This is a genomic window from Gordonia sputi NBRC 100414, from assembly GCF_000248055.1.
Lineage (GTDB): Bacteria > Actinomycetota > Actinomycetes > Mycobacteriales > Mycobacteriaceae > Gordonia > Gordonia sputi.
Genome location: NZ_BAFC01000059.1, coordinates 1 through 57,671 on the forward strand (window position 1 = coordinate 1; position 57,671 = coordinate 57,671).

Consider the following 57,671-nt stretch of genomic DNA (forward strand, 5'->3'; position numbering starts at 1 on the left):
AAAACCTATCAAAAACCCGCCAACCAAACAGCCAGCAGAATTTTCAACACAATCTCAGCCAGAGAGACAAAAACCTGACCAAACAAAAACTAGCAACACCCAGACCCAAAGACCTGAGCGTCACAAAATAAATCATCACATAATCCAAAAACTTGGACACACGATGCCAAAATATGGCATCAAACAATTCATCACACACTATCGAGTTCTCAAAGAACGCACACCTGCTGACGCTACCCCTGAAAAGGGCTTGACCAGCAAGCTTGTTCCGTTTGGAGGATGTTAACCCCGTTTCCGGAGCAACTCTTCCAGCCTACCAGACGCTCTCGACGATCCGCAACTCCGTGTTGTTTCTCGTTTGGGAGTCATCTGGTTCCCGTGATCTCGTTGCGGGCGCACGAGGCACCCGGTGTGATTTCTCGGGGGTTGGTCTGCGCTGAACCCGGTTTCCCTTCCCCGTGACTTTCCCTCTCAGGAGGCCGTCCGGGGCGGCGCCGTGGCGCGCTGACTCGAAGAAAGTTACGCAATGCGTCGGCGAGGGTCAAATCGCCTGGTCAGCACGTGCGCCCACGCACGTTTCCGCAGGTCACGAGCGGTCAGGCCGCGCCCCGCAGCGTCGAATTCACGCCTGAGCCCCCAAAATCGGTGAATGTGATCTGCGTCATTCTGCGCTGGCCAGCTGTCTTTCGGCGTCCCAGTGGACCTTGCGCGAGGCGTCTACCAGCGAGTTCATCGACACGCATCCGAGTCGGAAACCCATACTTTCGGTCAGTGACCTCGCCTGACAGGTCAGTTACGCGTGCGCGGGTCGGCTCCTACCGTTCGAGGTATGACCATGGCCCCAGAGATCAGGAGCGCAGACACCAGGAGCGCGGGCACACCTACGACCAGCACCATCACTGTGCGTCGGGCCGAGCCGGCTACCGGGGTTCTCGCTGCCGAGGGCTTCCGACGATGCGGTTCGCTGTGGTGGCGTCGGACTACTGCGCAGGACGGAACCACGTTGGTCGACATCCGCCATCCGTTCACCAGCGATCTGATCTCCGACGATGTCATGGTGACGGCCCTGATCTGCCTCGTCGAAGACGGCGCGCTCGCCGGCCAGTGGGAGTTCGAGGAGGCCGCGGTCGGACTGATTCGGTCGTCTGCCGCCTCCGACGGCGTCGCGTGGGCGTCGTTCTATGACAACTCGCTGCGAGATCTCGTCACCGGTATCGCCTCCTTCAGCGCCGTCCATCGTCGAGCTCGCAGCCTGGTGTCGGGTTCGACCGTGCTCGAGGTCGGCTGCTGCTTCGGGTTCCTCGCACTGCAGTGCGCCGAAAGTGGACTCGAGGTCAGCGCGTGCGACATCTCGTCTGGTGCGATCAACCTCCTGCGGGCGGCCGCCACGCGACGTCGAACCGTTGTCGACGCGATTGTTGCGAACGCGACCGATCTCCCCTTCGCCGACGATTCGGTCGACACCGTCACCCTCATTCACCTGCTCGAACATTTGTCACGTGACGAAAGACAGCGAGCGCTTGCAGAAGCTCTGCGGGTCGCCCGTAGACGCGTGATTGTCGCCGTCCCCTACGAAGACGAGCCGAGTCCACACTTCGGGCACCTCAGCTGCCTGCGTGAATGCGACCTCGTCGACTGGGCGGGACACGTCGATCATGCGGGCGCGGAGATACTCGACGACCACGGCGGGTGGTTGATCCTCACACCTCGAGCCAGCTAGAGCCGACAGCGCCATTAGCGGCTAGAGCCGACAGCGCCATTAGCGGGCGGACGCCGACTCAGGCCCCAACTCAAATGAGGCCCCGCTTGCTGGCGATGTAGACCGCGTCGGTGCGTTTGGTGACCCCGAGTTTGCGAATGATGTTGCGAATGTGGAACTTCACCGTCGATTCCGAGATGAACAGCGTCTCGCCGATCCGCTTGTTGCTCAGTCCGTCCGCCAGTAGCCGGAGCACCTCGCGCTCGCGCTCGGTCAGTGCCTCGGGACTCTCTCCGCCGCCCGATACCGTCCGCAGCACGATTGCCGCGCTTCGCGGATCGAATGCGCTGCCACCACCCGAAACGGCCTGGATCGCCCGCACGAGTTCGGTCGTATCGACATCCTTGACCACGTATCCACGTGCCCCGGCCTTCACCGCACGCACGACGAGGTCGTCATCGAGGAACGTGGTGAGCACCAGACTGGCCACATCACTGTGCCGCTGCGCGATCTCGGTGATGAGTCGCAGCCCCTCGTACTCGGTGCCTGCCGTCAGCTTGAGATCGACGACAACCACATCCGGGCGGCACCGTGCGACTTCTGCGAGCGCGTGGTCGAACGAACCAGCTTCTCCGACAACGGATATCGTGTCCTCACGCTCAAGCAGTGAGCGTATGCCCGCCCGTAGCAGCGCATGGTCGTCGACCAGCATGGCCCGAATCGAGCCGGTACTGACCTCGGTGGAATTCATCGCACAACCTCCTCGTGTCGAGACCCTGACCCGCTCCGCGTGTGACCCGTCGACGCCGACGCGACGTCGGGCAATGTGGCTGCAATGCGTATCCCACCGAGTCGCGAACGACGGACACGGACCTCGCCACCCAACTGATCCGCACGCGCGGCCATGTTGGCCAGCCCTCGGTGCCTGCCGGCGAGGTCGCCGAGCATCGCCGCGCGCATCACTCGCCGAAGATGCCCTGGGTCTCCCCCGCCGTCGTCGTCGACAGCCAGGCCGACGTGGTCGTCGGCGTAGGTGAGGACCACGCGCGCAGTCTGTGCCCCGGCGTGCACCGCGGTGTTGAACAGCGCCTCGCCCGCGATCCGCAGTACGGCGTGTTGCACGTCATCTGGGACATCACGCGGGCGTCCGACGACGCGGACGTCGGTGTCGAGATCGGCGGGCATGTGCATCGAACACAGTTCGTCGAGCACCTCGCCGAGACTCAGCCCCTCGACCGACGGCGACTGATTGAGCGCGTAGATGACCGACCGCAACTGTTCGACGGCATCGCGCGTCAATTTCCCCGCGACCTCGAGGCGCGCGGCCGTAGCGGCGTCGGACTCGATCCGACACACCTCGATCTGAACGCCTGCCGACAGCACCGACTGCGTGACGGAGTCGTGGAGTTCGCGGGCGATGCGCTCGCGTTCCTCGGTGACCAGACGCTGGCGCATCACGGCGGACAATTCTCGTTGTGTCCGTTGAAGTTCCGCGTTTCGGACGGCGAGGTCAGTCGCCTGCTCACGCGCCTTGGCGTAGGCATCCTCGGCACGCGCGAGCTGATGCCGGCTCTCCTCGAGTAGCGAGGCATTCAGGAGGGCGACCATCGCCTGTCTGGCGAGAATGCGCATCACGACGAGGTCGGCGGAGTCGACGACATGATGATCCGGGGTCCATGCCGAGAGTCCACCGACGACGCGGCCGTCGAGGTGCACAGGGACGTGCAGGTGATGGTCCGCGACAACCGGTCGGCTCAGTTCACTCATCTGACTGCGCAGGATGTCGTTGAGCCTGTTGAGCACCTCATCGGGAAGGTGACTCGGAGTGCGCGCGGCCTGCACACCTTCGAAGGCGTAGATGGTTCCGTCACCGCTCATCATCAGATGCCGCGGCCCGGTGCGGTCGAGTTCACCGTCGCTGAGCGCGAAAACCACCCAGTCGGCGTCGAGGTGCTCGCGCACCGCGCGAACCACCGAGAGAACAAGGTTCTCGGGCCCTTCGGCGGTTTGGACGAGTGCTCGCGAGATGCGGTCGAGCGCGCCGACGACGCGGGCGAGACGTTGCTCGACACCTCGAAACTGCGCGTAGTGCGAGCCCTTGACCGAATGCAAACCGACCAACGAGTCCAACTCCGGCCCGTAGTGATCGGATCCGTACTGATCGGGTTGAGCACCCTGGCCGATCACAGCGCCTCGCGATAGATGCGCGCGACATCGTCGGCAGTCGGTTTGCGGGGGTTGGTCGTCATACATGCGTCGAGCAGCGCGTTGGTGGTCAATACGCCGACATGCTCCTCGCGCACGCCGAGCGATCTGAGATCGGCGGGTAGCCCGACTCTGCGAGACAACGCCGCGACCTCGTCGGCAAGTCGTTCGGCGACGGCGTGGGGCGTTCCACCCCGGACACCCACCGCGTCAGCGAGTTCGACGTAGGGCATCGGATCGGCTGCCGCGTTAAACCGAATGACATGCGGCAAGAGCACCGCGTTGATCGCGCCGTGCGCGGCGTCTACCAGGCCTCCGACTGGGTGGCTCATCGCGTGGGTAGCCCCGAGAATCGCGTTGGTGAAGGCCATGCCGGCTTCGAGCGCCGCGTAGGCCATGTCGGTGCCGCTGTCGGGATCCGACGGGTCATCGACGAACCTCTCGATGCTGTCCCACGCGGTGCTGATCGAACTGAGCGCTGCGCGGTCGCTGAGCCGATTGTGCGCGAGCGACGCGTACGCCTCGAGGCAGTGTGTGATGGCGTCCATCCCCGACTGCGCGGCCACGTCGACGGGAAGTGACGAGAGAGTACGCGGATCGACCACCGAGACGTCCGGCACCAATCCCCGACCGATGATGGTCACCTTGGTCATTCGGTCAACATCGTTGACGATGCAGAACTGCGAGACGTCCGAGCCGCTTCCGGCCGTCGTCGGTGCCGCGATCAGCGGGGGCAACGGTCGTCGGGCGCGATCGATGCCTTCGTACTCGAGAATGTGGCCGCCGTTGGCGGCGAGTATCGCGATCCCTTTCGCCGCGTCGATCACCGACCCGCCGCCCAGGGCAACAATGCCGTCGGCGCCACTCTCCTCGTATCGGGTGAAGCCCTCAACGATCTCGGGTGCCCGCGGGTTCGGCGAGACATCGGTGAACGACGAGACCGACAAACGCTCGGCGTGGAGCACCTGTGCCAACTGCGGATACCACTGGGTCGCGACCAGTCCCCGATCGGAGACGATCAATAGGCGGCGCATCCCGAGTCCTGCCGCGGCGCGTGGGACCTCGGCAAGTGAACCCCGACCGATGATGATCTCCGGCGTATGAAACTTGGCGATGTGTACACCGCCACCACGTACTGCCCGCAGCTCGCGATTCGCCCTCAGCGCGACGGTGTCGACGACATCAGTCCCCACGCAAGTCACCTGCCCATCGCACCGATCACCTTCGGCGTGAATCCTACGCGCGATGTCATCGCTCACGCGCCCGAAGCCGCAACCGAGACCTGCTCCAATTCGGCAAGATCATGCACGACGTTCACGCGATCACAGAAGGACGCATATGCGGGGAGGTCGCACGAGCCCAGACCCCACGAATAGGTCGGCTCCGGCGTCAGCCATATGGTCTCGCGCGCGCGCCGCGTAATCTCTTCGAACGCAGCGAGGTTGGGATCCCTGCCGTTGTTGCGGCCGTCGCCGAGCACGATGACCGTCGTGCGCCTCGTGATGGCTCCGCCATATTCGTCGAGGAAGGTCTGCAGCGCGTTGCCGTAGTCGGAGTCGGCATCGACATCGAGAACCCCACCAGCCGGTAGCCCGGACACGACGAGCGACAGTGCCTCCTCGGCCGGGTGCTCAGCGAACAGATCGCTGATCTCGACGAGGTCGGATACGAAGGCGAACGATCTGACGTGCGCGACCATGCTCTGCAGTCCATGTACGAGTTGCAAGGTGAACCTCGTTGTCGCCCGCACCGACAGCGAGACGTCAGCAAGGATCAGAAGACTCGGCCGGTCCTCGACCTTCGCGACTGTGATCGGGCGGAAAGGAACGCCGTCGAATCGGAGGTTCGCCCGCATCGTGCGCGCCGCATCGACGGTGCCTCGCGAGGCCACCTTGCGACGCGACCGTGGAGCTCCGTGCAGGCTGCGGATCAACCGTCGAACCGAGTCTTCGAGGCTGGCACGCTCTTGTTCGCCGATGACGTCGCGCACGCTCGCCTTGATCTCGCGGTCCTCGAGCTCGTGGTCGGTGGCCATCAGCTGCTCGAGGTGGTCACGCAGTTTCTCCGGCAACCCGTCGAGCATTCCAGCCAATGCGCTACGCAGCGCCGCGAGTTCTTCGGGATCGGGTTGCGCTCCGTCGAGTCCATCGGTGTCATCGATCCAATCGAGTAGAGCCATCTCCTGCGCAACGGACAACTCGGCGTCGAGTTGTGTCGTGTTGCCGCTCACCAACTCTCCCGGCCTGCCTGGGTTGTGCAGTCGAGACACATTGAGCTGAACCCGCGCAGCCTGCTCGGAGTTGGGAACCGAATCGGCCGACAGGACGATCTCGTCGGTCAACGAGGCCATGTCGAGTTTGTTGGACTCCTGGTGGAGGTTGTATTGCTCTGCGAGGTCTTCCGGATCGAAGTACTGCCGGATATTCGACGGCGGACCGTGGCTGTGCCCCTGCGCGGGGGTCTTGCTGACCTCGTCCGACAGCGTGTACTCGTCGAGCTCGCCCTCATCGGACAGGTCGTCGTGGCTGTGCGAGTGCCCTTGATCCCCATCGTTGTCCACAACCGGGCGCAGCGCGAAGAACCTGTCGAAGACCCGGCCGAATGTCTCCTCATCTCGACGATCCTTGATCAGACATGCCTGCAACGCCGAGCGAAGCAGTTCCCGATCGGCGAGGATCTCAGCCGTCGCCACGGCGGCCATCGCGTCCATCGCCTCCGACACACCGATGCGTACGCCGTGCAACCGCAGCAGCCGAATGAAGCGGTGTACAGCCCCTTCCATGAGCGCGCGCCCCCGCTAGACCGGCCGCTTGCGCGCGCCGCGAGCGTTGAACGACCTGCTGCCCTGCGAGGCGCTGATTGCCCTGGTTCCGGCGTCGCTCTTGGCCCCTGGCGATCCGTAGTACTCGTCGCTGTGGCGGCCGGGCTCGTCCTTGGCCGCGCGCCGTGCCTTGCCGGAGTGGTCCGCCGAACCCTTGTCGTCGTGTGAATGATCGTGGTCGCCGTGGTCGTGATCATGCGAGTGCCCCGGACCGTGCGAATGTCCGTGTCCATGACCGTGCGAGTGAAGGTGATCGGGCACCTGAGCATTCGGATCGACAAGGCGCGGCAGTGCATCGAGCGCACGGGTGAGATCCCTGTCGTATTTCACGACTACATTGGCCGTCTGCGACAAAACATCCGCGCTCAGCTCGTCTGCGCCGAGGACGGCGAGGGTGCGCGCCCAGTCGATGGTCTCGGAGATACTCGGGGCTTTTCGTAGGTCGAGATCGCGCAGACCACGGACGATCTCGACGAGCTTGGAGGCGAGGACGTCAGCGAGCCCGGTGTCCTTGGACCTGATGATGTCGAGTTCGCGTGCGGCATCGGGGTAGTCGAGCGAAAGGTGCAGGCAGCGACGTTTCAGAGCTGCGGACAGATCGCGTGTGTTGTTGGAGGTCAAGATGATCATCGGTTGGTGGTTGGCGACGAATGTGCCGATTTCTGGCACCGACACCTGATACTCGGCGAGAAGCTCGAGGAGCACAGCCTCGAGCGCCTCGTCGGCGCGGTCGACCTCGTCGATCAGCAGCACGACGGGCTTCTCGGATCGCACCGCCTCCAGCAGCGGGCGGGGGGCGAGGAATCGCTCGGAGAAGAAGACGCTTTCCTCGGCGCCGATCCGGTCGACGGCCTCCGACAACGACGCGGCGTCGGCGACCACCTGACTGATCTTCTCCCGCAGCACCTGCGTGTAGAGCAGTTGCTTGCCGTAGTCCCACTCGTAGAGCGCTGTGGTCTCGTCCTGGCCCTCGTAACACTGCAGCCGCAACAGTTCTCGTCCTGTGACGTCCGCGAGAGTCTTGGCGAGCTGCGTCTTCCCCACTCCCGCAGGCCCTTCGAGCAGCACGGGTTTGCCCAGTCTGCTCTGCAGGAAAACCGTCGTCGCCAGGCGTTGGTCGGCAAGGTAGCCCGCGTCAGCGAATCGGTTCACTACATCGTCGACGTCGGCGAAGTAAGAGGGGTCAGCGGTGCTGTCGGCTCCGGCTGCGGTGGTGTCATCGGGCGCGGCGGTCTGCACTGACATCGGCGTCTCCTGTGCTGTGCGGATCTCAAGTCGATCGGGGTGTGCGGTGTGGGGCGGGAAGGTTGGATCCGGATGACGGATTCCGTTTTGGGGTACCGGAATCCGTCATCCGGGGCCGTGCCCGCACGGCATGACCGTGCGGAGGACTCGTGACCTACGGCAGCAGTTCGTCGAGGTCGCCGTTGACGCAATGCTCAACGACAGGACGAACCGTCTCGAAGGTGCATTCCTTGGGGTTGCCAGGCGTGCATGCGTCACCGAGGACGTGGTTGGTCAGCGCGTCGATGGTCGCGGCATCGGTGGTGATGTCAGGACGACCCTGGTAGAACTTGGTCGGCCCCTGGCCGAGGCGGTTCTTGGGGTAGGTGTCCTGCTTGACGTCGGCGAACTTCTCGACGATGCCCACGTCACGGAGCAGGCGAATCGCGGCGCCGAGAGCGGCATCGGCAGCCTGCACCTTGGTCATGCCGTGGGTATCGACACCCATCGCCTCAGCCATGTCGGCGTAGCGCTCGTACATCGCCGGCATGTTGAACGCCCAGACGCGGGGCAGGGCGATGGCGTTGTTCAGACCGTGGTGGGTGTCGAAGAAGGCCGACACCGCGTGACTGATCGAGTGGATGATGCCGAGGCCGCCGGAATTGAACGCCTGTGCAGCGATGTACTGCGCGTACATCATTCCCTCGCGACCCTTGAGGTCAACACCGTTCCACGTGGCCTCGCGCAGGTTCTCGGCCGTCATCTTCACCGCGTAGAGGGCGTTGCCCATCGACGGCGGGAAGTTGAGCCGCGAGACGTACGGCTCGGAAGCGTGTGCGAGCACGTCGAAACCACACTGTGCGGTGAAGGCGACCGGGCAATCGTAGTAGAGGACCGGATCGTCGATGGCTAGTGTCGTGACAGCCGCGTCATCGAACGCAACGTACTTATGCGGCTTGTCGGGATCTGTCGTGGTGTCGGTGATGACGTATGCCCACGAAGTCTCCGAACCCGTTCCGGCAGTCGTGGATACGGCGATGTGCGGCGGATTCTTGGGATTCTCGCTCTTGTTGAAACCCTCGAACTCGTTGACATTTCGTCCATCATGGGCGACGGAGATACGGGCACCCTTACAGGCATCGTGCGCGGAGCCGCCACCGATCGAGATGAACGAATCGCACTGCTCGGAGTTGTAGAGCGACACCGCGTCCATGACGTTGTAGTCCTTGGGGTTGGACTCGACCTTGTCGTAGAGCACGACCTCGAGTCCGTGGTACTTGCACGACTCGACGATCTTGTGGACCGTGTCGCTGCCACGCAGGCCGGTCGTCATGATGAGCGTCTTCTTGAAGCCGAGCTTGAGCGCCTCCGGCCCGATCATCTCGTGCGCGCCGGGGCCCATCATGGCGCGCGGAAACGGATGAAATTCCTTGATGGGGAACGGCTTGAGTAGTTCGTCTACCTGCATTTCTGACCTGACCTTCTCGATGCTGCCGACACACGTGGCGTCGGGAGTGGGTGAGCGATCGAGACGTTACGCGCGTCACACCCGGCCTCAGAAGTGCTTTGCGACCGAACCGTCCGATACTGCCGCCAGTACTGACCCCCGGCCGGGTCGGCACCTGACCTTCCGGACAGGTACCCACCTCAGCGTTGACCGGCCCTCGCGCGCCGCAACGTCTCCGCGTCGAAACCCCACGGCAGTTCGAGCCGATGCGCGGCCAACAGTGTGGTGTCGGCAAGGATCGCGTCGACGGAATCGTCGGCGACGACGCGCCCGTCGTCGACGATCACCGCTCGGTCGCACAACTGTGCCGCATACGGCAGGTCGTGGGTGACGACGAGCATCGTCGTGTCGAGCGTGAGCAGGGTGTCCGCGAGTTCACGCCGTGCCACCGGGTCGAGGTTCGCCGAGGGCTCGTCGAGCACCAAGATGTCTGGGCGACAAGCCAATACGGTCGCGAGGGCGCCTCGTCGACGCTGTCCGCCCGACAGGTGGTGGGGACTGGCGTCCGCGTGCCGCGTCATCGACACCGCCTCGAGCGCCTCGGCGACCCGCCGCGCGAGTTCGGGTCCTTCGACGCCGAAGTTCGCGGGACCGAAGGCGACGTCCTCGGCGAGCGTCGGCATGAACAGTTGATCGTCGGGGTCCTGGAACACCAGACCGACGCGCCGTCGCACCTCGCGCAGCGTCGACTTCCCCACCGGTGAGCCATAGATCGACACCGAACCCGACGTCGGCAGGAGCACGCCGTTGAGCGCAAGCATCAGGGTGGTCTTTCCCGCTCCGTTGGGGCCGAGAACTGCCACCCGCTCGCCCTCGGCGACCGACAGGTCGATGCCGTCGAGCGCGAGATGTCCATCGGGATAAGCGAATCGGAGGGCGCGGATGTCGATCGCGTTCATGCCAGACTCCACGCTGTGGCCGCCACCACGACGGCTGCTACCGCGGGAAGCAACACCAGCGTCCACTGCGCAGACGTCGCGCGCGGCGACGTCGCCACGCCGGGCATGTCGGGGATCGCTCCGGTGAACCCCCTCGACATCATCGCGAGGTGTACTCGCTCGCCACGTTCGTAGGAGCGCAGAAATACCGATCCGATGCTCACGGCAACAGCCTTGGCCTGATGCAGTGCGCGCGGAGAATCACCTCGGGCGGTGCGCGCGATCTGCATGCGCTTGACCTCCGCGGACAGCAGATCCACGTACCGCAGCATCATGACGAAGATCGGCGTGATCGTGCGCGGAACCCCGAGCCTGCTCAGCGCGACGGGCAGCTCGCGAGCAGGGGTCGTCGCAGCGAAGGTCAACGACGCCGCGACACCGAGCGTGCCCTTGACGACGATTCCCCAAGCCGCGTAAAGCCCTGCCACGGAAAGGGATACGCCGACGACATCGACGCGACGCCCACCTTCGGCGAACGGCAGAAGCACGGCGAGGACGACAAACGGAACCTCGATCAGCATCCGTGGAAGGATCCACCGGATCGGAACGCGGGCGAGCTGCCACACGACGAGCACGATGGCCGCGAAGCCCAGATAGGGCCAGAACATTTCGCGCGGCGTCGCGACCACGGCGAACACGAACACCACGAGGCAGACCAGTTTGACTTCGGTCGGCGCGCGGTGCACACGCGAGGTGACGTCGCGGTAGAGCGGATGTGCGTGCCCGGCGCCCATCGTCAGTCGTTTGCCTGCGCTGGCGCGACGCTCGTTCGACGGGCGCGGGCGATCAGCCAGAACGCGCCGACCGCCACCGCGAGAGTGACGAGCACCCCGATGATCCCGGCGATGCCGTTGGTGTACTGAGCACCCTTCACCGCATATTCGGCGAGCGGCGACGTCGACATCGCGTGATCGGTGGCGTGCTGTGCGATGCAGGTCCCCTTCAGCTCCTCGACGCCGTTGACCGTGACGGTCTGACAACCCTGCAGAGTGGCCGAATCGAGACCGTCTGGCGAGCTGCTCGCAAAGTAGGACAGCAGTCCCGCGATCAGCAGCGCAACCACGGCGAACAGGATGAGGAAGTGTCGACGCCGCACTCGTGGCGGGCGCGACTCTGACGCGGCGATACTCATGCCGCCACCTCGATTCGCTCGGAGGCATCGCGTTCGCGCCGCAGCAGGTAGACGAGGTCGGGACGCGCTTTGGCGACGGCGACGACAGTCACCGCGGTGATCAGCCCCTCACCGATTCCGATCAGGATATGGGTGCCCCACATGTAGCCCGCGACAGTCGTCAGGGACGTCATCGCGGCACCGCCGATCGCGTACTCGATGACGAATCCTGTTGCAGCGGAGACGGTTCCACACAACGCCGCAATGAACGCGATCGCGCCGAGCCGCGACACCCCGTGGCGTCGGAAACGCAGGAGTCGCGACAACCCGACTGCGACGCCGTACCCGACGAACGTCGAGATCAGGGCCATGTTGGTGATGTTGGCTCCGAGCGCGGTGACGCCGCCGTCGGCGAACAGCAGACACTGCACCACGAGGACGATCGCGATGCACAGTGCACCGGTGTACGGCCCGACCAGAATGGCAGCGAGCGTGCCACCCAGCAGGTGCCCGCTGACGCCGGGCAGGATAGGGAAATTGATCATCTGGACGGCGAAGATGAACGCGGCGACGAGTCCGGCCATCGGTACGGCCTTCTCGTCCAGATCGGTCCGTGCGCGCCACGCACAGAATGCGAGTCCCGCGGCGGCGACGACACCAAACAGAATCGACGTCTGCGCATTGATGATTCCGTCGCTCATGTGCATGGCGACGACGGTGGTGGACATTGAGCGGTGTCCCTTCAACGGGTGAACACGAGTGTGCCGTCAGACCCGTTGGCGTGCAGTCCGAACGAACACGATGCGTCAGACGTTAGGTCCGGCACCGACATCTGTCCACTTATTCAGATGTTGAAGCGGGCAGACTATCCGAACGGTCAGGTGTGACACTGGCCACACGACGCTCCTCGACGACCGACCTGCCTGTTGCCTAGGAGGGCGGGTTGTGGCCAGCACCGATCCAGTGCAGAAGATCGTGGACCGTCTCGTCGTCGAGCCGATAGCTCACCGATCGTCCGACGCGTGTCGACGTGACCCAGCCCTGATGGCGCAGCACGCGCAGCGCCTGCGAGACCGCCGTCTCGGTGCGCCCGACCTCGGTGGCGATGTCGCCGACGATGATGCCCGGATGCCGGTGCAGCAGCAGCAGGATCTCCAGTCGGTGCGGGTCCGACAACAGGTCGAACCTGGTGGACCACTCCGCGATGTCGACGCCGCGAGCGTGCTCAGTGTCGGCCATGTACTTACCCGGTGACGCGTTCGATCTCGCCGCCGAGGCTCCGCAGATTCTCGACGAAGTGCGGATACCCCCGGTCGATGTGCTCGACGTCGTGCACCTCGGTCACCCCGTCTGCGACCAGGCCGGCGAGGACGAGACCTGCACCCGCGCGAATATCCGAACACCACACGGGCGCGCTGGAGAGCCTCTCGATGCCACGAATGACCGCGTGATGGCCGTCCGTACGTGCATCCGCACCGAGGCGAACCATCTCCTCGACGAAGCGGAATCGCGCCTCGAAGACGTTCTCGGTGATCACCGACATCCCCTCGGCGATCGACGCCCAGCCGATCGCCATCGGCTGCAGGTCCGTCGGGAAGCCGGGGAACGGCAGCGTCGAGACGTTGACGGCGGTTGGCCTCCGGTCATGGCTGACACGGAACCCATTCGGATGCGTCTCGACGCGGGCCCCGGTGTCGACGAGCTTGTTCAACACCAGCTGCAGGTGGTGGGGATTGACGCCGTTGACCGTGACGTCGCCGCGGGTCATCACCGCGGCGATACCCCACGTCGCGCCGACGATCCTGTCGCCGACCACCCGGTGGGTGGTGGGATGCAGCCGCTCGACGCCGGTGACCGTCAACGTCGACGTCCCCGCGCCCTCGATCCGCGCACCCATCTGTTGCAGCATCACGCACAGATCGACGATCTCGGGCTCACGGGCAGCATTGTCGATGACCGTCTCACCCTCGGCGAGCACCGCGGCCATCAGGATGTTCTCCGTGGCGCCGACCGAAGGGAATTCGAGTGCGATCGGGGCGCCGACGAGCGCGTCGGCCTCGGCGACCACACAGCCGTGTTCAATCGAGCTGTGCGCGCCCAGCGCGCGCAACCCCGCCTGATGCATGTCGAGTGGTCGGGAACCGATCGCATCGCCACCGGGGAGAGCGACGACGGCGCGTCGACACCGAGCCATCAACGGTCCCAGCACGCACACCGACGCACGGAACTGCTTCACCGCGTCGAAGTCTGCGTGGTACTTGGGTTCTGCGGGCGCTTCGATCGTGACCGTCTCACCGTCGATCTCAACGACAGCACCAAGACCGCGCAGAACGTCGGCCATGAGCGGGACGTCGGCGATCTCGGGCGAATTGGTCAACGTGGTCGTGCCCTCGGCGAGCAACGACGCAGCCATCAGCTTGAGGACACTGTTCTTGGCCCCACCGACCGACACCTCGCCATGCAGGCGTGCTCCCCCGGACACCAGAAACCGATCACTCACGTGAGATACCTTATCCGCCTCACGCCAGTGCTCGACGCACAGCACTGGACCTGCGGTTACATTTGGATTCATGGCCGTGCACTTGACTCGTATCTACACCCGCACCGGCGACGACGGCACCACCGGGCTCAGCGACTTCTCGCGCGTACCCAAGACCGATGCGCGCGTTGTCGCCTACGCCGACTGCGACGAGGCCAACACCGTTATCGGCGCGGCCCTCGCACTGGGTGGGCAGATCCCAGAAGCGATCGCCGGCGTGCTCACGACGGTCCAGAACGACCTCTTCGACGCCGGGGCCGACCTCTCGACACCAGTGGTCGAGGACCCCAAGTATCCGCCGCTACGCATCGAACAGAGCTATATCGATGCCCTCGAATCGTGGTGTGACGACTTCGGCGCCGACCTGGCCGCCCTGAATTCGTTCGTTCTGCCCGGTGGCACCCCGTTCGCCGCGCTATTACACCAGGCGCGCGCAGTCACTCGTCGAGCCGAACGTTCGGCGTGGGCTGCGGTCGACGCCGACCCCGAGCACACGTCCGTCCTACCCGCCCGGTACCTGAATCGGTTGTCGGATCTGCTGTTCATCCTGTCCCGAGTCGCCAATCGCGGACCGGACGGAGAGGGCGACGTCACCTGGATTCCCGGCGGGGATCGTCACCGCCCCTGAGCGCCGTGCTCGAGCGTCACGGCTCGGGCGTTACCGGTCAGGCGCTCCGACGCCGCTGTGAGCGCTGCGGAGCTCCCGCCTCCAGCCACGCCTGGAAGGCCGTGACCCCGTCGAGGGTCAGCGCGAGTTCGTACTCGCTGGGCTCGTCGTCGTCGTGGTATTCACGCACGTGCAGAATGGTCATCCCGTCGAGGATGACGCCCTCGGTGCCTGCAGCACACCGCCGACCGACGATCTCGATGCTGTGGCGGGGGAAGCGGCGTGACGGACCGGGCCGCAGCGAGCTGAGCCGGAAGTACCGCAGCGATTCGTCGCCGTAGTGGACGGTGCCGTGCCGCCAGCCCTCGTCGAGCTCGGCAGGCAGATCACGCAACAGCGCGGGGGTGCCCGCGCTGCGCAATTGTTGTAGTCGGTATGCCAGCAGGCCGCAGACAACCAGCGCCACCACAAGCAGAATCAGCAGGACGACCACAACGGTCACGCGGCATACCTCCCTCGCGCGGGTTGCATCACCGAGATGTCGGCGGGCTGTCGACGGGCTGTTTCGGTGATGACTCCCCCCAGCATGCCAGTAGACCGTATGACGCAGCCAGCCACCCGCGAAGCGCGGGTGGCCGGCAGACGACTACCGAGTCATCGTGATGACTCGTATTCAATTGTGACGCAACGGTTTTCGTCCAGATCAGGACGTCACCGCACGCATCGGCTCGTTCTCGATCAGGCGATCTGCTCCGCGGCGCGCAACCGTGCATGCGCACGGTTGTACTCCGTGGTACCGGGCTCTGCGGACTCGAGCGCGGACTTCTCGGCGTTGACGTCGACGCCGTCGGCCCATTCTGCGGCCTCGGCGAGAATCGTCACCGACTCGCCCGTCACCGAGATGAATCCGCCTTCGACGGCGGCCGCCTTGCGGGTGCCGCTCTCCTCGACGATCACCACGAACCCGCCGGGGACGAGTTGTCCGAGTAGCGGTTCGTGATTGGCCAGCACACCCATCTCGCCGACCGTGGTCTGCGCGATGACGAATGTGGCCTCACCCGAGTACAGCTCGGCGTCGGCGGATACGACCTCGACGTGGAAGGACTTCTCAGCCATGGCGTACCGCTACTTTCCGGCGAGCTTGGCGGCGGCTGCCTCCACGTCGTCGAGGCCACCGCAGCTGTTGAACGCCTGCTCCGGGTAAGCGTCGAACTCGCCCTTGCAGATGCGGTCGAACGCCTCGATGGTGTCGGCGAGCGGCACGACCGATCCGGGCTGGCCGGTGAACTTCTCGGCGACGAGGAAGTTCTGGCCGAGGAACTTCTGGATGCGACGTGCGCGCTGCACCGTCACCTTGTCCTCTTCGGACAGCTCGTCCATACCGAGGATGGCGATGATGTCCTGGAGCTCCTTGTACTTCTGCAGGATGCTCTTGACCTCGTTGGCGACTCGGAAGTGCTCGTCTCCGACGATCGAGGCCTCGAGAATGCGCGACGTCGAGGTCAACGGATCCACCGCGGGGTAGATACCGAGCTGCGAGATCGGACGTGAGAGCTCGGTCGTCGCATCGAGGTGCGCGAACGTCGTGGCAGGCGCGGGGTCGGTGTAGTCGTCCGCTGGCACGTAGATCGCCTGCAGCGAGGTGATCGAGCGACCCTTGGTCGAGGTGATGCGCTCCTGCAGCTCACCCATCTCGTCGGCCAGCGTCGGCTGGTATCCCACGGCAGACGGCATACGACCGAGCAGCGTCGAGACCTCGGAGCCCGCCTGGGTGAATCGGAAGATGTTGTCGATGAACAGAAGCACGTCCTGGTGCTTCACGTCGCGGAAGTACTCGGCCATGGTGAGGGCCGAGAGAGCGACGCGCATACGCGTGCCCGGCGGCTCATCCATCTGACCGAAGACGAGGGCCGTGTCCTGGAGGACACCCATCTCTTCCATTTCCATGATGAGGTCGGTTCCCTCACGGGTCCGCTCACCCACGCCCGCGAACACCGAGGTACCGGAGAACTCACGGGCGATACGGGTGATCATCTCCTGGATGAGCACGGTCTTGCCCACGCCGGCGCCGCCGAACAGGCCGATCTTGCCGCCCTTGACGTACGGGGTCAGCAGGTCGATGACCTTGATGCCGGTCTCGAGGATCTCGGTCTTGCCCTCGAGCTCGTCGAAGGCCGGCGGCTTGCGGTGGATACCCCACTGCTCGCCATCGCGACCGAGGCCCGGGCTGTCGAGGCAGTCGCCGAGGGCGTTGAACACGTGGCCCTTGACCTGGTCACCGACCGGGACACGGATCGGGTAGCCCGAGTCGGTCACGATCGCACCGCGGACGAGGCCGTCGGTGGGCTGCATCGAGATGGTGCGGACCAGGTTGTCGCCGAGGTGCTGTGCGACCTCGAGGGTCAGCGTCTTGGCGACGGCCTCGAGTGTCACCTCGGTGTGCAGGGCGTTGAACAGGCCTGGGATCGAGCTGCGGGGGAACTCGACGTCGACGACGGGGCCGATGATGCGGACAACGCGGCCCTCGGTGGTCCCCGCCGACTGCGACGAGGGTGTCTCTACAGTTGCGGTCATGATGCTTGGGTCACTTCCTTTTGATCGAAGTTTGGGTGGGATCGGCGTCAGTTGGCGAGGGCGCTCGATCCGCCGACGATCTCGCTGATTTCCTGGGTGATCTGGGCCTGGCGGAGCTGGTTGGCCTCACGCGACAACGTCTTGGACAGTTCCTCGGCGTTGTCTGTCGCTGCCTTCATCGCCGTGCGACGTGCGGCCGACTCGGATGCGGCCGAGTCCAGTAGCGCCGCGTAGACGCGCGTGGCGACATACTTCGGCAACAGTGCCTCGAGGAGGGTCTCTGCGCTCGGCTCGAAGCTGTAGTTGCGCGACTCGTCGTCGACCTCGACCTCCCCGTGATCCGGGTTGTCGTTCTCGGTCACCACCAGTGGCGCCATGCGACGGACCTCGGGCGTCTGGGTGAGCATCGTGACGAACCGGGTGTAGACGATGTGCAATTCGTCGACGCCCTCGATGGTTCCCTCGCCGTCCGGCAGATCGATGCTCTCCCCCGACCCCGCCACGAAGAGGTCGACAAGGAAGTTGCTCGCCTGCGCCGCGTCCGCGTACTCCGGCGACTGCGAGAATCCGGTCCACGACGTCGCGACATCCATACCGCGGAAGGTGAAGTAGTTCACGCCCTTGGTGCCCATCACGAAGAGGACCGGCTCCTTGCCCTCCTCACGGATGAGCGAGATGAGCTCGCGCGATGACCGCAGCACGTTCGCGTTGTAACCGCCGGCCATGCCGCGGTCGCTGGTGATCACCAGAATCGCGGCGCGTTTGGGATTCTCGCGCTCCTTGAGCAGCGGATGGTCGAGCGACCCGGCGCTGCTGGCCAGTTCGGAGAGCACCTTGGTCATCTCTTCCGAGTAGGGCTTCGCTGCCGCCACCCGGGCCTGAGCCTTGGTGATACGCGACGTCGCGATCAGCTCCTGCGCCTTGGTGATCTTCTTCGTCGATTGGACCGACCGGATGCGTGAGCGCAGCTCACGAATGCTGGCCATGAGCCCTCACCCCTTCTTCCTTGGCACGGATACGCCCGATGCGGGCACGGACGGACACGCGATCACTTCCGGATCTTGATCTGTTCTTGCTCGACGTCGTCGGCGTCCATCGCGGCTGCCTCTGCCTCGTTGACGACGCGCTTGCCGTCGTGGGTGAGGTAGCTGTTCTTGAACTTGTTGGTCTCGGCGACGAGTGCCTCTGCCTGGTCGTCGGTGAGCACCTGGCCGCCCGCGATCGAGTCGTAGACGCCGGTCGCGTTGTGATGCAGGTGGCTCAGCAGCTGGGTCTCGAAGTTCCGGACATCGTCGACCGGGACCGAGTCGTAGTGGCCCTCACCACAGAGGTAGATCGAAACGATCTCGTCCTCGACCGAGTAGGGGCTGTACTGATCCTGCTTGAGCATCTCGACCCACCGGGCACCGCGCTCGAGCTGCGCCTTCGACGCTGCGTCGAGGTCGGAGGCGAAGGCAGCGAAGGCTTCGAGTTCGCGGAACTGCGCGAGCTCGAGACGCAGCGAGCCGGACACCTTCTTGAGGCCCTTCGTCTGAGCGGCACCACCAACGCGCGAGACCGAGGTACCGACGTTGATCGCAGGACGAACGCCCTTGTTGAACAGGTCGGACTCGAGGAAGACCTGACCGTCGGTGATCGAGATGACGTTGGTCGGAATGAACGCCGACACGTCGTTGGCCTTGGTCTCGATGATCGGCAGCGCGGTCATCGAGCCGCCACCGAGCTCGTCGGAGAGCTTCGCCGCGCGCTCGAGCAGACGCGAGTGCAGGTAGAAGACGTCACCGGGGTAAGCCTCGCGGCCCGGCGGACGACGCAGCAGCAGCGAGATGGCGCGGTAGGCCTCGGCCTGCTTGGTGAGGTCGTCGAAGACCACGAGAACGTGCTTGCCCTGGTACATCCAGTGCTGGCCGAGGGCCGAACCGGTGTACGGGGCCAGCCACTTGAAGCCTGCCGAGTCGGAAGCGGGTGCGGCGACGATGGTGGTGTACTCCATTGCGCCGGCCTCTTCGAGTGCCGTCTTCACACCCGCGATGGTCGAGCCCTTCTGACCGATCGCGACGTAGATGCACCGGACCTGCTTACTCGGGTCGCCGGTTGCCCAGTTGTCCTTCTGGTTCAGGATCGCATCGACACACACAGCGGTCTTACCGGTCTTGCGGTCGCCGATGATGAGCTGACGCTGTCCGCGACCGATCGCGGTCATGGCGTCGATGGCCTTGATGCCGGTAGCCAGCGACTCCTCGACCGGCTGACGCTCGAGCACGGTGGCAGCCTGGAGTTCGAGGACACGATTGTCCTCGGCCTCGATGTCGCCGAGTCCATCGATCGGAGCGCCCAGCGGGTCGACAACGCGACCGAGGAACTTGTCGCCGACGGGCACCGAGAGCACCTCGCCGGTGCGGCTGACCTGGCCGCCTTCTTCGAGATCCTCGTAGTCACCGAGGATGACCGCGCCGATCTCGTCCTCGTCGAGGTTCAGTGCCACACCCTGGATGCCGCCGGGGAACTGCAACAGTTCGTTGGCCATTGCGCCCGGAAGGCCGCTGACGTGGGCGATGCCGTCAGCCGTGTCGGTGATCGTGCCGACCTCGTCGCGCGAGGCTTCGGCTTCGAACGACGAGACGTACTGCTCGATCGCTCCCTTAATCTCGTCTGCTGAGATCGTCAACTCCGCCATGGGTTCTCGTCTTTCTTGATGTCGGTCGGTGTGAGTGAGTCGTGGTGGTGAGGTGTCGTTCGCGACTGCGAGACGCGGCTACCTCGGCAGTGTCTCCGCTGCTTTTGCCAGGCGTGTCGCGATGTCGGCCTCGATGACCTCGTCTCCGACACCGATACGCAGTCCGCCGATGATCGACGGGTCGATCTCGGTCTGCACCGAGATCTTGCGGTGGTAGATCTCGGCGAGCACTCCACCGAGACGTTGCTTCTGAGCATCGCTCAATTCGGCTGCAGACACCACATGGGCGACTGTTTCGCCACGCATGGCCGCGGCCAATTGCGCGAGCTGGTCGACAGCGGACTCCGCGGGCTGCCCGTTGAGGAGGCTGATCGTCTGGGTGAGCAGGTGCGCGGTGTAATTGCCGATCTGGCTCCCCAGCAGCCCGGTGAGCAGGGCGTTACGCCTGTCGGCCGGCTTGGTGAAGTCGGTCAGCAATGAGGCGAGCGTGGGATTCGCCTCGAGTAGACGGCTCACCCGGAACAGTTCGTCCTCGACCTGTTCGATCTGACCGTCACGCTCAGCCGCAGTGAGTACCACCAGCGCGTTCTGTCTGCGCAGCGCGACCAGGATGTCGTTGGGCTGCGACCAGTGCTGAGCAACGGCGGACGCAACGACCTCGACCGCGATCGGCGATGCCTTGCCGTCGAACAGACTGTGCACCAACTGCTTCTTGAGGGCCGGGAAATCCTCGTCCTCGGTGAACTTCTTCCGCAGCACCGGGTTGTGCTGGAGGAAGTCGATGATCTGCGTGAGATCCTCGCTGGCCGCGAGCAACTCCTGCGGAGACTTACCCTCGGTGTTGGAGCTGAACTCGCGCGCGACCGCACGTGCCGCGTCACGGCTGGCGGCGTGCATCGAGTGCAACCCGATCAGTTCACTCGAACTCGGCACCCCGGTCGAGGGCTGTCCGCCCCGCGACATGGCCGCGAGCTCGTCGATGACCCGATCGACGGTCTCCGACTGGTTGGCCGGGTCGGCGAGGTGATCGCGCACGATCTTGCCTGCGCCATCGACCGCGGTGAGTCCGAGCTCGCTACGCAACTGGCGGACCATCGACGTGCGAATGAGTTCGCCCTGCGCCTTGCCGTGCTCGGAGATGCGCTTGACCTCGACGTCGGCCTGCTTGTGCAGGTCGTCGGCGATGCCCTTGGCATCCTCGATCGCACCCTCGTGTAGTTGTTTGGCCTCGACCTTGGCCTGCTCGATCGAGCGCTCGTGTGCGACCTTGGCGTCTTCGAGGCGCGCCTTGGCCGCATCGCTCTCGGCCACCTGCTGGTCGACGACGTCCTGTGCGCTCTTCACGGTCTTCCGCAAGAACGGCACGACGAACTTCCACAACAGCGCAATGATGAGCAGAAAGCCGACAAGCTGTCCGATAAATACGTCCACTGCTACTTCACCGTCTCAGTCTCTGGCGAGGCGGTCGTCGCCCCTGAACTTTGCACGCCGGCACCCTGTGTCCCGAGAACACGGTCAGCAAGCGTCCGCGACAGTGAGTCGACGTCGCGCTTGGCCTCGGTCATGGCGTTGTCGGCCTCAACCTTGAGGTCTGCGGAGATCTTCGCGAGAGCGGCGTCGGCCTCATCCTTTGCACGCCGCTTCGCATCCGACAACTCCTCGTTCCCCTTGGCCCGCGCTTCGTCCCGGATTCTGGTCGCGTCGGCGCGGGCTTCCTTCATTCGGGCCTGATACTCCCGGTCGGCGTCCTCGTAGATCGCCGCAGCGGCATTGTTGTCCTCAGCAGTCTTCGCGACCCGTGCCTGCCGTTCGTCGAGCACCTTGACAATCGGTTGCACGATCCACGCGCGGATCACGATCAGCACGACGACGAAGATCAGCAGACACGCGAAGAACGTGCCATTGGGGATCAAGAAGTTCTCTGCGGCGAGATTCATGGTTCAGATGTCCCTTGTTGTTCGAGGAACCCGACTAAAACCGGGAAGATCAGGACTGGCCGGAAATCGGGGTGGCGAACACGAACAGCGCCATGAACGCGAGGTTGATGAAGTACGCGGCCTCGACCAGACCGACGGTGATGAAGAACGGAGTGAACAGACGGCCCTGTGCCTCCGGCTGACGTGCGATGCCGGAGATCAAGGCGGAACCGGCGATACCGTCACCGACGCCGGCACCGATTGCGCCGCCACCCATGATGAGGCCGCCACCGATCAACGCGCCCAGACCAATCAGATTCGGATCCATTGAGAACTTTCCTTTCGGGTGATACTGGCAATCGGATTGCCAGGTCTAAGGTCCGACCGACGCGGTGCCGGCCGGGGTCGGACTAGCTAGTGGTCTTCGTCCGTCTCCATGGCCTGGCTGAAGTACAGCACGGTCAGCAGGGAGAAGATGAATGCCTGGATGAGGCCGACGAACAGGTCGAACGACTTCCAGATCGCGTTCGGCGCCCACATGATGTAGGCGGGGAACAGCGCGATCAGCGCGACCATGATGCTGCCTGCGAACATGTTGCCGAAAAGACGGAGGGAGAGCGAAACAGGCTTCGCGATCTCTTCGATGATGTTGATCGGGGCCAGGAATGCGACGTGACCCTTGACCAGACGCTTGAAGTGACCGATCGGTCCGCGGCGTCGGATTCCGGCAGCCATGTACCAGACGAAGACGAACAACGCGAGGGCGTAACAGAAGTTGACATCGCTGGCCGCGGGCGCGAACACCTCGGCGCTCTTGCCCTCGGAGTCGGCGTACTGCAATGGCAGCACCGACAGCCAGTTCGCGATGAGGATGAACGTGAAGAGGGTGACGGCAAGGGGTAGGACGAAGCCGCCGACCTTCATGCCCATCGAGTTCTCGATCTGGCTGCGCATCTGTGTGGTGACGGCCTCGAAGAACAACTGCACCGAATTGGGACGCTTGGAGGTCATCCGCGAGCGCACGAAGAACGCGAGCGCGATCACGATCACTGCCGCGATGGCGGTGGCGATGATCGTGTCGATGTTCCACGTCATGCCCAGCCATTCCACCTGCTTGTGGTGGCCGACCTCGATCTGGGCCTCGGCCAGCACGAGGGTATCGGCGCCGTAAGTCGATGCGATCATAGCTGCTTACGAAGTCCTTTCATCACCGGAATCACCGTGTTCAGCACCAGGACAACCTGGCCGAGAGCGAGTCCGAACATCACGCCCAGCCCTTCGGGCCGGAACAGGAACGCCGCCGCCAGCGCGAGCACAGTGATGGCTCCGAGGCGTGCGGCAGAGTTGACGGCGAGCAGTTTCTTGCGAGGATTCTCTTCTGCCGCAACACGTTCGACGGACATGATGACCATCTTGGTGTTGATGAAGACGGCGACCACACCGATTGCGAAGAACAGCGGGAACAACCAGCTCCCGAGGAACACCGCAATGATCGCGACGATGACGGTCAGTACGGCGGCGATGATCGCCGGTCGTCGGAGGCCGGTCGGCGCGGGCGGGTAATACACGGGAGCCGAGTCAGGGGCGGACGTCGCCATTGCCTCTCCTCACGTGAACGCCTCAATGCCAAGGGCATCAGGCTATGAGCGTCCGTCTTCGCGGCAGGTGCCGCCGAGCGTACGCTCTGCATTTGCAGTGACCTTATCAACACGGCTTGCCGTGGTCACCGGGGGGTGGCCTCGCAGAACGTGTTGGCTTCCCGAGGTGGGGGCACGTCGCGCCCGTGGCGCGTCATACGCTTCCCCCTCAAGTACTACAGCTGATAGTACACGATTTTACTGTCCGGTTACCTAACCGGTCGGCCGACCGTCCCCCACCCTGCCGAATCGGCCCCTACCTGGCCTTTCGATCATTCACTGCTGCCACTGAGGACGTGTGGTCAACGTAGGGCCCGCGCGGTCCGCAGCTCCGCGATGCGCCGCTGAAGCCGAGGTGCCATTGTCGCCAACATCGCGACCACGAGACCGGCTGCAAACGCAGGCACGACCACCGACATCGGGAAGATCGTGCTCGCAGCCACCGAGAACGCCAGGATGCCCACCCAGAGGTAGATGATCAGCGCAACGCGACGCTGTGAATGCCCCAGTTCGAGCAGGCGGTGATGCAGGTGCAGCTTGTCGGGCGTATAGAACCCGACGCCTGCCCTGGTGCGTCGCACCACCGCCATCAGCATGTCGAGCATCGGAATGAAGACAACCGCCGCAACCAGGATCAGGGGCGAGAGCAGTGTGAACACGTCGGCAGGACCGTACGCATTCACCGCGATACGGCCCGACGCACTCGTCGACGCCGCCGCGAGCATCAAGCCGATGAGCATCGCACCCGAGTCCCCCATGAAGATCCTCGCAGGCGAGAAGTTGTGCGGAAGGAACCCGAGGCAGGCGCCCGCGAGTGCGACCGAGATCAGCGCGGGTGGGTAGTAGCTGACGTCGCCCCCCTGATCGCGAAGCAGCCCGAGCGAGAACATGCAGATGGCCGACGCGGAGATGAGTCCGAGTCCCGCGGCGAGACCGTCGAGTCCGTCGATGAAGTTGACGGCGTTGATGGTGGCGACGGTGATCACGACTGTCAGGAGTCCTGACTGGAACGGGTCGAGGACGATGGTCCCGATGTTTCCGAACGGGACGGGCACCTGCAGCCAGCTCACTCCCATCACCACCATGACGCCCGCCGCGGTCAGCTGACCGACGAACTTCGTCAGTGCGTCGAGTCCCCACCGGTCGTCGATGATCCCGACGATGACGATGACCGCCCCTGCGGTCACCACCGCCCCCATGTCGTTGGTGTAGGCGAAACCCCGGTTGAGCGCAGGGAGATTGGCGGCCAGGACGATAGCCGCGACCACGCCGGCGAACATGCCGACTCCGCCGAGTCGCGGGGTGGGAATGGTGTGCACGTCTCGGACACGGGGCACAGCCACCGCACCCACTCGGATCGCGATCACACGGACCAGCGATGTCAGCAGGTATGTGATGGCCGCCGCGGTCAGCCCGACCAGCAGCAACTCGCGCAGCGGAACACCGGCACCGCCCGAGCCGGAGTCGGCAGACAGCATGTCCGCGACGACCATGCTGGTACCGGTGACGGGCTCGAGCATCAGTTGACCAGGCTGGCCGGATCGACGTCGAGCACCTCTGCCACCTCGGCCGTGGTCACTGCCCCCTCGCGCAGCACGCGGGGTGTGGATCCGGTGATGTCGACGATGGTCGACGGCTCCCCCTTGGGCGCCCTCCCACCGTCGAGGTACACCGACACCGAGTCGCCGAGCTGCTCGCGGGCATCGTCGCACGTGATGGCGGGAGGCCTGCCCGACACGTTGGCACTCGAAACCGCCATTGGCCCGACCTCGCGCAGCACCTCGATGGCCACCGGATGCAGCGGCATCCGCAACATCACGGTGCCCGACGTGTCGCCGAGATCCCAGGCGAGCGACGGAGCCTGTTCGACGACGAGACTCACGCTGCCCGGCCAGAACGCCTCGACAAGGCTGCGCGCCACGGCCGACACCGACAAGACGAGACCGTCGATGGAATGCCAGGAGCCAACCAGAACCGGGACCGGCATGTCGCGTCCCCGGTGTTTCGCGGCCAGGAGATCGGTGACGGCCTCGGCGTCGAACGCGTTGCAGCCGATGCCGTAGACGGTGTCGGTCGGTGTGACGATCAGGCGTCCCGCCTTGGCTGCCCCCACGGCCGCCTGGATTCCGGCGGAGCGGATTGCCTCGTCAGAGCAATCGAAAACGGTACTCACCCGTTCATCCTTTCACGCGACACGTCTGGCCCGGATCAAGGTCGACGGCGCGCGGTCACGACCCGCGGCCGACCAGCGAGGTCGAGGCGCGCAACGACGTCGTCGAATCGCCCGGTCGTCTCAAGTGCCCCGACCACCTGGGACGACGTCGAATCGTCATGTTCGACGGCGATGCGCCCGTCGACTGCCAACAGTCGCGCGGCGACGTCGGCGAGCGGCGTGATCACGCTCATGCCGTCGTGACCGGCGAACACGGCTTCGGCAGGATCCGCTTCGACCTCGGGCGAGACGTCGGTGTCGGTGGGCACATAGGGCGGGTTCGCCACGATGAGGTCGAGCGAGCCGTCGGGGATGTGATCGCGCAGTTGCGCGTGGTCGGTGACATCGGCGCCGAGAACTGCCACCCGATCGCCGACACCGAGGTTCTCGACATTCCGGCGTAGCCACAACAATGCCGACGCCGACTTCTCGACCGCCACCACACGGGCCGACGGCACCGACTCGGCGATCGCGATCGCAAGGGCTCCGCTGCCGCTGCACAGATCGGCGACGAGCGGGTGTGGGATACCGCGAAGATTCTCGACGGCCCATTCGAGCATCAGCTCGGTCTCGGGCCGCGGCACGAACACCCCGGGGCCGACGGCCAGGTCGATGGGGCCGAACGCTGCGCGACCGATGATGTGCTGCAACGGAATTCGACGCGCACGCTGCGCAACGAGTTCGCGATACCGTTTCCGGTGACCCGCGTCTGGTCCGTCGGCGAAGGCCAGAGAGCCCCGACCGACGTCGAGGACGTGCGCCAACAACCACTCCGCGTCGCTTCGCGCCGAATCGATCCCGGCCTCCGCGAGCAGCGATGTCGCCGCAGATATCTCCGACGCCACAGATGACTCTTGGGCCGCAGATGACTCTTGGGCCGCAGACACCGCTGGCGTCAGCCGGTCACTTGTCACGACGATCGACCTCACTCGGCCTCGAGCCGCGCCTGACGATCCGCGGCCACGAGTGCGTCGAGCAGTGCGTCCATGTCGCCATTCAGCACGGCATCGAGATTGTTTGCCTTGTATCCGATCCGGTGATCGGTGATCCGGTTCTCCGGAAAGTTGTAGGTGCGGATGCGTTCGGATCGATCGACCGTCCGGATCTGCGCAGCCCTGCCCTCCGCGGCCGCGGCGTCGGCCTCCTCCTCGGCAGCGGATTGCAACCGCGCAGCGAGCACCTGCATGGCACGGGCTTTGTTCTGAAGCTGCGACCGCTCGTTCTGGCAGGTCACGACGATCCCGGTGGGTAGGTGGGTGAGACGAACCGCCGAGTCGGTGGTGTTGACGCCCTGCCCACCCTTGCCCGACGACCGGTAGACGTCGATCCGCAGGTCGGACTCGTCGATCTCGACCTCCTCGACCTCCTCGGGCTCCGGATAGATCAGCACGCCCGCGGCCGACGTGTGGATACGCCCCTGCGACTCGGTCACCGGGACACGTTGCACGCGGTGCACGCCGCCCTCGAACTTCAGTCGCGACCACACACCGTCGCGCGAGGGCTCGCGGCCCTTGATCGACAGCGTGGCCTCCTTGTAGCCCCCGAGATCGGACTCGGTGACACCGAGGACCTGGGCCTTCCATCCGTGCCGCTCGCAGTACTTGAGATACATGCGTGCCAGGTCGGAGGCGAACAGCGCCGACTCCTCGCCGCCTGCACCCGACTTGATCTCCAACACGACGTCGTCGGAATCGTGCGGATCGCGCGGTGCGAGCAGATCGGTCAGCGTCGCGTCCAGAGATTCGACCGCAGCCTCGAGAGCGGGAATCTCCTCGGCGAACGCCGCGTCGTCTGCGGCGAGTTCCTGTGCGGCGGCGAGGTCATCGCGCGCGGTCTGCAGCTTCGAATACGTCGCCATGATCGGCGCGAGCTCAGCAAATCGCTTGCCCACCCGTCGCGCATGCGACGGATCGTCGTGCAACGAAGGGTCGGAGAGCTGCTGCTCGAGCCCGGCGTGCTCGGCCAGAATGTCATCGATGGCTCCGCCGTTGGCGCCGCCTGAAGCGTCGCGCGTCTGCGCGCTCTTGTTCACCGCTCGTCCTCCTGATACTTCCTCGCCCGACGAATCGACGCCTGACCACACCAACCGACGCCTGGCCCAACCAAAACGACGCCTGGCCTGACAAATACAACGCCTGGCACAACGAAAACGACGCCCGACCCGGTCTGTCTGACCGGGCGGGCGTCGTCGGGATAGCTACTTGGCGTCTGCGTTCTTGGTGCGCTTGCCGTAGCGCTTCTCGAAGCGCGCGACGCGGCCGCCGGTGTCGAGGATCTTCTGCTTGCCCGTGTAGAACGGGTGGCACTGCGAGCAGACTTCGACGTTGATCCGACCGTTCTCGGCGGTGCTGCGGGTCTCGAAGGTGTTGCCACAGCCGCAAACGACCGTGGTCACGTGGTAGTCGGGGTGAATTCCCTGCTTCATTCTGGTGTCCCTTTCTATGGTCGCCGGGTCACCGCCGCGATTCGGCGGTGTGAACCGGTACCGGACTCGACCGATCAGTATGCCATCGCCCCAGGCCCAGACGGAAATCGCAACCTGCTGGTTGGCGACGACCGCGGGCGCCGGAACCGACTCGACTGCCTGTCACCCGCCTCAACACGGCCCCACCCGTATTCATTCCGGCGCAGCTCTCACTCCGCCGAAAGCGCCACACGCTGCGTAAACGTGCATACGTGACGCGTCGAAGACGTGCGTCGACGCTTCTTGTGAAGGTAAGCCTTAGTTTACTGTGCCTTACCTAAGTTATAGTCGTGCGAGCCGCTCCAACGCCGCAGCGGGTTGCATTCGCATCTAGAACCCACATCCCTACGAGAGGACCTGCGTGCACGCGATCCGGAGACCACACCTGGTGTGGGATCACAGCGACGAAAAGAGCAGCTGCGGCGTCGGCTTCCTCACGCGCAAAGACGGCAGGGCAACGCATGACGTCATTGACATGGCACGTGAGGCGCTCTGTTCGGTACCCCACCGAGGTGGAATGTCGGCGCTCGGCATCGGCGACGGTGGCGGCGTGTCCATGGATCTGTCCCGACGCTTCTTTCGTTCGGTGACCGGCCGACCCGACCTCGAGCTCGGCCGATTCTGCGTCGGCAACTTCTTCCTCCCGCCGTCGCCGGCCGCAGCAGCGAGAGCCACGCGACTCATCGAGCGCACGATGCACGACCGCGGATTCACCGACCTGTGCGTGCGCGATGTTCCCGTCGACCCCTCGGTGCTGCGGCCCGCATCCGCGGCAGCGCAGCTCCCGATCCGGCAATGGGTGTTCGCCGCACCCGATCCCTGCCCCGATCCGGCCGATCTCGACCACCTTGTCCAGCAGGCACTGCTGCACATCGAGTCGATCGCCTACACCTCAGACGAGTTCGCGGGCCTCTATCCCCTGTCGCTGTCCGCACGCACGCAGGTCCTCAAGGGCAGGCTCTCGTCGAACGAGGTCGTCGACTACTTCACCGACCTCGCCGATCCGGACCACCGCGTCCACACGCTGTATTTCCACACGCGCTTCTCCACCAACACCGACCCGCATCCCACGATGGCCCAGCCATTCCGGCTCCTCGCACACAATGGCGAGCTCAACACCGACAAGAAGAACCGCATCGCGCAGGTCACCGCGGCCGCGGCATCCGGGAAGACCATCTCGCGACCGCCGGGCCAATCCGATTCCAGCAGACTCGACCAGACCGTCGCCGCGCGTGTCGTGTCCGAGCGCGTCGACCTCGTCACCGCGATCGTGTCGATGATGCCGCCCGCCTGGGAGAACGACACGACACTCGCCCCCGAGGTTCGGGCGATGTTCGAGTACTTCTCTCTCTACGAGGAGAAGAACGATGGCCCGGCGGCCGTGGTGTTCGGCGACGGCACTGTCATCGGCGCACGCCTGGACCGACTCGGACTACGCCCCCTGCGCACCGTCGAGACCGCCGACTACCTGTGCGCGTTCTCTGAGGCGGGACAGATCTCGTTCCCACCGGAGCGCGTGATCGCCCGTGGGCGTGTCTCCGCGGGCGGGATGATCTACTACGACCATCGCGAGCACCGCAGCTACACCACCGAACAGGCGTACGCGAAGCTCGCCGCGGCACGCGACTACCCGGCACTCCTGGATGCCGCGCGGGTCGAACTGACAGCGCTTGCGCCACAACACTCTTCACGCAGTCCCGAGAACGGCGATTCGCCGACCCTTCCCTGCGACGATCCGACGCTGACGGACCATCAACGCTTCCGCGCGTATCACCTCGACCAGGAAAGCCTGCGGTACTTCGTCGACCCGATGATCGACGACGGTGTCGAACGCGTCTCCGCAATGGGTTTCGGCAACGCGATCAATGCGCTCACCAATCGGGAGCCCAGCGTCGCCCGTTACTTCTCGCAGCGATTCGCGCAGGTCACCAACCCACCGCTGGACAGTATCCGTGAAGCGGACGGGATGTCGCTGCGCGTTGCGCTCTGCGCCCGACCCCAGATCAGCGAGATCGCCACGGCAACAGCGCATTCGAACCGTCAGATCATCATCCCGTCACCGATTCTCGACGCTGCCGCACTCGGCGTGTTGCTCGCACAGGACGAATCCCCCGTCCGCGTCTTCGACGCCACTTTCGCATTGCCGGAGGTAGCCGAGGGTGCCAATACGGCAGGCGACGACACCGCCGCGGTCGTCGACGCCGTGGAGCGAGTGTGCACCCAGGTTGTCGAGTTCGCCTCCGCCACCGGCGGAATCGCGGTCCTCAGCGACCGTGCGATCCGGGCCGATCGTGCCGCTTTGCCGATGATCTTCCTCGTCTCTGCGGTCAACCAGCGCCTGATCGCCTCGGGCACACGGCTACGCGTGTCCCTAGTGGCGGATTCGGGCCAGATCGAGTCGTCGCATCATCTTGCCGCGATCCTCGGCTTCGGAGCCGCTGCGGCACATCCACATTCGGTTGCGCGACGCGCCACGCGCTCCGGTGATCCACAGGATGCGGCGACGGGATTCGCTCGCTGGGCTGCGGCAGCCACGAAGTCACTCATGAAGACCATGGGCCGCGTCGGATTGTGCACCGTCGAGAGCTACATCGGTGGCGAGTTCTTCGAGCCGAACTTCCTCGACACCTCCGACCCCATACTCGCAGAATGGTTTCCGACGATGCGCTCGCCGGCCGGTGGAGCCGCGCTTGCCGACGTCGTCGACGCCATCACGGGTGCTCACCGAGCCGCGATGGCCACACCGGCCGCGTCGTCGGACAAAGACCTCCCACTGCTCGGGCTCTTCAAGGAACGGTCCGACGGCGCAGGCCACTCCTTCGGCGTCGCGGCTGTCCGCGGCTACGGCCAGATGACCTCGGAGAAGCTGCAATTCGTCACGGCGACAGTCGACTCCGTTCGCGCCGACGAGGCCGGTGCCACGGATCTTCTACGACTGCTCACGCTCGGCGACCTCGACGACGCGTTCGGCGAGACCGCGCAGTTGTACTCGTCGAGCAGCTACGACAGGCTCAGCGATGCCGAGATCGACGCATTCTCCATCACCGATGCCTACCGCGCATTCGCCGACGACCTCGCGCGGACCCGGGCGGAACGCCCGAGCGCCGTGCGCGACGTCCTCGACCTTCGTCGTGCCGAGACACCCCGTGGGCTGACAGATGTGCAGCCCGCCCATGAGATCACCGCAACCTTCGCGTCCGGAGCCATGAGTCATGGCGCCCTCGTAGCCCAGGCACACGAAGCAATTGCCCACGGCACCAACATGGTCGGCGCGTTGTCGAACAGCGGCGAAGGCGGCGAGCACTTTTCGAGATACGGCACGCTGCGTGCGTCGAGGATCAAGCAGTTCGCGTCGGGAAGATTCGGAATCTGGGCGGGGTACCTCGCCGACCCCATGCTCACCGAACTCGAGATCAAGATCGGCCAGGGCGCGAAACCGGGTGAGGGAGGGCAACTTCCGGCACCCAAGGTCACCGTCGAGATCGCCGCGGCCCGCGGCGGCACTCCGGGCGTCGAACTCGTCTCTCCCCCACCGCATCACGACACGTACTCGATCGAGGATCTCGCGCAACTCATCCACGACTGCAAAGCAGCGCGGGTGCGTGTGATCGTGAAGCTGGTGTCGTCGGAGGGCATCGGAACCATCGCCGTCGGAGTCGCCAAGGCAGGCGCCGACGTGATCAACGTCGCCGGGAACACCGGCGGCACCGGCGCGGCGTCGGTCACCAGCCTGCGCTACGCCGGACGTGCAGCCGAGATCGGCCTCGCCGAAGTGCACCAGGCGCTCTGCGCGCACGGTCTCCGCGACAAGGTCGTCCTCCGCGCGTCGGGGGCTCATCAGACAGGTCGCGACGTCGTGGTCTCGGCACTACTCGGTGCCGACAGCTTCGAGTTCGGTACCGCCGCCCTGATGATGATGGGCTGCGTGATGGCCAAGAACTGCAACATCAAGTGTCCGGCTGGCCTCACGACCAATCCCGAACTGTTCGACGGGGATCCGCGCGCCATGGCGCAGTACCTGCTCAACGTCGCGCACGATGTGCGGGAGATTCTCGCCGACCTCGCACTCGGAGATCTGCGCGCGGCACGCGGTCGCACCGACCTACTCGTCGGAATCGACCACCCTGCGATAGTCGGGCGCCTCGACACCGCGCCGCTCCTCGCGCGCGTCGACGGCGAAGTCATCACCGATCCGGTCTACCTCGAGGCCGACTTCTCCGTCGACGACTCGCTGCTGACCCAGGTGCGCGAGTCGCTCTTCGACGCCGGGGCCACCAGTGTCGTCACCACCCCGACGATCCTCGGCAATCGGAACAAGAGTGTCGGTGCGCAACTGGCCGTCGACATCGAGCGCGTCCTCAACCACACCGCACCCGACGACCCCGCTTCCGAACACATCGACCTGGCGCCGACCGTCTACGTCGACGAACGCGGGCGTCGTTATCTCGCACCCGATTCCGTCACCATCCCCACGTCGGGGTCTGCAGGGTTGTCCTACGGCGCCTTCTGCAACGACGGCCTGCGCCTCGAGCACACCGGTACGTGCAACGACGGTGTGGGAAAGTCGATGTCGGGCGGCGCGGTCGTGGTGCGCTCTCCCGGTGGAGGTTCGCCCGCGGAGGGCGGCAACGTCCTGGTCGGCAACTTCGCACTGTTCGGGGCACCGGTGGACGCCTGTTCGTCGAAGGTGAAGCCGGAGACCGCTTCGCCGTACGCAATTCGGGTGCCACCGCAGTGGTCGAGGGCATCGGCGAGTTCGGTTGTGAATACATGACCAACGGCGCCGTCCTCAACATCGGCGGATTCGGCCGAGGACTCGGCAACGGCATGAGCGGCGGCTTCCTCTATCAATACGATCCGGCCTGTGTGCTCGCCGACCGGATCAGTTCGGACTCGGTGCTCGTCGGGGCGATCACGGGAGTCGACGACCCGCTCGCACCAATCCACCACCACGCGGTCCACCTACTCCTCGAGATGCATGCGGAGGCAACCGGTTCCGCACTCGCCACCCGGCTCCTCGAGAACTGGGAGACCGAGCGGCACTACATCAGCTACGCGATGCCGCGCGCCCTGGTGACTCATCAGGACGCCCCGACGCTGTTGGCCACGATCGGTCACCGCGCACTCGTCGACGAACTGTCCGGGTCCATCGCCACCGATCAAATCAGGACTCTCAAGCGACATGTCAAAAGCCAGACGCCGATACTCGACGGCCTCGTCCCCGATTACGGTCACACCGATGACGCCACGATGTACCGGCTCCTCAACGCGTTCACCGTGTTCCATCTCGCCCGCGAGATCGCCCAGACGCGTCTACGTCGTTCGAGATCGACGGTCGTCGGTGCGGATTCGCGGTCGGAACACCTCGTCGCGCGAGCCGCACGCAACCTCGTCCTGACCGAAGACTTCGACCTCATCACACGCGTGGGCACGTTCGTCCGCGACATCCTCGCCGACTACGACGAACAACAGATCGCCGCGCTCATCTCCGCCAAACGGATCGACGACTACAAGCGGGCGCTCGCCGCCCGCAACGTGCGCTCCGTCGACGCGCCGGCGACCTACGGCTGGATCATGCACCAGGACAACCACATCCGTGACGTGTTGGGTTCACTCCCCGACTTCGACGCCCTGTTCGCTTCGCGGACCGTGCCGACGGTCGTCGAGGCACTCGCGGCTGCGGAGCCGCACAGCCCCGTCGCGGCAGCGACACCACACAGCCCCGTCGCGGCAGACGACATCGCACCTCTCTCACACCCGAAGGCGGGATGACATGCAACTGCCCTATATTCCCACCGACATTCCCTTCACGGGCGACCAGAAAGCTTGGCTTGCAGGCTTCCTCGCGGGCCTGAACACGAGAATGACCATGCCGCAACCGGCCTCTGCGCTCGGCGTCGGACACACGCAGGCCGAATCGACGTCGGCCGGACAGTCCCAGCCATTGCTCATCGCCTATGGCACCCAGACCGGAAACGCGGAGATGCTCGCCGAGAAGGCGAAGGCGAAGGCCGCGGAGATCGGCCTCGATGCACGAGTCAGCGACCTTGCCGACCTCGACCTCGCCACGCTCGGCACGACGACTCGACTGCTCGTCGTCACGTCGACCTACGGTGAGGGCGACATGCCAGACGACGCCGAGGACTTCTGGCAGGCACTCGCCGCGCCCGAGGTCGGTCGACTCGACGGGCTGACATTCGGCGTTCTCGCACTCGGGGATTCGATCTACGATGGCTTCTGTCAGGCGGGCAAGAATGTCGACACGCGGCTCGCGGAACTAGGTGCGACACGGGTCGTCGAACGTGTCGACTGCGATGTCGACTATCAGCAGACGGCCGACGAGTGGCTGGCGCGGGCACTACCCCTGTTCGCGCAGGCCACATCTGAACCCGAATCGTCGACCGATGCGCAGGCGGGCGAAACCGGAGCCGCGACGACCGTCGCCGAGATCACTGACGTCGAGATCACTGGGACCGGCAGATCCGACGCAGCGAAGTCGCCGAAGCCGGCACGCCAACGCAAGTCGACGTGGGGTCGCAAGAATCCCTACCCGGCGACGGTGATCGCCAACAGCGTTCTCTCCGGCACCGGTTCGGCCAAAGAGGTTCGGCACCTGGTGATCTCGCTGGGCGACAGTGGCATCACCTACGAGCCCGGCGACGGACTGAGCGTCGTACCGCGCAACGATCCCGCGCTCGTCGACCGCATCATCGACAGGCTCGGTGTCTCACCGCAGACACCGGTCGTCGATCGCAAGGAGCAGCGTCTGCTGCGCAAGGCACTGCTGCACCGCTACGAGATCGCGACAGCGTCGAAGTATCTCGTCGACTACATCGCAGCTCGTAGCGGCGATGCCGAACTCACCCATCTCGCCTCCACCGGCGACCGCGAAGCGCTCGACGCGTGGCTGTGGGGTAAGGACGTGCTCGATCTGCTCAACGTCGACGAGTCGCTGACGATCACCCCCGACGAACTCCTCGCGGAGTTGCAGCCACTCGCCCACCGCGTCTACTCCATCTCGTCGAGCCCGCGGGCACACGCCGGCACCGTCCACCTGACGATGGCGACGGTCCGCTACCGGTCCGGCGAGCGCGACCGCGGTGGGGTGTGCTCGACGCACCTCGCAGACAGAATCGCCGACGACGAGACGATCGGCGTGTTCGTGACACCCAACAAGTCGTTCCGCCTCCCACCCGACGACGCGAAGGTCGTCATGGTCGGACCGGGTACCGGCATCGCTCCGTTTCGCGCATTCCTGCACGAGCGGGCCGAACGCGGTGCGGCGGGCAGCAACTGGCTGTTCTTCGGCGATCAACACGAGGCGTGCGATCACATCTACCGCGACGAAATAGACCAGTTCGTGGCCGACGGACTGCTCGACCGCCTCGACCTCGCGTTCTCACGCGATCAGGAACACAAGGTCTACGTGCAGGACAAGATGCGCGCTCACGGAGCCGAACTCTTCCGCTGGCTCGACGACGGCGCGTACCTGTATGTGTGCGGCGATGCGACTCGAATGGCGCGCGACGTCGACGATGCGTTGCACGAGATCATCGCCGAGCACGGCGGACACAGCGCCTCCGGGGCGCAGGATGTGGTGTCTCAGCTCAAGAAGGACAAGCGGTACATGCGTGACGTCTACTGACCTCGCCTCGATAAGCAGTTGAAAGGATGGCAACGATGCCAGCCAACCCGCCCGATCCCCGACAACCGACAACCGGCTCCGCGCGACGTTGCGCACGCGACGGCGCATGCCGCTGCAACCGGGCAGCACATGCCAGCGACCTCGACGCATTGCTCGCCGACCCGCAGTTCTCGGGACATCTGTTGCGGGGCAACGCTTCCGCTATCGGGCCACACCTACCGCTGCTCGATCAGATCGTCGGTGTGACCGTTGCGGGACCTGTCATCCTCAACGATGTCGGCGTCCACGAGACGCCAACGGTGATGGGCGGGCCGATCCGCTGCCGCCCCGGCAGGGTGTCGTTGCGCCTGCACCCCGATCATCTCGGCGCCGCTCTCGTCAGCGAACCCGCCGCGCAGGCGCCGCCCATGCTCCGACTCTTCGACACCGACGGAAACACTGCCCACGCAACGTATCTGACGGAGGCGTCGGACAGATTGGCATTCGAGGCCATCGGACTATCTACCGACACGTTCTCGTCCGACGGCCCGCCCGACGTCGATATGGCGAACGAGGCGCCGGAGGTCGTCGTCTGTTCCGACGACTCGCTCGACGATCAGGTTGCCCAGCCCGACAGCATCCTCGTCGACGGAGGGGTCTCACGCCTTGCCTCGATGCCGGCACGAGAAGGCTTCGCACGCATCGAATCTCGCCAGGCCGTCGCTGCGCTCGAGCATGCGGCGCTACACGGTGTGGAACTGACGATGGCCGCGACGGCCCCCGGTTGTGTCCAGTTACATCACGATCAGCTCGACGGCGCACGCGAACACGAGGGACAGATGCTATTGGCGTCTGGCCGCGGACGGGCGATGATCAACTTCAATCTCGTCACCGAGTGCTGGGTGACCTGGTCGCAGGGTGTGTGGGGTCCGACCGGGTCCATCGAGATCTACGACCGCCACGCGCGATGCGGAATGGTGATCACGCAGACCGGCGCGGTACCGCCCGCGATGTTCGACGCGTGGGATCACCTGATGGCCGAACTGGCTGCCTGAACCGACCCTGCCCGACGACCCGATCGGTTGCTGATGGTGTGGCCGCGAGGTCATGTTCGACGACACGAAGCGCTCCGCACGAACACCGTTGGTAGACAACCACACCCGTCGAGGTGAGGTGGCGCGACTGAACGGTCCAGTGGTGTGCATGGTCGAGGTGTGTGAGTGACATGCCTCCACTGTGATGTAATGGCATTGTGCATTTCAACCATTACGGACGGGATGCAGTTGCGCTGGCCGTCGACTTGGCCAATAGCCCTCCGAGGGACGCGGACGAGCTCGTCGCCAGATGCGACACAGCAGGTTTCGTGTTCGACGCCGAGGACATCGGTCCCGACGACCTAGATCAGACGCTCGACTATCTCGAACACTGGCGGAATGTCGCGCGCGCCACCGACGAACAGACGCGCGCAGACCTCTTGAACGACTTGCTGTTACAGCACGCTGCCGCTCCCCGACTCACCAACCACGCGCAGACCGGGTGGCATCTACACTTCCGCGACGACGACGTCGCGGGCTGGCAGCAGATCTGTGTGCTCATCTCTGCCGCGACCGCGCTGCACCTCACCGGACGCGGCATCGACCGCATGGGTGCATGCGAACTCGCCGAATGCACACATGTCTTCGCCGATACGTCGCGCAACGGGCGGCAGCGCTACTGCTCACCGGCGTGCGCGAACCGAGCAGCTGTGCGACGCCACCGCGCCGCACATCCCAACGCAGGCCAGCGACGCTGACCCGCCAGTGGCCTTACTGTGTGTCAGTCGTCCTGCTGCGTCAGTCGTCCTGCTGCGTCAGTCGTCTTTCATGGCGCCGGGGGCGTTCGACTGCACCTGGAGCAAGAACTCGTAGTTGTTCTTGGTCTTCTTGAGCTGGCTGATCAGCAGGTCGATGGCCTGCTGCGAGTCGAGTCCGCTCAGCACGCGACGGAGCTTGTGCATGATGGCGAACTCCTCGGGAGACATCAGCAGTTCGTCCTTACGGGTGCTCGACTGGTTGACGTCGACAGCCGGGAACACACGACGATCCGCGATCTTGCGGTCGAGCTTGAGCTCGGCGTTACTGGTGCCCTTGAACTCCTCGAAGATCACCGTGTCGCCGGTCGAACCGGTCTCGACCAGCGCAGATGCGATGATCGTCAGCGATCCGCCGTTCTCGATGTTGCGAGCGGCGCCGAGGAATCGCTTCGGCGGGTAGAGCGCCGTCGAATCGACACCACCGGACAGGATGCGTCCCGAAGCGGGCGACGCGTTGTTGTACGCACGGCCGAGGCGGGTGATCGAGTCGAGCAGCACCACAACGTCTTTGCCCTGCTCGACGAGGCGCTTGGCGCGCTCGATCGCGAGCTCCGAGACCGACGTGTGGTCTGACGGCGGACGATCGAAGGTCGAGGCGATGACCTCACCCTTGACCGAACGCTGCATGTCGGTGACCTCTTCGGGTCGCTCGTCGACGAGGACCACCATGAGGTGACATTCGGGGTTGTTGATCGCGATCGCGTTGGCGATGTCCTGCAGGATCGTCGTCTTACCTGCCTTCGGAGGCGACACGATCAGTGCGCGCTGCCCCTTGCCGATCGGCATGATGAGGTCGATGACGCGGGTGTCGAGTTGCTCTTTGGCGGTCTCGAGACGCAGTCGCTGGTTCGGGTACAGCGGTGTCAGCTTGTTGAAATCCGGTCGCTTACGGGCGGATTCGACATCTGACCCGTTGACCGAGTCGAGACGCACCAACGGATTGAACTTCTGTCGCTGATTCTGCTGCTCGCCATCACGCGGCACCTTCACGGCACCGGTGATCGCGTCGCCACGACGCAAACCGTTCTTGCGAACGAGATTCATCGAGACGTACACGTCGTTGGGACCGGCGAGGTAACCCGAGGTCCGCACGAAGGCGTAGTTGTCGAGAACGTCGAGAATGCCTGCGACAGGCTGCAACACGTCGTCTTCGGAGATCTGCGGCTCGCCGCCACCCGATCCGTCACGGTCACGTCCACGGCGACGTTCACGGAAGCGACGACCGCGGCGTCCGCGACCACCTTCGCCATCGTCGTCGCGATTGTTGTTGTCGCGATTGTTGTTGGGGCCCTGGTTCTTGCCGCTGTTCTGGCCGCCCTCGCTGCTTTGGTTGCTTCCGCCCTGCTGAGCCGAGTTCGAGCCGTTCGAGTTCGAACCGCCCTGCCCACCGTTGCGGTTGCGGGTGCGGTTGCGATTGTTGCCGCCCTGGTTCGACGCGTGGTCGGACTCGCCGCGCCCGTTGTCACCGCGATCGTTGTCACCGCGCCCGTTGCCACCACGGTCGTTGTCACCGCGGTGATTGTTCGACTGGTCGCTGTCGGTCCGAGTGCTCTGCGCGCTCGACTCCACCGACGCACCGTTCGCCGAGTCGGTAGCAGCACCGTCGGCATAGCCACTGCTTGCAGGAGTACTGCCGGCAGACTTCTCCGACTGCGGGCTCGCAGTGGTCTCGGAGGTGATCGTCATCTGCTCCGGCGCAGCCTCGGCAGATGTCGCGGTCTTCGTACGGCGGGTCGCGCTGCGGACCGCCTTGGGAGCCTCACCGGCAACAGCCTCGGCCTTGGGTGCGGTTGCCTTCTGTGCGTCGGCGGCAGGTGATCCTGCGCCCTGGCGCTCCTTGATGGCGGCGATCAGATCGCCCTTGCGCATTCCGGACGTGCCCTTGATGCCCAGCTCACCTGCGAGTGAACGGAGTTCGGTCAGCACCATGCCGGAGAGGCCTGCGCGCGGCTTGGTCTTGGGTGCGCCTTGGTCGTCGGCGACGCTTGGCGCGGTGATCAGGTCCGTATCAGTCACGGATGTCCTTTCGTTCCTCCGCAGTCAGATGCTGCATGAGGTCGTGATATCGCCTACTGAGGTGTCCGACGCCGCTCGATCGGCTCGACGCGTCGTCAACCTTCAGAGGAAATGACCGCCGTCCGTGGTGGACGGGCGGACAAGATTGTGGTCCGGCTGCGGTATGTCACTCCTGAACTGCTGTGCTCTCGACAAGAATCTGCTCTCGACAAGAAGTGCCGACTCGCGGATTGCGCGATGCCCCAGATCGGTGACTGCTCATGTGCACACCCGGGAGCCGACCGGATGTTGATCAGAGATCGGTGAGAAGCACGGCGGAACGAGCCTGCGCGGCTAGACCAGTTTATGATAACCCCCCAGGCATGGTACCGGCAACACGCCGAATCCGCATGAGGAGATTCAGCCGATCTGGACGCCGCCGGCAATCTCGAGTTGCTGCACGCGAAAGCCCTGTTCGCCTGCCAGTTCGCGGGTCGTCGAATCGACCGATCGCGTGTCGAGGACCAGCACGCTAGGGCCTGCCCCGGAGACTGTTGCCGCGTATCCCCGCGCCCGGAGGGCGGCGACGAGCCGCGCGGTCTCGGGCATGGCGGCCGCGCGATAGGGCTGATGCAACCGGTCGTCGGTTGCTGCAAACAGACAACTCGGATCGGACGTCAGGGCTACGACGGCGAGCGCTGCACGACTGACATTGAAGATCGCGTCGGTACGCGGGACGTCGTCGGGCAGCAGCCCACGGGTGAACGACGTCGACGACTCGGTCGACGGAACGAAGGCTGTCGCGCGGATCGCGGGGTGGACATCGAGCCGCCGCGCGCCATAGCGGGCATGCTCACCGGGTTCGATCCAGGTCACGACCGCGGACCCCAGCACGCTTGCCGCGGCGTTGTCGGGGTGCCCCTCGAAGGCGCTGGCCAGTTGCACCAGGTCGGCGTCGGAGATGGGGTCGCCGAGGCCTGCGGCGACGACAAGCCCCGACGCTGCGGCGAGTCCTGAGACCGCGGCCGAGGCCGACGATCCGAGGCCGCGCGAATGCGGGATCGCGTTGACCGTCTTCAGGTGCAGCCCAGCGGCCGACACCCCCGCGTGCGCGAGTCCTGCGAGGAGCGCGCGGACGACGAGATGGTTGGCATCACGCGGCACGTCGTCGGCTGCCTCACCCACGACGTCGACGTCGATGCCCGCGGGTGTCGTCGATGCGACGACCTCGTCGTAGAGGCCGAGCGCGATGCCGAGCGAGTCGAACCCCGGTCCGAGGTTCGCACTCGACGCAGGCACGCGCACCTTGGTCGAAAGACCTTCCGGCAGTTGCCTATACACCGTATCCGGGCTGACCATTCGTCGGGCCGTCCCAGCTTCAGGCGACGCCGAGTGCATCGGCAACAGCCACGGGATCGACGGGAATCGCCTCGACTTCCGGCATGCCGAGGAGCGCGGTGTCGGGGTCCTTGAGGCCGTTTCCGGTCACGGTGCACACAACCGTCTGGCCCGGAGTGATCCAACCGTCGGCGTGGGCCGCGAGCAGGCCCGCCACGCTGGCAGCGGACGCGGGCTCGACGAAGACGCCCTCTTTGCCCGCCACGAGGCGATACGCCTCGAGCAGCTTCTCGTCGGTGGCTGCGCGGAACTGGCCGCCCGACTCCTCCTTGGCCGCGACGGCCTGGTTCCAGCTTGCGGGCGACCCGATGCGGATCGCGGTGGCGATGGTCTCGGGATCTTTCACCGGCGCTCCGTTGACCAGCGGAGCAGCACCGGCTGCCTGCACACCGAGCATGCGCGGAAGATCGCTGATGCCGTCGGCGTGGTACTCGCGATAGCCCTTCCAGTACGCGGTGATGTTGCCCGCGTTGCCCACCGGGAGCACGTGCACGTCGGGCGCGCGACCGAGGACGTCGACGATCTCGAATGCCGCGGTCTTCTGCCCCTCGATACGCGCCGGATTGACCGAGTTGACCAGCTCGATCTCGGTGAACTCCGCGGTGGCCTTGCGCGCGAGTTCGAGACAGTCGTCGAAGTTGCCCTGCACCTGGATGATCTTGGCGCCGCTCATGACCGCCTGGGCGAGCTTGCCCATCGCGATCTTTCCTTCGGGAATCAAGACGGCGCAGGTGATACCGGCGCGGGTGGCGTAGGCAGCCGCCGACGCCGACGTATTGCCCGTCGACGCGCACAGGACTGCGGTCTTGCCGTTGTTGACCGCGTTGCTCACGGCCATGGTCATGCCGCGGTCCTTGAACGAGCCCGTCGGGTTGAGGCCCTCGACCTTGAGGTACACCTCACAGCCGGTCAGCTCCGACAGGTATGGCGCCGGTACCAGCGGGGTCGCACCCTCGAGGAGGGTCACGACCTTCCAGTCGTCGCCGACGGGCAGTCGTGAACGATAGGCCTCGATCAGCCCCGGCCAGCCTGCGTGCACAGGCGCGTGCGCGGGTGCGTTGGTCGCGTCAGTCATCGGTTCCTTCCAATCGCAGAACGCTGGAAACCGTGTTCACGGAGTCCATGTCCTCAAGTGCTGCAACGCATTCCGACTGAGCTCGATCGGGTGCGCGGTGTGTGACGACGATCAGCCGGGCGTCGTCGCCCGCGCCTTCCTGACGGACTGCGGCAATACTCACCGATCGCTTCGAGAATTCGTTGGCGACCTGCGAGAGTACACCGGGCTTGTCGGCGACTCGCATGGAGACGTAGTAGCGGGTGGGCACTTCGTCGATCGACGCAATCGGCAACGACGCGTAGGTCGATTCGAGTGGTCCGCGACCACCGTGCACCTTGTTTCGCGCAGCCATCACCATGTCGCCGAGCACCGCCGATGCCGTCGGCGAACCGCCGGCACCCTGTCCGTAGAACATGAGCCTTCCCGCGTTCTCGGCCTCGACCACGACCGCGTTGAACGCCCCGTTGACCGTTGCGAGTGGGTGCGACAACGGGATCAGCGCCGGGTAGACACGCGCCGACACACGCTGCGCACCATCGTCACCCCGCACACGCTCACAGATCGAGAGAAGTTTGACCGTGCAGTCGAACTTCTTCGCCGCAACCAGGTCGTCGGACGTCACGTTCGTGATGCCCTCGCGGTAGACATCGGCCGCGGTCACACGAGTGTGGAACGCGATCGACGCGAGGATCGCGGCCTTGGCTGCCGCGTCGTAACCCTCGACGTCGGCCGTCGGATCGGCCTCGGCGTAACCCAGACGTCCTGCCTCTGCGAGGGTTTCGGCGTAGTCGGCACCGGTCTCGGCCATTTCCGAGAGGATGAAGTTGGTGGTGCCGTTGACGATTCCGGCGACTCGCTCGACGGTGTCGCCCGCGAGGGACTGCATCAGCGGACGCACCACCGGAATTGCTCCGGCGACGGCCGCCTCGAAGTACAGATCCACTTTCGCGTCGGCGGCCGCGGTGGCGAGTTCGCCCGTGTACTCGGCGAGCAGCGCCTTGTTGGCAGTCACCACAGACTTGCCCGATTGCAGTGCGGTGCGGATCAATTCGCGTGCGGGGTCGATTCCGCCCATGAGTTCGACGACGATGTCGACATCGTCGCGTGCCACGAGTGCCGCGGGGTCGTCGGTGATCAGTTCCTGAGCGATCTTGCGTGGTCGAGTCAGATCACGCACCGCGACGCCGCGCAATTCGACGGGCGCACCGACCCGAGCCCTCAGGTCGGCGGCGTTGTCCTCGATGATCCGCACGACCTCGGAACCCACGTTGCCCATACCGAGGACCGCGACGCCGATCGTCTTGTCCTGCGCTGTCATGTCTTGTCCCGCCGATTGGTCTTGCCCTACCGAGTTGTCTTGTCCTGCTGATTCTTCTTGTCCTGCACCGTTGCTCATTCAGCTCACCTCCAGCCGCAGATAGTCGTCGAGTGTCTCGCGGCGAAGAATCACCCTCGCCGTACCGTCGGCCACCGCGACCACAGCCGGCCGCATCGCCATGTTGTATCGGCTCGACATCGAATAGCAGTACGCACCGGTCGCCGCGACGGCGATCAGATCGCCGGGTTCGAGGTCGCCGGGTAGCCAGCAGTCCTTGATCACGATGTCGCCACTCTCACAATGCTTTCCGACGACGCGGCTGACCACCGCGTCGTCGTCGGACACCCGTGAGACCAACCGCACGTCGTACTCGGCCTGATACAGCACCGTTCGGATGTTGTCGCTCATGCCTCCGTCGACGGACACGTAGCGACGCACCGACCCGCCGCCGAGTTCGACGTCTTTGATGGTCCCGACCCGGTAAAGCGTGATGGTGCCCGGCCCCGCGATCGCGCGACCGGGTTCGACGGCGATGGTCGGCATCGGCAGGCCAACCGCTTCCGATTCGCGGCGGACGATGGCGGCGAGTGTCTCGGCGACGTCGGCGATGGGCAGCGGACGTTCGTCGGGAAGGTACGAAATACCCAGTCCCCCACCGAGATCGACGATCGACATCTGCGATGTCTTGTCGACACCGAACTCGTCGACGACGTCGTGCAGCAATCCGAGCACGCGATGTGCCGCGAGCTCGAAACCGTCCATGTCGAAGATCTGGGAGCCGATGTGGCTGTGCAGCCCCACCAGTCGCAGGTTGTCGGTGGCGAAGACGCGTCGAACCGCTTCCATGGCGACGCCGCCCGACAGCGCGAATCCGAACTTCTGATCCTCGTGCGCCGTGGCGATGAACTCGTGGGTGTGGGCCTCGACGCCGACCGTCACGCGGATCAGTACGTCGGCAACAACGCCGCGCTCGCCCGCCAAGCGGTCGAGGCGCTCGATCTCCATCATCGAGTCCAGCACGATGTGACCGACACCGGCCTCGAGTGCCGCGTCGAGTTCGTCGAGGCTCTTGTTGTTGCCGTGCAAGGCGATTCGCTCGGCCGGGAAGCCCGCGTGAAGGGCGATCGCGAGCTCACCACCCGAACAGACGTCGAGTGACAGACCCTCCTGGTCGACCCAGCGCGCAACCTCGCTGCACAGGAACGCCTTCGACGCGTAGTGCACACGTCCGTAGGGCCCGAACGCGGTCATCATGTCGCGGCAGCGGGAGCGGAAATCATCCTCGTCGAGCACGAACAGCGGGGTGCCGAATGTCTCGGCCAGCTCGCCTACTCCGACGCCCGCGATGGTCAGCTCACCGGACTCGGCACGAACAGCATTGCGCGGGAAGACGTTTGCGGGGATCTGCGCCACCGCGGCAGGGTCATTCGGCTGCTGGGCCAACTGCGGTGCCGCTTGGGTCTCGGCGTGGCGCGGTCCCGCCGGATGCGCGTTCACATCCGCTCCGGAGCGCTGACGCCGATGAGATCGAGTCCGTTGCGCAGCACCTGACGGGTTGCCGCGCTCAGCGCAAGGCGCGCGCCGTGGATGTCACCGGGTTCCTCATCGCCCTGTGGCAGCACCCGATTATGGGCGTAGAACCGGTGGTAGGCACCCGCGAGCGACTCCAGGTAGCGCGAGATGCGGTGCGGCTCACGCAGTTGCGCCGCCGTGGCCACCACCTCGTCGAAGTCGCCGATCGTGCGGATCAGATCGCCCTCGGTGTCGGAGTCGAGCAGGTCGAGGTGTTCGAGTCGGGGCTTGAGGCCCAGTTCGTCGGCGTTGCGAGCGATCGCCGACAACCGCGCGTGTGCGTACTGCACGTAGTAGACCGGGTTGTCGTTGGACTGCTTGGCCAGCAGGTCGAGGTCAATGTCGATGTTGACGTCGATCGACGAGCGGATGAGTGCGTAGCGCGCGGCGTCGACTCCGACCGCGTCGACGAGATCGTCGAGCGTGATCACGGTGCCGGCACGCTTGCTCATCCGCACGGGCTTGCCGTCGCGGACGAGGTTGACCATCTGGCCGATGAGGACCTCGACGGTGTCGGGATCGTCACCGAGTGACGCGGCCGCAGCCTTGAGTCGCTTGATGTAGCCGTGGTGGTCGGCGCCGAGCATGTACATGCACAGGTTGAAACCGCGGTTGCGCTTGTCGCGGTAGTAGGCGATGTCGCCCGCGATGTAGGCGGCCTCGCCGTCGCTCTTGATGACGACGCGATCCTTGTCGTCGCCGAAGTTCGTTGTGCGCAGCCACCACGCGCCGTCGGATTCGTAGAGGTTTCCGTTTGCGCGCAGCTCGGCGATGCACTCCTCCACGAGGCCCGAGGTGAACATCGAGTTCTCGTGGGTGAACACGTCGAAGTCGGTTCCGAACTCGTGCAGGCTCGACTTGATGTGGTCGAACATCAGCTCGACGCCCACCGAGCGGAAGGTCTCGCGACGCTGCTCCTGCGGCTGCTCGAGTACGCCCGGTACCGCCTCGACGACCTGATTCGCGATCTCGACGATGTACTCGCCCGCGTAACCGTCCTCGGGCGTCGGCTCACCGAGTGCCGACGCTTCGAGTGACCGTGCGAACTTGTCGATCTGCGAGCCGTGGTCGTTGAAGTAGTACTCGCGGGTGACCTTCGCCCCGCGTGCGGCCAGCACCCGCCCGAGCGCGTCGCCCACGGCGGCCCACCGGGTGCCACCGAGGTGGATGGGGCCGGTCGGGTTGGCGGAGACGAACTCGAGGTTGATGGTCTTGTCGGAGAACTCGTCGCCCCTGCCGTAGTCGACGGTGTTGGTGAGGACGGTCTCGATCACGCTGTTCTGAGCGGCCGCTGCAAGCCAGATGTTGACGAATCCCGGGCCCGCGACCTCGGCTTTGTCGATTCCGTCAGCCGCGGAGAATGCGTCGGCGAGCCAGCCGGCGAGCTCACGCGGGTTGACGCCGAGCTTCTTGCCGAGTTGGAGTGCGACGTTGGTCGAGTAGTCGCCGTGATCAGCGAGGCGCGGGCGCTCGACGACCACGGAGTCGGGCACCAGAGAAGCGTCGAGTCCGTGGTCGGACACGACGGTCCGGGTCACGGCACTCAGCAATGCAGCGAGGTCGGCGGGAGTCACAGGTCACCATCCTATTGGCCTGCATTCTTCGGGCGACAACGCCCCTGGTAGGTGGCGTCGGTGTACGGGTAGCCGAAAGCCTCTAGGAGGCGTGCTCGTGAGGGAGCACGGTCGGTGTGAAGGGTTCGATCGTGGGTTCAACCCCTGAACGAACGGTCACGATCGACACTCCGGAATCTCGACCCACTTGGTATCGCGGTACTCGAGTTCCAATGGTTCGGACACCACGATGCGCCCGTCAGCGGGGAGTTCGATATCTCCCCCGCGGTCGCCGGCGGTCAATCGCATCGTGCCTACCGAGTGATAGAGCGAATTCGACGCCCGATTGCTCGAGTAGCGCACCGCGTAGATCTCCTCGCCGTTGGCGGCGCAGATCGTGGCACTGAACGGGGCGCCGACGCCGTTGTCGGTGCGCGCCTGCTCCACACGCCCGACCAGGCGCGCCAACGCACCCTTGGGATCGGTGTCGAGTCCGTAGGTCAACGCGAGGTAGAAGCAGAGTTCGGTGTCGGCGTTGCCCTCGATGAACGGATACAGCTCGGGCGCCACGTCGAGTGTGAGGTCGCGCTTGAGCCGGAAGAAGTCGCCGATTTCGCCGTTGTACTGAAACAGCCACCGCCCGTACTGGAATGGGTGACAGTTTGCTCGATCGATCGTGCCTCCCAGCGCAGCCCGGACGTGGGCGAGGAACATCGGCGAGGAGACCTGTTCGGCCAGCCGATGCAGATTTGCGTCACTCCATGCGGGCCGTACATCGCGGTATTGACCCGGGAAGCTGCGATCACCCCACCATCCGACACCGAATCCGTCGCCGTTGGTCGGCCACGCGTGGTTACGGAACATCGACGTCATCGGCGCACCGGGAAGGTACAACTGCCGCGCCTCGAAGCTCTGATCGACCAGTGAGTGTGAGGGCCTGGTGAGAAGGTCTTCGATGCGAATGGGAGACCAGCGTAGGCAAGCCAGCGGCACATGGTTTCGACGCTAACAGGGTGCGCCGTTGCGCGCGGGAATCACGGCGACGAGCTCGTAGAGTTCATGGCATGATCTCGGCGATTCGACTCTTCAACGACGACGGCGGCCGATCCCACGTCGAGTACGGCACGATCTCTCTCGACGCCGGCACGTTGCGGTCGTCCGATACGGCGACGACTACGGCGGCTTTTCAGGAGACAGCGCAGGGCGGATCGTTCGCCTGGCACACCGCCCCGCGTCGGCAGTACGTGATCACACTTGCTGGAGTCCTCGATTTCATCACCCGCGACGGCGAGCGCTTTCGGCTCGAGCCCGGCGTCGTACTTGTTGCCGAGGACACCGACGGCAGCGGTCACCAGTGGGAGCTGATCGGCGACGATCCGTGGCGGCGCCTGTACGTCGGCCTCGCCGACGACGCGGCGTCGGGCTTCGTGGCGGGGGCTGAAGGCTAGGCCTGTCCGGGGAGCGATGCCCACGACGGGAGGCCGGGAGAATATAACTGTGCCCCCGGCAGGATTCGAACCTGCGGCCTTCTGCTCCGGAGGCAGACGCTCTATCCCCTGAGCTACGGGGGCTCATCGGGCGCAGCAAGCCTAACCCACGGCGACAACAGATCCCAACCCGGTCGGTACGCGTGTCAGAACCGTGGCGGACCGTCGGTGCTGGGATGGCCGGCTGACGTGCGGGGCCGAGCGCTCCAGATGTGTGTCGTATCGAAGGATGTGGGTGCTGCAGCGCCCACATCCTTCGATACGACACACATTTACGGGGCGGTCAGCGTCCGGACGGTGACGGTGGAGCCGGATTCGCCGCGCAGCACGTGCAACTGCGACGGAATACGGGCACGCAGTTCGTCGACGTGGCTGACCAAGCCAACAACTCTGCCGCCCGAACGCAATTCGTCGAGCACGCCCATCACCAGGTCGAGGGACTCCGGGTCGAGGGTGCCGAACCCCTCGTCGATGAACATCGTGTCGAGCACACGGCCGCCCGCTTCGCTCGACACGACGTCGGCAAGTCCGAGTGCCAGCGCCAGGGACGCGAAGAACGTCTCGCCACCCGAGAGGGTTGTCGCCGCACGCGTGACACCCGTGTACTCGTCGCGCACCTCGATACCGAGACCGCCACGACGCCCCCGCGGCCCTCCGGCATCGGAGTGTGCGAATTCGTAACGGCCAGAGGACATGTGCCGAAGTCGATCCGACGCCGCGACCAAGACTTCTTCGAGGCGTGCCGCGAGGACGTACGAGCGCAGTGTCATTCGCTTCGCGTTCTGCCCTCGTCCACTCACCAATTCGGCGAGATCGTGGATCTCCTTCTGCCGCAGACGAATCGGCTCGAAATCGGTCAGCGCCTCCCAGTAGAGGGTGACGTGATCGGCCAGCCCGGTCGCTCGCCGCGTGGAGACGGCCGCAGCGCCGGACGCGGCGTCGCAGCGGGCGCGCACCGTCTCGAGCGTGGTCTCGAGGTGAGCCAGGCCGACGGGCTCGGTTGCCAGCGCCGAACGCACGTCGTCGTCGTCGAGCGTGCCCTGCGCCTCGACTCTCAGGCCGTGCGCCTTGCGCAGCGACGACTCCCAGACCCCCATCTGCTCGTCCGTCGCCATCGCCGCTCGCACCGCGGTCTCGTCGGCGAACTGCGCTTCGTCGCACGCGGACGCGGCGCGGCTCGCCGCCTGTGTCGCCCACTCTCCGGCACGGCGCACCTCCGCACGCGCATCTCGCAAAGCCGTCGCGCAGCGACACAGTTCGGCCAGTTCGGCCCGGCGGCCGCTGACATCGCCCCGGCCTCCGGTTGCCGTCGAGACCTCCGCGTCGAGCGACTCGAGTTCGCCACGCAGGGAGTCCAGACGCACGGACGCCGCAGCCCGCCGCGCCTGAATCTGCGATCGTTCGGCCTGCCATGTGCTGGTCCGCCCGTCCAATTCGTCGACGACGCGCTGCAGCTTGTCGACCGACGCCGCGGCGTGTTCGGCTTTCGTGCGCCGCTTGACCGTATCGTCGCGATCGGAGCATACGGACTCGCGCTCCGCATCACCGATCATCTTGTCCAGATTGGCTTTTCGCTCGCGATAGGTGTCCAGCGACGAGCGCGCACGCGTCAGCTCGGCGGAGGCGCGGTGTTCGATGTCAGCAGCCGCCGCCTCGTCGGCGTCGCCCACATGATCGCCTGGATCGCTCGTCGTGGGTGCGGGGTGCTCGCGCGAGCCGCAGACGGTGCACGGCTCGCCGTCGACGAGTTGGGACGCGAGTTCGGCCGCCATCCCGGCAAGGCGACGTTCGCGAAGGTCGAGCAGTCTGGTCCGTGCGTCATTGTGCGCCGAGTGTGCGTCGGCGACAGCGCGCTCGGCACGACTGAGTACAACCTCGAGTTTGTCGCGCTCATCGATGGCCTCGAGAATCGACGTCTGCTGTGCCTGCTGATTGCGCAGCGTCTCGATCCGGGCACGCTGCTCATGGGCATCGTGCAGGGCAGCGATAGCTGCGGTCCGTTGCTCCGGCAGCGCCGCGAGCGCGTCGTCGAGTTCGACGGTGCGGGTGGCGGCAGCCGAGACCTCGGCCTCAGCTGCGCCGATCGCAGCGATCAGCGTGGGACGTTCGAGTGTCCTGCGCACCAGCGGTTCGAGCCGACCCGACTCCGCCGCCCAGGTGTCGATCGCGCGGGCCAACTCGGTGTCGTCGCACTCGCGCGCCCACGCCGCCTCCACCTCTTCGGACACCGCATGCTCGGACACGGCCGATTCCGCTGCCGCACGGAGTGCATCGGCAGCACGGGCGTTGGCGATCGCCTGCTCGTGATCGGCGAGCACGGGGACCACGGGCGCCGCGCGACGCGCGGCGGCGAGTGCCTTCTCGGCGACATCGAGTTCGGGCTCGGCGGCGTCGAGTTGTTCGATGCGTGACCGCGCGGCGAGTCCACGCTGCCTGTCGTGCATCATCTTTCTGCCGCGGTCGTATGACTGCTGCGCGGCGTCGAGTACGTCGCGCGCCTCCGCCAACGCCGTGGCGTCGCGGCGTTCTGCCTCGCGAGCGTCGTCGAGGCATTTCTGCGCCCAGGCCATGTCGGGCTCAATGGGTGCCTCGACGTCGGCCAGGGCCCCGATCTGTGCGGCGATGCGGTCGATCGACGCCGCCTTTGCGTCGAGCGCCGCTGCACTCTCTCGCGCACGCTCGCGCAGCCACTCCTCGACGTCACCGAATCGCTCGGTGTCGAAAAGTCTCTCCAACAACGCTTCTCGCTCTTCGTTGGGTGCGCGCAAAAACCGCGAGAAGTCGCCCTGCGGGAGAAGCACGACCTGGAAGAACTGCTCGGCACTCATGCCGAGGAGCTCGCTCACGGTCTCGCCGATCTCGGGCAACCGGGTGAGTGCCACCCCCGACCCGTCGACCCACTCGAGCGTCGCCTTCGCCTGGACCTTTGTTGTCCCCGTCCCCCGCTTCTTGGGGCGCTGATACTCGGGCGACCGGATGATGCGGAATCGGCGGCCGTTGATCGTCGCTTCTACCTCGACCTGCGGAACCTGTTCTGCCGGAGCGTGATCGGAATGCAGACGTTTGGCCTCGTTCCGGGCGCCGGGCACCCTGCCGAAGAGCGCGAACGCGACGGCGTCGAGCACCGTCGTCTTGCCTGCACCCGTCTGCCCGTGCAGCAGGAACAGGCCGTCGGCTCCGAGCGCGTCGAAGTCGATCGCCGTATCGTCGGCGAACGGCCCGAACGCGCTCATGCGCAACCGATGAAGTCTCATGCCGACTCTGCCACCCGGTGGCCGTCTGCCGGCGCGTCGATCTCGAAGAGCGCCAACGGCTCGCAGGATGCGACCTGCTCCGGCTCGCCGACGACAGCGCGTAGCGCGCTTTCCACAAGCGCCCGCTCACGGGTAGTCGGCTTGTCGCGTACATCGGTGACGAAGGATGTGATGATCTCCGCATCGCTGCGACCGCGCACCCGAGAGCGGTAGTCGACGCTGTTCTCGGCGTCGGGACGCTGCCACTGCACGTGCACGGCATGCGGAAACCGTTGTCGCAGAACACGCATCGCGTCGACCGGGCGGACCGCATCGGTCAGCGTCGCTTCGACGTAGTCGTCTTCGGCAATCGACAGCGACTCGTCGGTCAGCAACTCGTCGAGCGTGCCCCGCAGCGACGTGAGACCGCGCACGATCGGCAGATCGTGGCGACGGACGTCGGACACACCGTCGGCGTCGAGGTCGATGAGCCACACCGCTTTGTGGTGTGTGTTCTCGCCGAACGAGTACGGGATGGGCGACCCGCTGTAGCGAACCGCTGGCGTGAGTTCCTGCGGCGAGTGCAGGTGGCCTAGCGCGACATAGTCGACCCCCGAGAACACCTCGGCCGCAACGGTTTCTACTCCCCCGACGCTGATCGAACGCTCGGATCCGGTGGCGAGCCCACCGACGACGAACGCGTGCGCAATCACCACCGAGCGTGCGTCGCGCCCGGCGAGGTCGGCGCGGATGCGTTCCATCGCCGCGGTGAGCACATCGGAGTGTCCGCGCGCGTCGTCGACGCCGAGTTCGGTTCGCGTGACCTCGGGTTCGAGGTACGGGATTCCGTAGATCGCCACGTCTCCGTGTTCGTCGGAGAAGACGATGGGGTCGGCGATCGACGCCACCGAGGTGCGCAGATGCAGACCACCGGCTGCGGCGAAGCCCGATCCGACACCCAGACGTGTCGGCGAATCATGATTGCCGGAGGTCACGACGATCGCGGCACCGGCGGCCGCAATCGCGGCAAGGCCGTCGTCGTAGACGCGGACGGCGTCGGCCGAGGGCACCGACCTGTCGAAGACGTCGCCCGCCACCACGACGACATCGACCGATTCCGCGGCGACGACGTCTGCGAGGTGACGCAGCGACGCGCGCTGGTCATCGAGCAGGTCGGCGCCGTGGAAGGTTCGGCCGATATGCCAGTCGGAGGTGTGCAGGATTCGCATGGGAAACACCGTACGATCTGCCACCGACAGATCCGGGGAGGCGCGTCAGCCCGCCCCGGATGCCGTCACGCTGCCCCGGCCTCTTCCACCGCACCTTCGGCGGCCGCTGCGGCCTTGGCTTCTGCCGCAGGCGGATACGAACGCTGCGTCGCCGGCCGCTTGAGGAACAGCGTTGCGACGACGCCGATCAGCAATGCCGCCGCGGGCAGATAGAGGGTCTGTCCCATTGCGAGCGCGAACGGCTCACGGACGGGGTGACCGAAGACCTCGATCGGCAACTGCTTGGCGCTGTCGTTGTTCGACGCGGTGTCCATGCCGGGCAGATTCGCGGCCAGTCTCGTCTGCATCAGTGCGCCGACAGCAGCCGCGCCGATCACCGAGCCGATCATTCGCGTGGTGTTGTAGACGCCTGCTCCCGCACCAGCCTGGTACCAGGGGAGGTCGCGGGTTGCGGTCGCCGCGAGCGGCGCCCAGATACCCGCCGACGCGATGCCCATCAGCGCCAGCGGCAGGATCAGCTGCCACACGGGGGTCGCCGACCGCGCGATGCTGCCCATCCAGAACAGCGAGATCGATGCCAGGAACAGACCCGTGGAGATGATGAGGCTGGGATGCACGCGGTCGAGAACTCGCCCGACGATCGGTGCGAGGATGCCGGTGAAGATCGCCATCGGCACCATGACCAACGCCGATTGCGTGGGCGTCATGCCGCCGACGAGCTGCAGGAAGAACATGGCCGGAATCATCTGACCGGAGATCGCGAAGCCCATCGAGGCGATACCGATGTTGGACAACGAGAAATTGCGCTGACGGAACAACGAGAGCGGAACGAGCGGTTCGGTCTTGACTCGCGACTCCCAGAAGATGAACAGCGCGAACACGACGACGCCCACGATGATGAGCGCCCAGATCCACGGCGCCCAGTCGTACTTCTCACCGTCTTGAATACCGAACACCAAGGCGGACAGACCGATTGCCGACAGTACGACTCCGACCCAGTCGAAGGAGTGGTCGTGCTTCTCGACCTCGGGCACGAGCACGGCCGCGAGGATCAGGCCGATGATGCCGACGGGGAGGTTGACGAAGAAGATCCACTCCCAGCCGAGGTTGTCGGTCAGCACGCCGCCGAGCAGCGGGCCGACCAGCGTTGCCACACCGGCGATGGTGCCCCAGACACCCATTGCCGCACCACGCTTTTCGGGCTGGAAGATACGCGTGATCATGGCCATCGTCTGCGGCGTGATGAGTGCGGCTCCGACGCCCTGCAGTCCGCGCGCTGCGATCAGTTCGCCGATCGAGCCGGAGAACCCGCACCAGACGCTCGCGGCGGTGAACACCACAAGGCCCACCTGGTAGACGGTCTTGGGTCCGTACTTGTCGCCCAGCCTGCCCGTGATCAGCAGCGGCACAGCGTAGGTCAACAGATACGCGCTGGTCACCCAGACGATGCCGTTGACGTCGGTATCGAGCGCCGCACGGATCTGCGGCTGTGCGACGGCGACGATCGTCATGTCGACGAGGATCATGAAGAAGCCGACGCACAGGGACATGAGCGAAAGCCACGGTCGGTTGGTCACCGACTTGAATGCCGGAGCGGTCATGAGTTCTGCACTTTCTGAGGTGTGGACGAATCCTGCGCTGGGGACGAGTTCTGTGCTGGGGAGGATTGAGGTGGTGACGGCGTGGTGGTGTGCTTCGTGCGCCACGTCGAGCCGGGGTCGTCGATCCACTCGATGTCGTTGTGACGCAGACGCCCGACGAGATCGACAAGCCAATCGATCTGCGTTTGCAGAGTTGCCAGGCGGCACCCGACGTCGAGGTAGAACATCTCGACCGCTCCGCGTGCATGCGCTGCCTCTGCCGCCACCTCGACCCGTTCACGATCTGCGCGCATCGCATCGATACGTCGTTCAAGCAGTTCGACAACCCGCTGTCGCGGCAACGAATGCGCTTCGGACAGAGCGAGGTAGAGCTCGGGATATTCGACGGGGTGACGTTCGAGAATCGCCTCGAGGCTCGCAGCGAGCGCGGCCCTGCCCGCTTCGGTGATCGCGTAAACGGTCCGCTGCGGTCGGTTGCCCTCCTGACGGACCTCGACGACCTCGATGAGTCCGTCGGCGGCCAGGCGGTCGACGGTGTGATAGAGCGTGCCGGGACGAATCTTGGTGAGGCGGTCTTCTTCGCGCTCGATCGTGGTCTGGAACATCTCGTACGGGTGCATCGGCCGTTCGGCAACCAGGCCGAGCACCAGGATCGCCTGCGGAGCCAACGGTCGCGTCACAGTCACGGCGTGGCCCCCTTTCTCGCTGCCAAATATTCCGGGTGGAATATACCGCGCCGAATAACGGGTGCCAACCGTCGGTGGCGATCACTACTGTGGAGTCATGAGTCCCGCCCAGTCAGGCACACAAGCCCAGTCAGGCACGCAGGCGTCCTATGTCACCAGCGGGCAGGAGTTCGTCCGCGACACGCAGTACATCGAGACCCGCATCACGCGCGATGGTCGCGACGGCTATCCGGTCGAGGCAGGTCGGTATCGACTCGTGGCGGCGCGCGCGTGCCCGTGGGCCAACCGCACCCTGATCGTTCGACGACTCCTCGGTCTCGAGGATGCGATCTCGTTGGGACTGTGCGGTCCCACCCACGACAAGGACTCGTGGACGTTCGACCTCGACCCCGGCGGCGTCGACCCCGTCCTGAAGATTCCACGTCTCAAAGACGCGTACGAGAAGCGGTTCCCCGGTTATCCGAAGGGCATCACCGTCCCGGCGATCGTCGACGTCCCCAGCGGTGAGGTCGTGACCAACGACTTCAAGCAGATCACCGTCGACTTCGAGGTCGAGTGGTCCGACTATCACCGCGAGGGGGCGCCCGACCTCTACCCCGAGCACCTACGCGACGAGATCGAATCCGTCAGCAAGGGTGTCTACACCGAGGTCAACAACGGCGTGTACCGCTGCGGATTCGCCGGCAGTCAGGAGGCGTACGACAAGGCCTACGACCGGCTCTTCACCAAACTCGACGAACTGACCGAACGCCTGGCAGCGCAGCGTTACCTGGCGGGCGACACCATCACCGAGGCAGACGTCCGGCTGTTCACGACGCTTGCGCGATTCGATCCGGTCTATCACGGGCATTTCAAGTGCAATCGGAGCAAACTGTCGGAGATGCCTGTGTTGTGGGCGTACGCGCGAGATCTCTTCCAGACTCCGGGTTTCGGCGACACCGTCGACTTCACACAGATCAAGCAGCACTACTACCTCGTCCACCGCGACATCAATCCCACCGGGATCGTGCCCGACGGCCCGGACCTGAGGAATTGGCTCACTCCTCACCATCGCGACGAGCTCGGGGGCAGCCCCTTCGGAGACGGGACGCCACCACCCCCACCGCGGCCGAATGAGGTCGTGCCAGAACAGGATTGGGTACCACTGCCATGACCGAAGCCAAACGAACCGAACAGAAGCCTCCCGCGAAGGCGGTCGAGGTGACCGGGGGCCTGCTGGACAAGGCTCAGCGCCTCCAGGCTCCGGCGGTCAAGAAGTACGTGAACGCGCTGCGTAAGGCGCATCCAGACGAGTCGCCGGAGCAGATCATCCGGAGGCTGGAGAAGCAGTTCCTGCGGACCGTCATGGGTACGGGTAGCGCGGTCGGCGCAACCGCGGCGATCCCCGGGGTCGGCACCATGACGGCGCTGACCGCGATGACGGGCGAGACCGCCCTGTTCCTCGAAGCCTCAGCGTTGTTCGCACTGGCCGTCGCCGAGGTACACGGCATCGGCGTCGAGCAGTCCGAGCGACGAAAGACGCTCGTCCTGGCGGTGGCTCTCGGTGAGGAGGGCGTCGCAGCGCTCGGCCGCCTCATCGGCACCCGAGGTGGCGCACTGCGTCGACTCGGAACCGCAGCCATCCCCGGTGGTGGCCTCGGGAAACTGAACACCACTTTGATGAACAAGATCGTCAAGAAGTATGCGATCAAGCGCGCGCCGCTCATCTTCGGGAAGCTGATGCCTGCAGGTATCGGAGCCGTTGTCGGCGGTGCCGGAAACCGCGCACTCGGACGTCGCGTCGTCCTCAACGCACGCGAGGCGTTCGGTCCGGCGCCGAAGTCGTGGCATGGCGATGTCGTCGACGGGAGCGTCGTCACCGAACCCGGCCTGCCCGCCGGGGATCGGTGACCGGCTCCCTCACGGACAGCCCGGCCCCGATCCGAGATGCCCCACCCACCGACAATCCGACTTCCGCGCAGCGCACCGGCTGGATTCGTCGACTCTCCACTGAATGCTGGCGACATCGCAGATTGGTGGTCGTCACTCTTGCGGTGACTCTGGTTGCCGTTGCCGTCGACCTCGTCGCGCCCCTGCTGGCCAAGGCTGCGATTGATCACGCGACCGGAGCGCAACGCGGCGGCGCGACGATCTCGGTGGTAGTCGCGGCGCTGCTTGTGTTGGCGGTCGTGCGTTACGCCTGTCAGTTCGGGCGCAGGCTCACCGCGGGACAACTGTCGATCAGCGTGCAGAATGCGTTGCGACTCCGCCTGATGCACACGCTGCTGCATCTCGACGGTGCCGCTCAGTCACGCATCAGCACGGGACAGGTTGTCTCGCGGTCGATTTCGGACCTGCAGATCGTGCAGGGACTGCTGGCCGTGGTCCCGTTGTCGGCGGGTGCCGCGGTTCAGGTGGTGATCGCGATCGGGATCATGGCCTATCTGTCGCCGCTGCTGACGGTCGTCGCGTTGAGCATCATTCCCGTCGTCGGAATCGTCGTCTTCACCACGCGCAGAAAGCTTTTCGCCGCTACCTGGTCGGCGCAGCAATCTGCGGCCAACGTCGCACAGCACGTCGAGGAGACCGTGACCGGCGTGCGGGTGGTCAAGGGATTCGGTCAGGAGTCGCGCGCCGTCGACGAACTCGTCGGCCTCGCGCGCGACCTCTATTCAAAACGCTTGCGCGCAGCCAAGATCAACGCGCGGTTTGCCCCGACCATGGCGGCGATACCCCAGTTGGGCATGGTCGCGGTCATCGCTCTCGGCGGGTGGCTGACGTTGCGCGGCACCATCACCGCGGGCACCTTCCTCGCGTTCGCGACCTACGTCGCCACGATGACGTCACTGGCACGCCTGCTGACCAACGTCGTGGTCAGTGGACAGTTGGCTCGCGCGGCCGTCGACCGTGTCTACGACGTCATCGACGAACCGACCGACCCCGGCGACCGACAGAC

Annotated in this window: 48 protein-coding genes, 1 tRNA gene and 1 pseudogene (1 of these 50 running past the window's edge); 11 read left to right on the top strand and 39 right to left on the bottom strand. The window is 65.2% G+C overall.

The genetic code is table 11. From position 1 onward, the window contains the following. Positions 1-286, top strand: a 286-nt coding sequence (locus tag GOSPT_RS24110; RefSeq protein WP_217996116.1) for a hypothetical protein, incomplete at its 5' end; no start/stop codon positions are given. A 543-nt stretch (positions 287-829) separates the two neighbouring features. After that, positions 830-1,720 carry a mycofactocin oligosaccharide methyltransferase MftM gene (gene mftM, locus GOSPT_RS09775; RefSeq protein ID WP_231894508.1) on the top strand — a complete coding sequence of 297 codons (891 nt, stop codon included), beginning with the start codon at positions 830-832 and terminating at the stop codon, positions 1,718-1,720. Positions 1,721-1,790: 70 nt separating this feature from the next. Here mftM and GOSPT_RS09780 read toward each other — a convergent pair whose 3' ends face one another. The 12 genes from GOSPT_RS09780 to murA all read right to left on the bottom strand — a co-directional run bounded on the left by GOSPT_RS09780 (position 1,791) and on the right by murA (position 14,005). Next, positions 1,791-2,450 (bottom strand): MadR family response regulator transcription factor, encoded by a 660-nt coding sequence (locus tag GOSPT_RS09780; protein ID WP_005205696.1) that lies wholly within the window; start codon positions 2,448-2,450, stop codon positions 1,791-1,793. Continuing rightward, positions 2,447-3,886 (bottom strand): MadS family sensor histidine kinase, encoded by a 1,440-nt coding sequence (locus GOSPT_RS09785; protein WP_005205697.1) that lies wholly within the window; start codon positions 3,884-3,886, stop codon positions 2,447-2,449. The genes GOSPT_RS09780 and GOSPT_RS09785 overlap by 4 nt, the downstream gene beginning before the upstream one ends. Next, positions 3,883-5,067 carry an iron-containing alcohol dehydrogenase gene (locus GOSPT_RS09790; RefSeq protein ID WP_082965411.1) on the bottom strand — a complete coding sequence of 395 codons (1,185 nt, stop codon included), beginning with the start codon at positions 5,065-5,067 and terminating at the stop codon, positions 3,883-3,885. The genes GOSPT_RS09785 and GOSPT_RS09790 overlap by 4 nt, the downstream gene beginning before the upstream one ends. Before the next feature lie 92 nt (positions 5,068-5,159). Beyond that, positions 5,160-6,686: a VWA domain-containing protein gene (locus GOSPT_RS09795; protein WP_005205703.1), complete on the bottom strand. Its 1,527-nt coding sequence runs from the start codon at positions 6,684-6,686 to the stop codon at positions 5,160-5,162. 15 nt (positions 6,687-6,701) lie between these two features. After that, positions 6,702-7,970 (bottom strand): AAA family ATPase, encoded by a 1,269-nt coding sequence (locus GOSPT_RS09800; RefSeq protein WP_005205705.1) that lies wholly within the window; start codon positions 7,968-7,970, stop codon positions 6,702-6,704. A gap of 154 nt (positions 7,971-8,124) precedes the next feature. Beyond that, positions 8,125-9,417, bottom strand: a complete 1,293-nt coding sequence (mdo, locus tag GOSPT_RS09805; protein ID WP_005205706.1) for an NDMA-dependent methanol dehydrogenase — start codon at positions 9,415-9,417, stop codon at positions 8,125-8,127. 179 nt (positions 9,418-9,596) lie between these two features. Then, entirely contained in the window at positions 9,597-10,355 is a 759-nt protein-coding gene (locus tag GOSPT_RS09810; protein WP_005205707.1) for an energy-coupling factor ABC transporter ATP-binding protein, read from the bottom strand. Continuing rightward, the gene (gene cbiQ, locus GOSPT_RS09815) at positions 10,352-11,128 is read right to left on the bottom strand and encodes a cobalt ECF transporter T component CbiQ (protein WP_005205708.1); all 777 of its coding nucleotides are present in this window, start codon (positions 11,126-11,128) and stop codon (positions 10,352-10,354) included. The genes GOSPT_RS09810 and cbiQ overlap by 4 nt, the downstream gene beginning before the upstream one ends. Positions 11,129-11,130: 2 nt before the next feature. Continuing rightward, a complete protein-coding gene (locus GOSPT_RS09820) occupies positions 11,131-11,526 on the bottom strand; it encodes a PDGLE domain-containing protein (protein ID WP_005205710.1) in 396 nt (131 codons plus the stop codon). Continuing rightward, positions 11,523-12,233 (bottom strand): energy-coupling factor ABC transporter permease, encoded by a 711-nt coding sequence (locus GOSPT_RS09825; protein WP_005205712.1) that lies wholly within the window; start codon positions 12,231-12,233, stop codon positions 11,523-11,525. The genes GOSPT_RS09820 and GOSPT_RS09825 overlap by 4 nt, the downstream gene beginning before the upstream one ends. A 202-nt stretch (positions 12,234-12,435) precedes the next feature. After that, positions 12,436-12,744: an ArsR/SmtB family transcription factor gene (locus GOSPT_RS09830; protein ID WP_005205714.1), complete on the bottom strand. Its 309-nt coding sequence runs from the start codon at positions 12,742-12,744 to the stop codon at positions 12,436-12,438. Positions 12,745-12,748: 4 nt separating this feature from the next. Beyond that, positions 12,749-14,005, bottom strand: a complete 1,257-nt coding sequence (murA, locus tag GOSPT_RS09835) for a UDP-N-acetylglucosamine 1-carboxyvinyltransferase (RefSeq protein WP_039855512.1) — start codon at positions 14,003-14,005, stop codon at positions 12,749-12,751. A 70-nt stretch (positions 14,006-14,075) separates the two neighbouring features. On the opposite strand from murA, the gene GOSPT_RS09840 reads away from it, so the two are divergent. Further along, the gene (locus GOSPT_RS09840; protein WP_005205718.1) at positions 14,076-14,672 is read left to right on the top strand and encodes a cob(I)yrinic acid a,c-diamide adenosyltransferase; all 597 of its coding nucleotides are present in this window, start codon (positions 14,076-14,078) and stop codon (positions 14,670-14,672) included. A 37-nt stretch (positions 14,673-14,709) separates the two neighbouring features. Here the strand turns inward: GOSPT_RS09840 and GOSPT_RS09845 are convergent, their stop codons facing one another. The 15 genes from GOSPT_RS09845 to rpmE all read right to left on the bottom strand — a co-directional run bounded on the left by GOSPT_RS09845 (position 14,710) and on the right by rpmE (position 28,092). Continuing rightward, positions 14,710-15,153, bottom strand: a complete 444-nt coding sequence (locus GOSPT_RS09845; protein WP_005205720.1) for a DUF2550 domain-containing protein — start codon at positions 15,151-15,153, stop codon at positions 14,710-14,712. 236 nt (positions 15,154-15,389) lie between these two features. Next, complete coding sequence (locus tag GOSPT_RS09850; RefSeq protein ID WP_005205722.1) at positions 15,390-15,767, bottom strand: F0F1 ATP synthase subunit epsilon; 378 nt, start codon at positions 15,765-15,767, stop codon at positions 15,390-15,392. A gap of 9 nt (positions 15,768-15,776) precedes the next feature. After that, positions 15,777-17,225 (bottom strand): F0F1 ATP synthase subunit beta, encoded by a 1,449-nt coding sequence (gene atpD, locus GOSPT_RS09855; RefSeq protein ID WP_005205724.1) that lies wholly within the window; start codon positions 17,223-17,225, stop codon positions 15,777-15,779. Between the two features lie 47 nt (positions 17,226-17,272). Further along, complete coding sequence (locus GOSPT_RS09860) at positions 17,273-18,211, bottom strand: F0F1 ATP synthase subunit gamma (protein WP_005179406.1); 939 nt, start codon at positions 18,209-18,211, stop codon at positions 17,273-17,275. A gap of 62 nt (positions 18,212-18,273) precedes the next feature. Then, positions 18,274-19,902, bottom strand: a complete 1,629-nt coding sequence (gene atpA / locus GOSPT_RS09865) for a F0F1 ATP synthase subunit alpha (RefSeq protein WP_005179408.1) — start codon at positions 19,900-19,902, stop codon at positions 18,274-18,276. 78 nt (positions 19,903-19,980) lie between these two features. Next, entirely contained in the window at positions 19,981-21,333 is a 1,353-nt protein-coding gene (locus tag GOSPT_RS09870) for a F0F1 ATP synthase subunit B/delta (protein ID WP_005205727.1), read from the bottom strand. 2 nt (positions 21,334-21,335) lie between these two features. Continuing rightward, positions 21,336-21,839 (bottom strand): F0F1 ATP synthase subunit B family protein, encoded by a 504-nt coding sequence (locus GOSPT_RS09875; protein WP_005205728.1) that lies wholly within the window; start codon positions 21,837-21,839, stop codon positions 21,336-21,338. Between the two features lie 49 nt (positions 21,840-21,888). After that, on the bottom strand, positions 21,889-22,146 hold the full coding sequence (locus GOSPT_RS09880; protein ID WP_005179417.1) for a F0F1 ATP synthase subunit C: 258 nt from the start codon (positions 22,144-22,146) through the stop codon (positions 21,889-21,891). Between the two features lie 86 nt (positions 22,147-22,232). Further along, positions 22,233-23,003 carry a F0F1 ATP synthase subunit A gene (gene atpB / locus GOSPT_RS09885; protein ID WP_005205732.1) on the bottom strand — a complete coding sequence of 257 codons (771 nt, stop codon included), beginning with the start codon at positions 23,001-23,003 and terminating at the stop codon, positions 22,233-22,235. Next, positions 23,000-23,416 (bottom strand): ATP synthase subunit I, encoded by a 417-nt coding sequence (locus GOSPT_RS09890; protein ID WP_005205734.1) that lies wholly within the window; start codon positions 23,414-23,416, stop codon positions 23,000-23,002. Before GOSPT_RS09890 ends, atpB begins: the two co-directional genes overlap by 4 nt. A gap of 341 nt (positions 23,417-23,757) precedes the next feature. Then, the gene (locus tag GOSPT_RS09895; protein ID WP_005205736.1) at positions 23,758-24,975 is read right to left on the bottom strand and encodes an MraY family glycosyltransferase; all 1,218 of its coding nucleotides are present in this window, start codon (positions 24,973-24,975) and stop codon (positions 23,758-23,760) included. Then, entirely contained in the window at positions 24,975-25,628 is a 654-nt protein-coding gene (locus GOSPT_RS09900; protein ID WP_005205738.1) for an L-threonylcarbamoyladenylate synthase, read from the bottom strand. Before GOSPT_RS09900 ends, GOSPT_RS09895 begins: the two co-directional genes overlap by 1 nt. Positions 25,629-25,663: 35 nt before the next feature. Further along, the gene (prmC, locus tag GOSPT_RS09905; RefSeq protein WP_005205740.1) at positions 25,664-26,512 is read right to left on the bottom strand and encodes a peptide chain release factor N(5)-glutamine methyltransferase; all 849 of its coding nucleotides are present in this window, start codon (positions 26,510-26,512) and stop codon (positions 25,664-25,666) included. Between the two features lie 80 nt (positions 26,513-26,592). Further along, positions 26,593-27,699: a peptide chain release factor 1 gene (prfA, locus tag GOSPT_RS09910; RefSeq protein WP_005205741.1), complete on the bottom strand. Its 1,107-nt coding sequence runs from the start codon at positions 27,697-27,699 to the stop codon at positions 26,593-26,595. Between the two features lie 165 nt (positions 27,700-27,864). Next, positions 27,865-28,092 carry a 50S ribosomal protein L31 gene (rpmE, locus tag GOSPT_RS09915; protein ID WP_005179448.1) on the bottom strand — a complete coding sequence of 76 codons (228 nt, stop codon included), beginning with the start codon at positions 28,090-28,092 and terminating at the stop codon, positions 27,865-27,867. A gap of 409 nt (positions 28,093-28,501) precedes the next feature. Here rpmE and GOSPT_RS09920 point away from each other — a divergent pair. From GOSPT_RS09920 to GOSPT_RS09935, 4 genes and pseudogenes are all read left to right on the top strand, one after another. Then, positions 28,502-33,903, top strand: a pseudogene (locus GOSPT_RS09920) (glutamate synthase-related protein). A gap of 1 nt (position 33,904) precedes the next feature. After that, positions 33,905-35,776, top strand: coding sequence for a sulfite reductase subunit alpha (locus tag GOSPT_RS09925; protein WP_005205752.1), 1,872 nt, complete (start codon positions 33,905-33,907; stop codon positions 35,774-35,776). Positions 35,777-35,811: 35 nt separating this feature from the next. Further along, positions 35,812-36,810: a ChuX/HutX family heme-like substrate-binding protein gene (locus GOSPT_RS09930; protein WP_168431362.1), complete on the top strand. Its 999-nt coding sequence runs from the start codon at positions 35,812-35,814 to the stop codon at positions 36,808-36,810. A 197-nt stretch (positions 36,811-37,007) separates the two neighbouring features. Beyond that, positions 37,008-37,547, top strand: coding sequence for a CGNR zinc finger domain-containing protein (locus tag GOSPT_RS09935; protein ID WP_039855515.1), 540 nt, complete (start codon positions 37,008-37,010; stop codon positions 37,545-37,547). Positions 37,548-37,604: 57 nt separating this feature from the next. On the opposite strand, the gene rho is transcribed toward GOSPT_RS09935, so the two are convergent. The 7 genes from rho to GOSPT_RS09970 all read right to left on the bottom strand — a co-directional run bounded on the left by rho (position 37,605) and on the right by GOSPT_RS09970 (position 47,373). Beyond that, positions 37,605-39,623, bottom strand: a complete 2,019-nt coding sequence (gene rho, locus GOSPT_RS09940; RefSeq protein ID WP_005205755.1) for a transcription termination factor Rho — start codon at positions 39,621-39,623, stop codon at positions 37,605-37,607. Positions 39,624-40,022: 399 nt separating this feature from the next. After that, positions 40,023-40,961, bottom strand: coding sequence for a homoserine kinase (thrB, locus tag GOSPT_RS09945; RefSeq protein WP_174273049.1), 939 nt, complete (start codon positions 40,959-40,961; stop codon positions 40,023-40,025). A gap of 19 nt (positions 40,962-40,980) precedes the next feature. Continuing rightward, positions 40,981-42,075: a threonine synthase gene (gene thrC / locus GOSPT_RS09950; protein ID WP_005205757.1), complete on the bottom strand. Its 1,095-nt coding sequence runs from the start codon at positions 42,073-42,075 to the stop codon at positions 40,981-40,983. After that, on the bottom strand, positions 42,068-43,375 hold the full coding sequence (locus GOSPT_RS09955; protein WP_039855539.1) for a homoserine dehydrogenase: 1,308 nt from the start codon (positions 43,373-43,375) through the stop codon (positions 42,068-42,070). The genes thrC and GOSPT_RS09955 overlap by 8 nt, the downstream gene beginning before the upstream one ends. A 78-nt stretch (positions 43,376-43,453) precedes the next feature. Continuing rightward, positions 43,454-44,872 carry a diaminopimelate decarboxylase gene (lysA, locus tag GOSPT_RS09960; RefSeq protein ID WP_005205759.1) on the bottom strand — a complete coding sequence of 473 codons (1,419 nt, stop codon included), beginning with the start codon at positions 44,870-44,872 and terminating at the stop codon, positions 43,454-43,456. After that, positions 44,869-46,521, bottom strand: a complete 1,653-nt coding sequence (gene argS, locus GOSPT_RS09965) for an arginine--tRNA ligase (RefSeq protein ID WP_005205760.1) — start codon at positions 46,519-46,521, stop codon at positions 44,869-44,871. The genes lysA and argS overlap by 4 nt, the downstream gene beginning before the upstream one ends. 156 nt (positions 46,522-46,677) lie before the next feature. Next, complete coding sequence (locus tag GOSPT_RS09970; RefSeq protein WP_231894510.1) at positions 46,678-47,373, bottom strand: class II glutamine amidotransferase; 696 nt, start codon at positions 47,371-47,373, stop codon at positions 46,678-46,680. 191 nt (positions 47,374-47,564) lie between these two features. Between GOSPT_RS09970 and GOSPT_RS09975 the strand changes: the two genes are divergently transcribed. Beyond that, positions 47,565-47,948 (top strand): cupin domain-containing protein, encoded by a 384-nt coding sequence (locus GOSPT_RS09975; RefSeq protein ID WP_005205762.1) that lies wholly within the window; start codon positions 47,565-47,567, stop codon positions 47,946-47,948. A gap of 50 nt (positions 47,949-47,998) precedes the next feature. Here the strand turns inward: GOSPT_RS09975 and GOSPT_RS09980 are convergent. The 5 genes from GOSPT_RS09980 to GOSPT_RS10000 all read right to left on the bottom strand — a co-directional run bounded on the left by GOSPT_RS09980 (position 47,999) and on the right by GOSPT_RS10000 (position 54,736). Further along, a tRNA-Arg gene (locus tag GOSPT_RS09980) sits at positions 47,999-48,071 on the bottom strand. A 188-nt stretch (positions 48,072-48,259) separates the two neighbouring features. After that, positions 48,260-51,241 carry an AAA family ATPase gene (locus GOSPT_RS09985; RefSeq protein WP_005205763.1) on the bottom strand — a complete coding sequence of 994 codons (2,982 nt, stop codon included), beginning with the start codon at positions 51,239-51,241 and terminating at the stop codon, positions 48,260-48,262. Continuing rightward, on the bottom strand, positions 51,238-52,449 hold the full coding sequence (locus GOSPT_RS09990; RefSeq protein WP_005205764.1) for an exonuclease SbcCD subunit D: 1,212 nt from the start codon (positions 52,447-52,449) through the stop codon (positions 51,238-51,240). Before GOSPT_RS09990 ends, GOSPT_RS09985 begins: the two co-directional genes overlap by 4 nt. A 65-nt stretch (positions 52,450-52,514) precedes the next feature. Next, positions 52,515-54,050 (bottom strand): MFS transporter, encoded by a 1,536-nt coding sequence (locus GOSPT_RS09995; protein WP_005205765.1) that lies wholly within the window; start codon positions 54,048-54,050, stop codon positions 52,515-52,517. After that, positions 54,047-54,736 carry a PadR family transcriptional regulator gene (locus GOSPT_RS10000; protein ID WP_005205766.1) on the bottom strand — a complete coding sequence of 230 codons (690 nt, stop codon included), beginning with the start codon at positions 54,734-54,736 and terminating at the stop codon, positions 54,047-54,049. The genes GOSPT_RS09995 and GOSPT_RS10000 overlap by 4 nt, the downstream gene beginning before the upstream one ends. Positions 54,737-54,833: 97 nt before the next feature. Here GOSPT_RS10000 and GOSPT_RS10005 point away from each other — a divergent pair, with 97 nt between their 5' ends. The 3 genes in view from GOSPT_RS10005 to GOSPT_RS10015 are tightly spaced (each overlapping or abutting the next) and all read left to right on the top strand, a layout consistent with a single transcriptional unit that may run on beyond the window. Continuing rightward, complete coding sequence (locus GOSPT_RS10005; protein WP_005205767.1) at positions 54,834-55,889, top strand: glutathione S-transferase family protein; 1,056 nt, start codon at positions 54,834-54,836, stop codon at positions 55,887-55,889. Next, positions 55,886-56,626 (top strand): hypothetical protein, encoded by a 741-nt coding sequence (locus GOSPT_RS10010; RefSeq protein WP_005205768.1) that lies wholly within the window; start codon positions 55,886-55,888, stop codon positions 56,624-56,626. The genes GOSPT_RS10005 and GOSPT_RS10010 overlap by 4 nt, the downstream gene beginning before the upstream one ends. Beyond that, positions 56,623-57,671, top strand: partial view of an ABC transporter ATP-binding protein gene (locus GOSPT_RS10015; RefSeq protein ID WP_039855518.1) — the 5' end (the start) only. 2,866 nt of this gene lie beyond the right edge of the window; only the first 1,049 of its 3,915 coding nucleotides appear in the window; its start codon is at positions 56,623-56,625; its stop codon lies off the right edge, out of view. The genes GOSPT_RS10010 and GOSPT_RS10015 overlap by 4 nt, the downstream gene beginning before the upstream one ends.

Excerpts from the sequence above, each read along its gene's own strand:
- mftM (WP_231894508.1), top strand. The coding sequence starts at position 830 with ATGACCATGGCCCCAGAGATCAGGAGCGCAGACACCAGGAGCGCGGGC.
- GOSPT_RS09780 (WP_005205696.1), bottom strand. The coding sequence starts at position 2,450 with ATGAATTCCACCGAGGTCAGTACCGGCTCGATTCGGGCCATGCTGGTC.
- GOSPT_RS09795 (WP_005205703.1), bottom strand. The coding sequence starts at position 6,686 with ATGGAAGGGGCTGTACACCGCTTCATTCGGCTGCTGCGGTTGCACGGC.
- GOSPT_RS09800 (WP_005205705.1), bottom strand. The coding sequence starts at position 7,970 with ATGTCAGTGCAGACCGCCGCGCCCGATGACACCACCGCAGCCGGAGCC.
- mdo (WP_005205706.1), bottom strand. The coding sequence starts at position 9,417 with ATGCAGGTAGACGAACTACTCAAGCCGTTCCCCATCAAGGAATTTCAT.
- GOSPT_RS09810 (WP_005205707.1), bottom strand. The coding sequence starts at position 10,355 with ATGAACGCGATCGACATCCGCGCCCTCCGATTCGCTTATCCCGATGGA.
- cbiQ (WP_005205708.1), bottom strand. The coding sequence starts at position 11,128 with ATGGGCGCCGGGCACGCACATCCGCTCTACCGCGACGTCACCTCGCGT.
- GOSPT_RS09820 (WP_005205710.1), bottom strand. The coding sequence starts at position 11,526 with ATGAGTATCGCCGCGTCAGAGTCGCGCCCGCCACGAGTGCGGCGTCGA.
- GOSPT_RS09825 (WP_005205712.1), bottom strand. The coding sequence starts at position 12,233 with ATGTCCACCACCGTCGTCGCCATGCACATGAGCGACGGAATCATCAAT.
- GOSPT_RS09830 (WP_005205714.1), bottom strand. The coding sequence starts at position 12,744 with ATGGCCGACACTGAGCACGCTCGCGGCGTCGACATCGCGGAGTGGTCC.
- GOSPT_RS09840 (WP_005205718.1), top strand. The coding sequence starts at position 14,076 with ATGGCCGTGCACTTGACTCGTATCTACACCCGCACCGGCGACGACGGC.
- GOSPT_RS09850 (WP_005205722.1), bottom strand. The coding sequence starts at position 15,767 with ATGGCTGAGAAGTCCTTCCACGTCGAGGTCGTATCCGCCGACGCCGAG.
- atpD (WP_005205724.1), bottom strand. The coding sequence starts at position 17,225 with ATGACCGCAACTGTAGAGACACCCTCGTCGCAGTCGGCGGGGACCACC.
- GOSPT_RS09860 (WP_005179406.1), bottom strand. The coding sequence starts at position 18,211 with ATGGCCAGCATTCGTGAGCTGCGCTCACGCATCCGGTCGGTCCAATCG.
- atpA (WP_005179408.1), bottom strand. The coding sequence starts at position 19,902 with ATGGCGGAGTTGACGATCTCAGCAGACGAGATTAAGGGAGCGATCGAG.
- GOSPT_RS09875 (WP_005205728.1), bottom strand. The coding sequence starts at position 21,839 with ATGAATCTCGCCGCAGAGAACTTCTTGATCCCCAATGGCACGTTCTTC.
- GOSPT_RS09880 (WP_005179417.1), bottom strand. The coding sequence starts at position 22,146 with ATGGATCCGAATCTGATTGGTCTGGGCGCGTTGATCGGTGGCGGCCTC.
- atpB (WP_005205732.1), bottom strand. The coding sequence starts at position 23,003 with ATGATCGCATCGACTTACGGCGCCGATACCCTCGTGCTGGCCGAGGCC.
- GOSPT_RS09890 (WP_005205734.1), bottom strand. The coding sequence starts at position 23,416 with ATGGCGACGTCCGCCCCTGACTCGGCTCCCGTGTATTACCCGCCCGCG.
- GOSPT_RS09895 (WP_005205736.1), bottom strand. The coding sequence starts at position 24,975 with ATGCTCGAGCCCGTCACCGGTACCAGCATGGTCGTCGCGGACATGCTG.
- rpmE (WP_005179448.1), bottom strand. The coding sequence starts at position 28,092 with ATGAAGCAGGGAATTCACCCCGACTACCACGTGACCACGGTCGTTTGC.
- GOSPT_RS09925 (WP_005205752.1), top strand. The coding sequence starts at position 33,905 with ATGCAACTGCCCTATATTCCCACCGACATTCCCTTCACGGGCGACCAG.
- GOSPT_RS09930 (WP_168431362.1), top strand. The coding sequence starts at position 35,812 with ATGCCAGCCAACCCGCCCGATCCCCGACAACCGACAACCGGCTCCGCG.
- thrB (WP_174273049.1), bottom strand. The coding sequence starts at position 40,961 with ATGGTCAGCCCGGATACGGTGTATAGGCAACTGCCGGAAGGTCTTTCG.
- thrC (WP_005205757.1), bottom strand. The coding sequence starts at position 42,075 with ATGACTGACGCGACCAACGCACCCGCGCACGCGCCTGTGCACGCAGGC.
- GOSPT_RS09955 (WP_039855539.1), bottom strand. The coding sequence starts at position 43,375 with ATGACAGCGCAGGACAAGACGATCGGCGTCGCGGTCCTCGGTATGGGC.
- GOSPT_RS09970 (WP_231894510.1), bottom strand. The coding sequence starts at position 47,373 with ATGACGTCGATGTTCCGTAACCACGCGTGGCCGACCAACGGCGACGGA.
- GOSPT_RS09975 (WP_005205762.1), top strand. The coding sequence starts at position 47,565 with ATGATCTCGGCGATTCGACTCTTCAACGACGACGGCGGCCGATCCCAC.
- GOSPT_RS09985 (WP_005205763.1), bottom strand. The coding sequence starts at position 51,241 with ATGAGACTTCATCGGTTGCGCATGAGCGCGTTCGGGCCGTTCGCCGAC.
- GOSPT_RS09990 (WP_005205764.1), bottom strand. The coding sequence starts at position 52,449 with ATGCGAATCCTGCACACCTCCGACTGGCATATCGGCCGAACCTTCCAC.
- GOSPT_RS09995 (WP_005205765.1), bottom strand. The coding sequence starts at position 54,050 with ATGACCGCTCCGGCATTCAAGTCGGTGACCAACCGACCGTGGCTTTCG.
- GOSPT_RS10005 (WP_005205767.1), top strand. The coding sequence starts at position 54,834 with ATGAGTCCCGCCCAGTCAGGCACACAAGCCCAGTCAGGCACGCAGGCG.
- GOSPT_RS10010 (WP_005205768.1), top strand. The coding sequence starts at position 55,886 with ATGACCGAAGCCAAACGAACCGAACAGAAGCCTCCCGCGAAGGCGGTC.